This window comes from Brevibacterium salitolerans (genome assembly GCF_039531405.1).
Lineage (GTDB): Bacteria > Actinomycetota > Actinomycetes > Actinomycetales > Brevibacteriaceae > Brevibacterium > Brevibacterium salitolerans.
Genome location: NZ_BAAAPZ010000007.1, coordinates 61,730 through 118,896 on the forward strand (window position 1 = coordinate 61,730; position 57,167 = coordinate 118,896).

General features: G+C 70.9%; 49 protein-coding genes and 1 riboswitch (1 of these 50 cut by a window edge). Of the genes, 25 read left to right on the plus strand and 24 right to left on the minus strand.

Translation table 11 applies throughout. The features are described 5' to 3' along the window. Positions 1-49: 49 nt before the first annotated feature. The 3 genes from ABD240_RS09410 to ABD240_RS09420 all read right to left on the minus strand — a co-directional run bounded on the left by ABD240_RS09410 (position 50) and on the right by ABD240_RS09420 (position 2,398). Positions 50-607 carry a hypothetical protein gene (locus ABD240_RS09410; RefSeq protein ID WP_291796568.1) on the minus strand — a complete coding sequence of 186 codons (558 nt, stop codon included), beginning with the start codon at positions 605-607 and terminating at the stop codon, positions 50-52. 182 nt (positions 608-789) lie between these two features. Continuing rightward, positions 790-1,590 carry a class I SAM-dependent methyltransferase gene (locus ABD240_RS09415; protein ID WP_291796565.1) on the minus strand — a complete coding sequence of 267 codons (801 nt, stop codon included), beginning with the start codon at positions 1,588-1,590 and terminating at the stop codon, positions 790-792. Positions 1,591-1,615: 25 nt separating this feature from the next. After that, on the minus strand, positions 1,616-2,398 hold the full coding sequence (locus tag ABD240_RS09420) for a class I SAM-dependent methyltransferase (protein ID WP_291796562.1): 783 nt from the start codon (positions 2,396-2,398) through the stop codon (positions 1,616-1,618). A 642-nt stretch (positions 2,399-3,040) separates the two neighbouring features. Between ABD240_RS09420 and ABD240_RS09425 the strand changes: the two genes are divergently transcribed. The 3 genes from ABD240_RS09425 (at position 3,041) to ABD240_RS09435 (ending at position 7,268) form a co-directional block, all read left to right on the plus strand. Next, a complete protein-coding gene (locus ABD240_RS09425; RefSeq protein WP_344336977.1) occupies positions 3,041-4,801 on the plus strand; it encodes an ATP-binding cassette domain-containing protein in 1,761 nt (586 codons plus the stop codon). A gap of 175 nt (positions 4,802-4,976) precedes the next feature. Continuing rightward, complete coding sequence (locus tag ABD240_RS09430; RefSeq protein WP_344336978.1) at positions 4,977-5,123, plus strand: hypothetical protein; 147 nt, start codon at positions 4,977-4,979, stop codon at positions 5,121-5,123. An 81-nt stretch (positions 5,124-5,204) separates the two neighbouring features. Then, the gene (locus tag ABD240_RS09435; RefSeq protein ID WP_344336979.1) at positions 5,205-7,268 is read left to right on the plus strand and encodes a BCCT family transporter; all 2,064 of its coding nucleotides are present in this window, start codon (positions 5,205-5,207) and stop codon (positions 7,266-7,268) included. A gap of 57 nt (positions 7,269-7,325) precedes the next feature. Here ABD240_RS09435 and ABD240_RS09440 read toward each other — a convergent pair whose 3' ends face one another. Further along, a complete protein-coding gene (locus ABD240_RS09440) occupies positions 7,326-8,234 on the minus strand; it encodes a formylglycine-generating enzyme family protein (RefSeq protein ID WP_344336980.1) in 909 nt (302 codons plus the stop codon). Positions 8,235-8,289: 55 nt separating this feature from the next. Between ABD240_RS09440 and betC the strand changes: the two genes are divergently transcribed. From betC to ABD240_RS09455, 4 genes are all read left to right on the plus strand, one after another. Then, on the plus strand, positions 8,290-9,903 hold the full coding sequence (gene betC / locus ABD240_RS09445) for a choline-sulfatase (RefSeq protein WP_291796281.1): 1,614 nt from the start codon (positions 8,290-8,292) through the stop codon (positions 9,901-9,903). 326 nt (positions 9,904-10,229) lie between these two features. Further along, positions 10,230-10,634 carry an AAA family ATPase gene (locus ABD240_RS17125; RefSeq protein ID WP_425547008.1) on the plus strand — a complete coding sequence of 135 codons (405 nt, stop codon included), beginning with the start codon at positions 10,230-10,232 and terminating at the stop codon, positions 10,632-10,634. 230 nt (positions 10,635-10,864) lie between these two features. After that, entirely contained in the window at positions 10,865-11,086 is a 222-nt protein-coding gene (relB, locus tag ABD240_RS09450) for a type II toxin-antitoxin system RelB family antitoxin (RefSeq protein ID WP_291796283.1), read from the plus strand. Further along, positions 11,083-11,349 carry a type II toxin-antitoxin system RelE family toxin gene (locus ABD240_RS09455; protein ID WP_291796284.1) on the plus strand — a complete coding sequence of 89 codons (267 nt, stop codon included), beginning with the start codon at positions 11,083-11,085 and terminating at the stop codon, positions 11,347-11,349. Before relB ends, ABD240_RS09455 begins: the two co-directional genes overlap by 4 nt. Positions 11,350-11,424: 75 nt before the next feature. Here ABD240_RS09455 and ABD240_RS09460 read toward each other — a convergent pair whose 3' ends face one another. Then, positions 11,425-12,510, minus strand: coding sequence for a D-cysteine desulfhydrase family protein (locus ABD240_RS09460; protein WP_344336981.1), 1,086 nt, complete (start codon positions 12,508-12,510; stop codon positions 11,425-11,427). Beyond that, on the minus strand, positions 12,503-13,930 hold the full coding sequence (locus ABD240_RS09465; RefSeq protein ID WP_291796290.1) for a dicarboxylate/amino acid:cation symporter: 1,428 nt from the start codon (positions 13,928-13,930) through the stop codon (positions 12,503-12,505). The genes ABD240_RS09460 and ABD240_RS09465 overlap by 8 nt, the downstream gene beginning before the upstream one ends. Positions 13,931-14,077: 147 nt before the next feature. On the opposite strand from ABD240_RS09465, the gene ABD240_RS09470 reads away from it, so the two are divergent. The 7 genes from ABD240_RS09470 to dsdA all read left to right on the plus strand — a co-directional run bounded on the left by ABD240_RS09470 (position 14,078) and on the right by dsdA (position 21,565). Continuing rightward, entirely contained in the window at positions 14,078-15,289 is a 1,212-nt protein-coding gene (locus tag ABD240_RS09470; RefSeq protein ID WP_344336982.1) for an aminotransferase-like domain-containing protein, read from the plus strand. Between the two features lie 275 nt (positions 15,290-15,564). Then, the gene (locus ABD240_RS09475) at positions 15,565-16,590 is read left to right on the plus strand and encodes an alpha/beta hydrolase (protein ID WP_344336983.1); all 1,026 of its coding nucleotides are present in this window, start codon (positions 15,565-15,567) and stop codon (positions 16,588-16,590) included. Further along, positions 16,587-18,254, plus strand: a complete 1,668-nt coding sequence (locus ABD240_RS09480) for an alcohol acetyltransferase (RefSeq protein WP_344336984.1) — start codon at positions 16,587-16,589, stop codon at positions 18,252-18,254. The genes ABD240_RS09475 and ABD240_RS09480 overlap by 4 nt, the downstream gene beginning before the upstream one ends. Continuing rightward, positions 18,251-18,916 (plus strand): DUF6320 domain-containing protein, encoded by a 666-nt coding sequence (locus ABD240_RS09485; protein WP_291794306.1) that lies wholly within the window; start codon positions 18,251-18,253, stop codon positions 18,914-18,916. Before ABD240_RS09480 ends, ABD240_RS09485 begins: the two co-directional genes overlap by 4 nt. A 258-nt stretch (positions 18,917-19,174) precedes the next feature. Continuing rightward, complete coding sequence (locus ABD240_RS09490; RefSeq protein WP_291794308.1) at positions 19,175-19,426, plus strand: hypothetical protein; 252 nt, start codon at positions 19,175-19,177, stop codon at positions 19,424-19,426. A 334-nt stretch (positions 19,427-19,760) separates the two neighbouring features. Then, entirely contained in the window at positions 19,761-20,189 is a 429-nt protein-coding gene (locus ABD240_RS09495) for an HIT family protein (RefSeq protein WP_344336985.1), read from the plus strand. A gap of 26 nt (positions 20,190-20,215) precedes the next feature. Continuing rightward, positions 20,216-21,565 carry a D-serine ammonia-lyase gene (gene dsdA, locus ABD240_RS09500; protein ID WP_344336986.1) on the plus strand — a complete coding sequence of 450 codons (1,350 nt, stop codon included), beginning with the start codon at positions 20,216-20,218 and terminating at the stop codon, positions 21,563-21,565. A gap of 179 nt (positions 21,566-21,744) precedes the next feature. On the opposite strand, the gene ABD240_RS09505 is transcribed toward dsdA, so the two are convergent. From ABD240_RS09505 to ABD240_RS09515, 3 genes are all read right to left on the minus strand, one after another. Next, the gene (locus ABD240_RS09505; protein ID WP_291794837.1) at positions 21,745-23,307 is read right to left on the minus strand and encodes a TRAP transporter large permease; all 1,563 of its coding nucleotides are present in this window, start codon (positions 23,305-23,307) and stop codon (positions 21,745-21,747) included. After that, on the minus strand, positions 23,304-23,846 hold the full coding sequence (locus ABD240_RS09510) for a TRAP transporter small permease (RefSeq protein ID WP_291794838.1): 543 nt from the start codon (positions 23,844-23,846) through the stop codon (positions 23,304-23,306). Before ABD240_RS09510 ends, ABD240_RS09505 begins: the two co-directional genes overlap by 4 nt. 83 nt (positions 23,847-23,929) lie before the next feature. Next, the gene (locus tag ABD240_RS09515) at positions 23,930-24,940 is read right to left on the minus strand and encodes a DctP family TRAP transporter solute-binding subunit (protein ID WP_344336987.1); all 1,011 of its coding nucleotides are present in this window, start codon (positions 24,938-24,940) and stop codon (positions 23,930-23,932) included. 245 nt (positions 24,941-25,185) lie between these two features. Between ABD240_RS09515 and ABD240_RS09520 the strand changes: the two genes are divergently transcribed. Next, the gene (locus tag ABD240_RS09520; protein WP_344336988.1) at positions 25,186-26,097 is read left to right on the plus strand and encodes a PPC domain-containing DNA-binding protein; all 912 of its coding nucleotides are present in this window, start codon (positions 25,186-25,188) and stop codon (positions 26,095-26,097) included. 126 nt (positions 26,098-26,223) lie between these two features. On the opposite strand, the gene ABD240_RS09525 is transcribed toward ABD240_RS09520, so the two are convergent. From ABD240_RS09525 to ABD240_RS09575, 11 genes are all read right to left on the minus strand, one after another. Beyond that, positions 26,224-27,012, minus strand: a complete 789-nt coding sequence (locus ABD240_RS09525; protein WP_344336989.1) for an SDR family NAD(P)-dependent oxidoreductase — start codon at positions 27,010-27,012, stop codon at positions 26,224-26,226. A 127-nt stretch (positions 27,013-27,139) separates the two neighbouring features. Beyond that, positions 27,140-27,982: an SDR family NAD(P)-dependent oxidoreductase gene (locus ABD240_RS09530; protein ID WP_291792044.1), complete on the minus strand. Its 843-nt coding sequence runs from the start codon at positions 27,980-27,982 to the stop codon at positions 27,140-27,142. A gap of 56 nt (positions 27,983-28,038) precedes the next feature. Continuing rightward, on the minus strand, positions 28,039-29,787 hold the full coding sequence (locus ABD240_RS09535) for an AMP-binding protein (RefSeq protein ID WP_291792047.1): 1,749 nt from the start codon (positions 29,785-29,787) through the stop codon (positions 28,039-28,041). Beyond that, a complete protein-coding gene (locus ABD240_RS09540; RefSeq protein ID WP_291792048.1) occupies positions 29,787-30,953 on the minus strand; it encodes a thiolase domain-containing protein in 1,167 nt (388 codons plus the stop codon). Before ABD240_RS09540 ends, ABD240_RS09535 begins: the two co-directional genes overlap by 1 nt. Further along, complete coding sequence (locus ABD240_RS09545; RefSeq protein ID WP_291792050.1) at positions 30,950-31,780, minus strand: IclR family transcriptional regulator; 831 nt, start codon at positions 31,778-31,780, stop codon at positions 30,950-30,952. Before ABD240_RS09545 ends, ABD240_RS09540 begins: the two co-directional genes overlap by 4 nt. A 302-nt stretch (positions 31,781-32,082) precedes the next feature. After that, entirely contained in the window at positions 32,083-33,510 is a 1,428-nt protein-coding gene (locus ABD240_RS09550; RefSeq protein WP_344336990.1) for an L-serine ammonia-lyase, read from the minus strand. An 85-nt stretch (positions 33,511-33,595) separates the two neighbouring features. Next, positions 33,596-33,994, minus strand: coding sequence for a glycine cleavage system protein GcvH (gcvH, locus tag ABD240_RS09555; protein ID WP_344336991.1), 399 nt, complete (start codon positions 33,992-33,994; stop codon positions 33,596-33,598). 53 nt (positions 33,995-34,047) lie between these two features. Next, positions 34,048-35,331, minus strand: coding sequence for a glycine cleavage T C-terminal barrel domain-containing protein (locus ABD240_RS09560; protein ID WP_344336992.1), 1,284 nt, complete (start codon positions 35,329-35,331; stop codon positions 34,048-34,050). A gap of 12 nt (positions 35,332-35,343) precedes the next feature. Then, positions 35,344-38,328, minus strand: coding sequence for an aminomethyl-transferring glycine dehydrogenase (gene gcvP / locus ABD240_RS09565; RefSeq protein ID WP_344336993.1), 2,985 nt, complete (start codon positions 38,326-38,328; stop codon positions 35,344-35,346). Positions 38,329-38,425: 97 nt separating this feature from the next. Continuing rightward, positions 38,426-38,555: riboswitch (glycine riboswitch) on the minus strand. A 153-nt stretch (positions 38,556-38,708) separates the two neighbouring features. Continuing rightward, on the minus strand, positions 38,709-39,545 hold the full coding sequence (locus tag ABD240_RS09570) for an SDR family NAD(P)-dependent oxidoreductase (RefSeq protein WP_291799369.1): 837 nt from the start codon (positions 39,543-39,545) through the stop codon (positions 38,709-38,711). A gap of 175 nt (positions 39,546-39,720) precedes the next feature. Further along, positions 39,721-41,517: an amidohydrolase gene (locus ABD240_RS09575; RefSeq protein WP_344336994.1), complete on the minus strand. Its 1,797-nt coding sequence runs from the start codon at positions 41,515-41,517 to the stop codon at positions 39,721-39,723. 292 nt (positions 41,518-41,809) lie between these two features. Between ABD240_RS09575 and ABD240_RS09580 the strand changes: the two genes are divergently transcribed. From ABD240_RS09580 to ABD240_RS09595, 4 genes are all read left to right on the plus strand, one after another. Beyond that, entirely contained in the window at positions 41,810-42,793 is a 984-nt protein-coding gene (locus ABD240_RS09580) for a siderophore ABC transporter substrate-binding protein (RefSeq protein ID WP_291799375.1), read from the plus strand. Between the two features lie 107 nt (positions 42,794-42,900). Further along, positions 42,901-43,818 carry an ABC transporter permease gene (locus tag ABD240_RS09585; RefSeq protein WP_291799377.1) on the plus strand — a complete coding sequence of 306 codons (918 nt, stop codon included), beginning with the start codon at positions 42,901-42,903 and terminating at the stop codon, positions 43,816-43,818. 214 nt (positions 43,819-44,032) lie between these two features. Beyond that, positions 44,033-45,058: an iron chelate uptake ABC transporter family permease subunit gene (locus tag ABD240_RS09590; protein ID WP_291799410.1), complete on the plus strand. Its 1,026-nt coding sequence runs from the start codon at positions 44,033-44,035 to the stop codon at positions 45,056-45,058. Further along, positions 45,055-45,810, plus strand: a complete 756-nt coding sequence (locus ABD240_RS09595; protein WP_291799380.1) for an iron ABC transporter ATP-binding protein — start codon at positions 45,055-45,057, stop codon at positions 45,808-45,810. Before ABD240_RS09590 ends, ABD240_RS09595 begins: the two co-directional genes overlap by 4 nt. A 146-nt stretch (positions 45,811-45,956) precedes the next feature. Here the strand turns inward: ABD240_RS09595 and ABD240_RS09600 are convergent, their stop codons facing one another. Then, on the minus strand, positions 45,957-46,595 hold the full coding sequence (locus ABD240_RS09600) for a GntR family transcriptional regulator (RefSeq protein ID WP_291799382.1): 639 nt from the start codon (positions 46,593-46,595) through the stop codon (positions 45,957-45,959). Positions 46,596-46,817: 222 nt separating this feature from the next. Here ABD240_RS09600 and ABD240_RS09605 point away from each other — a divergent pair, with 222 nt between their 5' ends. The 5 genes from ABD240_RS09605 to ABD240_RS09625 all read left to right on the plus strand — a co-directional run bounded on the left by ABD240_RS09605 (position 46,818) and on the right by ABD240_RS09625 (position 53,165). Further along, entirely contained in the window at positions 46,818-48,077 is a 1,260-nt protein-coding gene (locus ABD240_RS09605) for an NRAMP family divalent metal transporter (RefSeq protein WP_344336995.1), read from the plus strand. Positions 48,078-48,079: 2 nt separating this feature from the next. Continuing rightward, positions 48,080-48,859 (plus strand): LamB/YcsF family protein, encoded by a 780-nt coding sequence (locus ABD240_RS09610; protein ID WP_291799389.1) that lies wholly within the window; start codon positions 48,080-48,082, stop codon positions 48,857-48,859. An 89-nt stretch (positions 48,860-48,948) separates the two neighbouring features. After that, a complete protein-coding gene (locus ABD240_RS09615; protein WP_425547010.1) occupies positions 48,949-49,659 on the plus strand; it encodes a putative hydro-lyase in 711 nt (236 codons plus the stop codon). Further along, a complete protein-coding gene (locus ABD240_RS09620) occupies positions 49,656-51,263 on the plus strand; it encodes a 5-oxoprolinase subunit B/C family protein (RefSeq protein ID WP_344336997.1) in 1,608 nt (535 codons plus the stop codon). Before ABD240_RS09615 ends, ABD240_RS09620 begins: the two co-directional genes overlap by 4 nt. A gap of 3 nt (positions 51,264-51,266) precedes the next feature. Next, positions 51,267-53,165 (plus strand): ATP-binding protein, encoded by a 1,899-nt coding sequence (locus ABD240_RS09625; protein ID WP_344336998.1) that lies wholly within the window; start codon positions 51,267-51,269, stop codon positions 53,163-53,165. A gap of 88 nt (positions 53,166-53,253) precedes the next feature. Here ABD240_RS09625 and ABD240_RS09630 read toward each other — a convergent pair whose 3' ends face one another. The 3 genes from ABD240_RS09630 to ABD240_RS09640 form a co-directional block, all read right to left on the minus strand. Further along, positions 53,254-54,324: an inositol monophosphatase family protein gene (locus ABD240_RS09630; RefSeq protein WP_344336999.1), complete on the minus strand. Its 1,071-nt coding sequence runs from the start codon at positions 54,322-54,324 to the stop codon at positions 53,254-53,256. A gap of 4 nt (positions 54,325-54,328) precedes the next feature. Further along, positions 54,329-54,697: a hypothetical protein gene (locus ABD240_RS09635; protein ID WP_344337000.1), complete on the minus strand. Its 369-nt coding sequence runs from the start codon at positions 54,695-54,697 to the stop codon at positions 54,329-54,331. A 264-nt stretch (positions 54,698-54,961) separates the two neighbouring features. Further along, positions 54,962-55,687 (minus strand): MOSC domain-containing protein, encoded by a 726-nt coding sequence (locus tag ABD240_RS09640; RefSeq protein WP_344337001.1) that lies wholly within the window; start codon positions 55,685-55,687, stop codon positions 54,962-54,964. 141 nt (positions 55,688-55,828) lie between these two features. Between ABD240_RS09640 and ABD240_RS09645 the strand changes: the two genes are divergently transcribed. Beyond that, a protein-coding gene (locus ABD240_RS09645) for an acetolactate synthase large subunit (protein WP_344337002.1) crosses the window boundary here: on the plus strand, positions 55,829-57,167 show its 5' portion. 224 nt of this gene lie beyond the right edge of the window; the window shows 1,339 of its 1,563 coding nt (coding positions 1-1,339); the start codon lies at positions 55,829-55,831; its stop codon lies off the right edge, out of view.

Sequence of the window (57,167 nt, forward strand, 5' to 3'; positions counted from 1 at the left end):
CGGTGCGGGAGCCAGCGGGCGGCATGCAGTGCGGCGGCCGGGGCTCAGCTCAGCGGAACACCCCGCCCCCGTAGTAGTGGACGTTGTTGCCGTCGACCTGGATGAACTCCGGATCGCAGATGCCTGCGTCCGTGAGGTCGTAGGTGAACTCGAACCCCTCCCGGACGCCGTGGTCCCCGGAGCGGTGGACGAGGGTGTGGTCGATGTTGATGGAGGTCTGGTGCGGATACTTCCGCAGATACCTCACGATCACCGCCTTCCCGGTGATGACGGTGATCGCGGCGACATTGTGCTTGGGTCCCAGGGGACTCTTCTTCCCGTGGTCCTTCGGGCTGTAGCAGTGGGTCACCTCCTCACAGACGGGTGCGGAGGCGGACGCCGCGGGAACGGCCGTCGCCGCCGCGATCACCGGGAGGCTCCAGGCCGCCCCCACGACCACTTTCCGACGGGTGGCTCCGGGCACGGTCTCGTCGTTCGTCTCAGGGTTCATCGAATCGGGCTCCTTCAGGAAATGCCGGGTGAGGAGCCCTCTGGCTGCGGCTGCGGCGAGGGCTCCCAGCCAGATTTCCGGGGAGGCCGGGACGGACCAATCCCTGCGTCGGCTCATGCGCGCAGGCTGTCGGGGAATGGCACTCCCGGCTCGGCCGCTGAGACGACCGCGCCGGGAGACCAGGAGAGACGTGCTCCCGTCCGCGCGCACCCACGAGGTGCGCCGCCCGAGGAGTGCGAAGTGCCCTGAGAGTGCACCGCAGGCCTCAGCGCACCCCCGGCGTCAGCGCCCCGTGGAGCTCAGCGCAGGGTGCCGATGTGCACGTGGGTGACCTGCTGGAAGCGGTGCACGCCGGCGGTGCTGTGCGCATCGAAGATGCTCTCCAGCTCCCGCAGCAGCGGTCCGCGGGCCGGGTCCCCCTCCTTGGGGAAGTAGGAGGCCGAGAGGCAGCGCCCCAGGAACGTCTCCCTGTCGATGTCCTCGTCGTTGTCGAGCACCGTGCGCTCCCACTCGCCGCCGTAGAAGCGGGCGAGGTCCGCCTCCCCCACCCGCTCGCCCAGGGTGAGGGCCACGAAACCCTTCACGTGCCGCCGGAACGCCTCGACGGCCGCCTGCGTGGACGCCGCCTCCGGACGGCGGAAGTTCCAGATGATCGCCACCCGGCCTCCCGGGGCCAGGATCCTGCGGCACTCCGCACGGAACGCGTCCTGGTCGAACCAGTGGAACGCCTGGGCCACCGTCACGAGGCCCACGCTGCCGTCGGGGAGCCCGGTGGCCTCCGCCGGCGCCGCCACCGTCCGCAGTCCCCCTCGCCCGCCGAGGTGCGCCTCGAGCCGGCCGAGCATGTCCGGGTTGGGCTCCACCGCGGCGACCTGCCACCCTCGTTCCAGCAGCCCCGCCGTCAGCTTGCCCGTACCGGCGCCGATGTCCGCGACGACTGCGTTCCCGGCTCCGGCATCGCCGGCCGCGGCGGCGCTCGCGCGCATCGCCTCCTCCAGGAGGTCGTAGCAGGCCTCGGGATAGTCCGGGCGCGCGCGGCTGTACACCTCCCCGAGACCGGAGAACGTGCCTGTGTTGTCTGCGCCGATGCCGTCCGCCATGGCAGAAGCCTACGCGGACCGCGGATCAGCCCGTCACGCCGCCCATGAAGACGCGGGTGACGAGCGGGAAGCGGATGAGGTCCGACTCCCGGTACTCCTCGAACAGTGCTCGGAGGTCCGTCACCAGCCGGTCGTGGGCCGGATCACCCTCCCGCGGCGCATAGGTGGCGGACAGGTTCCGCCCCAGGAACTCGTCGAGGGTCAGCATCTGATCGTGCTCGAACTCCCGGTACTCGTACCCGCCGGGCCGGAAGAACTCGGCGAACACCTCCGCAGAGATCCGGTGGTCGCCGCTGAATCCCGGGAACGCCGGCACGTGGCGGCGGAACACCTCCGCATTGGCCTGCACCAGCGCCGTCTCACGGCGCCGGGAGTTCCACAGCAGCGCGACCCTGCCGCCGGGCGCGAGGATGCGCGCGCACTCCTCACGGAAGGCCTCCGGATCGAACCAGTGGAACGACTGCCCGGCGGTGACCAGGGAGACCGAGGAGTCCTCGAGCCCGGTGTCCTCCGCCCTGGATCTCACGGTCGTGAGGAGGGATGTCATGGCGGATTTCCGCTCGAGGAGCTCGAACATGTCCGGGTTGGGTTCGACGGCCACGGTCCGCAGACCGTTGAGCACCAGCTCCTCGGAGAGCTTCCCGGTGCCCGCTCCCATGTCCGCGACCACGGCGCTGCCGGTCAGTCCGGCGCGGTCGGCCATCCACTGGAGGCATGCGTCGGGGTAACCCGGGCGGAAGCGATCGTAGATCCCCGCCAGGCCGGTGAACCGTGTGGAGTTGTCATAAGCGGCTGCGCTCATATTCATGCGCCGTCGCTCCTCTCTGGGATTCCGGTCTGCCACATCTCCGCCAGCGCTCGCTCCCCGTCGAGGAGACATTCTGCGAATCTGTCGCTTTTCTTGAGAATACCCAGTGAGGGACCCCGTGACTCCCCCTCCGGGCATTGACTGCCTCACAGGCTGTGATACATTTCACTCCCGCGTTCTCCAGAGCCCCTCTCGGGGCAGCACTCGCGCGGCGAGGCCCACGGCGCACACAGGCGGCCTTGCCCTCCCCGCCCCGCCTCGCGGTAGAATCGCCCTATGGAACGCACCGCTCACATCTGGGTCAGGGACCGCATCCGCCGCTGACGGCGGGCCCTGAGACCCTCACCGCACAGCCGCACCGACCCCCCGGGCGGGCATCGCGGATCCGGACTCCGCCTCGCAGGCGGATCTCCGCATCGACGCCTCCACGCGCCGCTCGCGCACACGGACGCACGAATCCGCCCTGCTCAGCTGTCGCGCTGTCCTTCCTCACAGTCGCCCCGCCGTCGGATCGCTGACATTCCGAACGGCGCCCCCGGCACCCATTCCCGGTGCCGGCTCACCGCCTCCAGCCGAGCCGCTGCGCTCGTGCCGCGCCCAGGCCTGCGCCGTTCATGCACCCACGCATCTGAACGGACATCCATGACTCTCACCCCCGCACACCCCTCTGCCGGCCCAGCGGCGCACATCCGCGCCCGCGGGCTCTCGCACACCTTCAGCGGCACACCGCTGCTCACCGAGGTGGACGTCACCGTCAGCCCCGGCTCCCGCCTCGCCCTCGTGGGCGAGAACGGCCGGGGGAAGACGACGCTCCTGTCGCTCCTCGCGGGCAGGATCACCCCGGATTCCGGCACACTCGAACGCTCCGGCACGCTCGCCTTCGTGGAGCAGGAGCTCCCGTCCGCCGGCGGTGAGACGGTGGGCTCGCTCATCGCCGAGGCCATCGCGCCCGCTCTGCACGCCCTCGCGGAGCTCGACGCCGCCGCGGCGGAGATGGCGGACCCGGCGGATCCCACTCCGCCCGTGCCCGCGGATCCGTGCGGCCGCCCGGGCACAGCGACCTCCGAGTCCCCCGCGGCGGGAACGGGCTCCGCCGAGGACCGCTATGCCGCAGCGCTCGAGGCCGCGCTCGCGCTCGATGCATGGGACGCGGACCGCCGGGTGGACATCGCACTCGAGGCACTGCACGCATGCACGGATCGCACCCGGCCGCTGCGGGAGCTGTCCGTGGGACAGCGCTGCCGGGTGCGGCTGGCCTGCGTGCTGGGCTCCTCCCCGGATCTGCTCCTGCTGGACGAGCCCACGAACCACCTCGACGCCTCGGGCCTGGAATTCCTCACCCATGCGCTCCGCGCCCACCCCGGCGGGCTGGTGCTCGTCTCCCACGACGCCGCCCTCCTGGCCGACGTCGCGGACGAATTCCTGGACCTGGACCCCACCTCCGACGGCCGCCCGCGGCGCTACCCGGGCGGATGGAACGGCTGGCGGGCCGGGCGCGAACGCGAACGCGAGGCCTGGCAGACGGAGTACGACGACCAGCAGGCCGAGCACCAGCGGCTCGCGAGCGCGGCGGATTCGGCACGCGCCCGGCTGTCGACCGGCTGGCGTCCGGACAAGGGCACGGGCAGACACCAGCGGCAGTCCCGCGCGCCGGGGATCGTGCAGGCGCTGCGGCGGCGGGAGGACGAACTCGCCGCCCACGCGCTCACCGTCCCGCCGCCGCCGCCTGCGCTCAGCTTCCCGCGGCTGTCAGCGGAGAAGGGCGCTCCTCTGCTCACCGCCTCCGAGGCCGCGGTCGCCGCGCGTTCTGCCGCCCCGGTGACGCTGACGCTGAGCGCGGGCGAGCGGCTGCTCGTGACCGGACCCAACGGCAGCGGGAAGTCCACGCTGCTGGGGATGCTCGCCGGTGATCTGGAGCCGGACACCGGCGGCGTTCGCCGGCACCGCGGCGCACGGGTGGGCATGCTGGGCCAGGAGGTGCCCGCTTGGCCCGCTGACGCCCTGCCGCACGAGGTGCGCGAGGCGGCGGGCGGAGGCACCGGAGCCGGAGACGGCCTCGGGCACGGCGGCCTCTACGGCCTGCTGGGCGGGGAGGCGGCCCGCACGCGGGTGCGGCACCTCTCGCAGGGCCAGCTGCGCCGACTGCACCTTGCGACGGTGCTTGCGGGCGCGCCCACGGTGCTGCTTCTGGACGAACCGAGCAACCACATGTCGATGCTCCTCGTCGAGGAGCTGCTGGACGCGCTCGCGGACACGGAGGCCGCCGTGGTCATCGCCAGCCACGACCGGCAGGTGCTGCGCCGGCTGGCAGCATGGCCTCGGCTGGAGATGGACGGGGGCTCGGACCGCGGATCCACCCGTGAGCCGCACGTGCAGCTGGGCCGGGCGGCGGCGCCCCACTGAGACACCGGGGAGGCGACGGAGAGGTCTCTGCGGGTGCTGAGGCAGCGCCCGCAGAGACCCTGCCCCTCCCCGGATCATGCGGGACCGTCTCACGGTTCCATGCACATTCCTGACAGTTTTCCGATTCGTTGTTAGCATCCTCACCATGTGCGTGAGCGGGATTCCGGCAAGTCGGATGAGCAGGGGAGCTTTCCTCACCCTGGGATGCAGCCTCTCCGCCCTCAGCCGCCACGCAGGCCCTCTCGCGCCCCGTCCCGCCCTCGGCTATGCGAACGACTCGTGGGCCGCGGTCTCGATCGGCTGGTGGGGCGGCGAGCCCTAGGGACGCGCCCCGCCCCCGCGACCCTCTCAGGCGGATGCGTGCGCCTCCGCTTGCCCTCTCACGCTCAAGGTGCCATCCGACATGCCCGAAACCCCTCCGTCCGACCCGCAGCCGTCCACCGAGGCCGCGTCCCCCGGGAAGCGCCGCCTCAGAGACGAGGCGCGGCGCGCAGGCCGCCGCGCAGGCGAGTCCCTGGGCCGCTTCGACTATCAGCGCCCCAGGAACGCGAGCGCCAAGTACCCGCACAACATCCACCCGGCCCTGGTGCCGGGCATCTCCATCGACGAACAGCGTCGCCGCTACTCGCTCGGCAAGACGGTGTTCGCCGTCGCCGGCGTCCTCACGGTCGCCTTCGTGATCTGGGGCATCGCCAGCCCCGAGAGCGTCTCCGTGGTCTCCGGCGCCGCGTACGGCTGGGCCACCCGGAACCTCGGCTGGCTGTTCAACGCGGTGGCGATCGTGGTGCTGGTGGCGCTCCTCGCGCTCTCCTTCTCGCCCTACGGGAAGATCACACTGGGCAAGGACGGGGAGAAGCCGGAGTTCAGCACCTTCTCCTGGGTCGCCATGCTCTTCGCGGCGGGGATCGGGATCGGCGTGCTCTTCTTCGGCCCGTCGGAGCCGCTCACGTACTTCGTCTCCCCTCCGCCGCTCACCAATGAGCCGGAGACCACGGAGGCGCTCCACCACTCGCTCGCGCAGACGTACTTCCACTGGGGCTTCCACGCCTGGGCCATGTACGCCCTCGTGGGCGGGGCCGTCGCCTACGCCGCCTATCGCCGCGGGCGCACGCTGCTCATGTCCTCGATCTTCCGCACCCTGTTCGGCGAGCGCCACACGGACGGGTTCGCGGGCAAGCTGGTCGACATCTTCGCGATCATCGCCACGCTGTTCGGCACGGCGGCGGCGCTGGGCATCGCCGCGATGCAGATCGGCACCGGCGTGAGCATCGTCTCCGGCGCCGGCGAGCTGGCGAACAACACGCTCGTGATCATCATCCTCGTCCTCACGGTGGGCTTCATCATCTCCGCCGTGTCCGGTGTGTCCCGCGGCATCCGCTACCTCTCGAGCATCAACATCGTGCTCACCGTCGGCATCGTCGCGCTGGTGCTGTTCCTGGGGCCCACGCTGTTCCTGCTCAACCTCCTGCCGTCCGGGATGATGCAGTACCTGGGCTCCATGTTCGACATGATGAGCCGTTCGCTGTCCTGGGGCGAGGAGACCGGCGAGTTCCAGTCCGCGTGGACGGTCTACTACTGGGCGTGGTGGATCTCCTGGTCGCCGTTCGTGGGCATCTTCATCGCCCGCATCTCCCGCGGCCGCAGCATCCGCCAGTTCCTCCTCGGCACCATCCTCATCCCGTCCACGCTCCTCTTCGTCGCCTACGGCGTCATGGGCGGGACCTCCATGTGGATGTACCGGGAGGGCTATGAGGGCTTCTCCGCGGACATGGCGCCGCCCGAGGTGTTCTTCACCCTGCTGAGCCACCTCCCCTATGTGGAGTGGCTGCCGTTCGTCGTCATCCTGGTCCTGTCGATCTTCTTCATCACCTCCGCGGACTCCGCCTCCGTCGTCATGGGCATGCTCACGAGCCGCGGCGACCAGGCGCCGCGGCGCTGGGTGGTCGTCTTCTGGGGACTCGTGATGTCCGGCATCGCCGTCGTCATGCTGCTGCTGGGCGACGCCACCGCGCTGGAGGGCCTGCAGCAGCTGGTGATCGTGACCGCGGTGCCGTTCGCCTTCGTGATGATCCTCATCGTCATCGCCTGGTTCCGCGACCTCCGCACGGACCCCTTCACCCTCCGCCACCACTACGCGGAGACCGCGGTGAGCAATGCCGTCGTGGAGGGCGTGGACAAGTACGGCGACGACTTCGCGCTCCAGGTGGTCGAGACGGAGCCGGGCGAGGGCGCGGGCGCGGACGTGGACTCCGAGGCCGAGATCTACACGGGCTGGTACCAGCGCACCGACGAGGACGGGGAGCCCATGGGCTACGACTACGAGACCGGTGAGTGGGAGGACGGCTGGACCCCGGAGGACGCGGCGGAGAGCAGCGGCGCCCCCGGTGAGGACGCTGACTCCGCGGACAGCACGGACGAGCCCGAGGATGCGGCCGCCTCAGCGGCCGGCGGGTCCAAGCGCGGCTGAGGCCGCGACGGCCGTGCCTCCGGGCGGCACCTCCGGGGGCGGTTGCCCTCACCCCGGTCAGGTGCTGATCGCCAGGCGGAACCCGGTGTGGCCCAGCGAGGTGTCCGCGGTGGAGGCCGTCCGGGCGGAGGTCCGGTACCGGCGGCAGTAGGAGGCGTGGCACATGTACGAGCCGCCGCGCAGCACCGGCCGCGCGTCGTCGGGGCCGAACCTCCCCGCGGTCCACTCCCAGACGTTGCCGGTCATGTTGTGCAGACCGTAGGCGTTGGGCGGGAAGGCTGCCGCCGCGACCGTGCCCACCGGGGCCGTGGGACCGTCCGGGAACTCCCCCCGGAAGGTATTCATGCGCGGCACGCCGCCCGGTTCGCGCTCGGCACCCCAGGGATAGGGCTGCTGCTCGAGGCCGCCCCGGGCCGCGAACTCCCACTCCTCCTCCGTGGGCAGCCGCGCACCCGCCCAGTGCGCGTAGGCGAGCGCATCGCGGTGGGAGACGTGCGTGACAGGATGATCGGCACGGTTGGCGACCGAGGATCCCGGGCCCTCGGGCCGGTGCCAGCAGGCGCCCGCCACCTCGCGCCACCAGGGCGTCCGGGCGACGGCGGGCGCACGGCGGCGCGCCTCCTCCGGCAGCAGGCCGGCGAAGACGAGGGAGCTGCCGTGGGCCTCGGCGTCCGTGCGGTGGCCGGTGTCCAGCACGAAGGAGGCGAACTGGGCCACGGTCACGGTGGTCACCCCGAGGGCGAAGCCGCTCACCGTGACCTCGCGCACCGGCCCCTCCCCGTCCTCCGGGTAGGCGAGCGCATCCTCGCTGCCCATCCGGAAGACACCCCCGCGCAGACCCGCCATGCGCAGGTCCGCCGGGGCCGCGGCTGCGAGCCGTTCCAGCTCCTCCGCGGGCGGAGGAGGTCCTCCGGCGGCCGGCTCCCCTGCGCGGACCTCACGGTCCGGTCCGCAGCACGCACCCATGAGACACACCCCTGACAGACGAACAGACGACAGATCGAGAAAGGCGGGAACGGCTATGACGCCCCCGAACATCGTAGTGATTCAGGCGGACCAGATGGCAGCGCAGGCGCTGGGAGCCTACGGCGACGAGGCCGCGCGGACCCCGCACATCGACGCCCTCGCGGAGGAGGGCGCCGTGTTCGACCGCGCCTACTGCACCACGCCGCTGTGTGCGCCCTCGCGGGCCTCGATGATGACCGGCGTCCTGCCCTCGGAGCTCGAGTGCTTCGACAACGGCGACGACTTCCCCGCCTCCGCGCCCACCTTCGCCCACCGGCTGCGGAGCCTCGGCTACCACACCGCGCTCGTGGGCCGGATGCACTTCATCGGCCCGGACCAGCACCACGGGTTCGAGGAGCGGCTGACGACGGACGTCTATCCTGCGGACATGGACATGGTCCCGGACTGGGGCCGGCCGCTGTCCGCACGGCTGCAGTGGTACCACGACGCGGACGCCGTCTTCACCGCCGGGGTCTCGACGGCGACCGTCCAGCAGGACTTCGACGACGAGGTCACCTTCCGGACGCTGCGCCACCTGGCGGACCGGGTCCGCGCCAACCAGGCCGCCGGCGAGGACATCCCCTTCCTCATGGTCACCTCGTTCATCCACCCGCACGACCCCTACGAACCGCCCCGTGAGCACTGGGACCGCTTCGCGGACGTCGAGATCCCGGACCCCGCCCATCCCGAGGTCCCGGATCCCGCACAGGACCCGCACAGTCACCGGCTGCGGGCGATGAGCGGATTCGACGTGCGGGAGCCGGGGCTCGCGGACGTCCGCCGTGCGCGCCGTGCCTACTATGCGGCGGTCAGCTACATCGACGACCAGGTGGGCCGCATCCGCGCGCGCCTCGAGGAGCTGGGGCTCGCGGAGAACACGGTCGTCATCGTCACCAGCGATCACGGGGACATGCTGGGTGAGAAGGGCCTCTGGTACAAGATGTCGCCCTACGAGCAGTCCGCTCGGGTGCCGCTGCTCCTGTGGGGGCCGGACGGGCTCATTCCCCGAGGCCGGTTCGCCAACCCGGTGAGCCTCCTGGACCTGGCACCCACGCTGGTGGAGCTGGCCGGCGGGGCCAGCGCGGGCGGCGCGGGATCCGCAGGTGCAGACGGCACGGATGCCGGCGGCGCGGGGGGCGAAGGTGCCGGCTCCGCGGGTGCGGAGGCGGCCTCGGCGGGGCTGTCCCTCCTGGAGAGCGCGCGGCGGGAGGCTGCCGGGACGGCAGGGCCCGAGGACCGGGACCTCCTCATCGAGTACCTCGCCGAGGGGACCCACCGGCCGCAGATCACCCTGGTCCGCGGCCACCGCAAGCTGGTCGTGTGCCCCGGCGATCCGGACCAGCTCTTCGACCTCGCACAGGATCCGGAGGAGCTGGAGAACCTGGCCTCGCACCCGGCGCATGCGGAGACGGCCGCGCAGCTGAGGACGGAGATCGACCGCCGGTACGACCTGGAGCGCCTGGAGGAGCGGGTGCGCGCCAGCCAGGAGCGGCGGAAGCTCGTCGCGGGTGCTCTGCAGCGCGGCCGCACGCGGCACTGGGATCTCGTGCCGGATCCGGAGCAGCGCTACGTCCGCGGCGATTTCTGGGGCGCACTCGCCTACGGGAAGATCGCGGACACCGAGCGCTGAGGACGGAAAGCACCGCGTATGCGCTCAGCCGCCCACCTGTATGTGGGCGGCTGAACGGATTTACGGTGCCGGATCGCCCGGCGCCCCGCGGCGGGAAACCTGCACCATCTCCTGTCACCAAGCAGATCTGCAGGCAGCGCTGCTCCTTGCCCTCATGAAGCTGTCTCGACAGATCGACAGGCGTGCTGGTGCGACCATCGCGGCGGTCACAGGCGGCGCTGCTCAGCTCGTCACCGTCATCACCGGCCCTGCTGCCGAGGCGTGGGATGCCGGGGGCACAGCAGTCGCCACGGGCTCGTCGAGTCGGAAGACCCGCCTGCGGCTGAATGTCAGTGAGACGTGCGGCTGGATGTCAACGAAGCGTCGGGAAGTCCGCCCTGCTCACAGAAGTCGTCTCCGCCTCCCCTGATGCACGATCGTTCGACTTCGACGATCCTGAAGTCATGACCCTCGCAGAGCAGAGCCCCTCGCTGGTCGCCGAGGGCAGCCTCCCCACCTTCATCGACGAGTACCAGAGACTTCCCGCCGAGCTTCAATCCATCACAGCACGGCTGAACAAGGCCACACAGTCGGCCATGTTCGTGCTCGCAGGGTCTGCGAGCTGCGACTCCCTCCCAGCAGGCGCTCAAGCACTGACGGGCCGGATCCAACGGCTGCCCGTGCTGCCGCGTGCGCATCGCCTTCGAGGTCGAGGACATCAACAGCTTCATTGTGGACTCCGAAGCAGGTGAGGACGCGTCCGACATCGCAGCGCGATGGATGGAGGAGAACAGCGAACCGGACGCAGAACGGACGACTCCGGCACACGCACCCTCCTGACCGCAGACGGCCGAACGGATTCAGCCGCCTCGCCGGGGTTGACGAAATGCGCGGCGGTTTCTGGGGCGTCCGCCCACGGGAAGATCGCGGACTCCGGGCGCAGACCGGCCCTGTGCGATACTTGTATCGCAGGAGGTGCATCATGCCCATATCCGTACGCCTTTCCCCTGAAGACGAAGCCCGCCTCGACGCCCTTGCGCAGCGCACGGGCCGCACGAAGACCTTCTATCTGCGGGAGGCGCTCCATGAACATCTGGATGAACTCGAAGAGCGCTTCTGGGCCGAGGACGCCGCCCGGCGATGGGAGGCCTCCGACAGGTCGTCACGACCCGCCCACCAGCTGTGGGATGAGCTGGATCTGTGAGATGGGAACTCCGCACCTCAGGTGATTTCGACAAGGCCGCGAGAAAGATCGATCGCGCTCAGCTCACCCGAATCAGAAAGTATCTCGAGGCCGTCTGCGAACTGGACGACCCCCGCTCACGGGGTAAAGGCCTCACCGGTGAGCTGACCGGGTACTGGAGATATCGCATCGGCGAATGGCGAGTTCTCGTCGAGATCAAGGAGTCGGAGATCGTCATCGTCGCAGTGGCGCTCGGACATCGCTCAACGGTGTATCGCCGCTGATCCTGAGCGGGGGTTCCCGCGGTCACCAGCGCCGCCGCCCAGATCGTCACTGTCATTGCCCAGCCGCCTCGGCCCTCAGCGGAACGCGGCCGTGCGGGCGTAGAGGCCGGGGACGCCGCCGGAATGCAGGAAGACCACGGTGTCGTCCGGGCCGTAGACGCCACGGCGCACCAGGTCGATGAGCCCGGCGGCGGCCTTGCCCGTGTACACCGGGTCGAGGAGGATCCCCTCCGTCCGCGCGAACACGCGCACGGCCTCCACCATCTCCGGTGTGGGCAGCGCATAGCCGGGCCCTACGTAGTCGCCGAGCGCCACGGTCCGCTCGGCCGGCACCGGCGGCAGGTCCAGCCGCTGGGCCACCGCATCCACGAGGGCGCGGACCTTGGGCTCCTGTTCCTCCCGCGGGCGGCTCACGTTGATGCCCACCACCGGGATCGTGCTGCCGGCGGCGCGCAGACCTGCGATGAGCCCGGCCTGCATGCCGGCGGAACCGCTGGGGAGGACCATCGCGGCGAGGCCGTCCTGTCTGCTCGGGAGCCCGTTCTCCGCGAGCTGGTCCAGCAGCTCCCAGGCACAGTCGGCGTACCCCAGGGCACCGGTGTCGTTCGAACCGCCCACCGGGATGACGGCCGGCTTCCGGCCCTGCGTGCGCAGCTCCTCCGCGAGCTCCTCGGCGCGCGCCATGAGATCGCTGCCCTGCGGCAGCACCTCCACGCCCTCGGCTCCCAGCAGGTCGAACAGCAGGAAGTTGCCCGTGAACTCCGGCGGGTTGCCGCCGGGTGCCGCACTGCCGGTTGCAGGGCCGGCTTGGGGCCCATCCTCCAGCACCAGGTCCTCCTCGAGCACCAGGTGGCACTCCAGCCCCTCCCGCCGGGCCGCGGCCAGCGTGAGGCGGCAGTGGTTGGACTGCACCCCGCCGGCCGTCACGAGGGTGTCGGCGCCTGCGGCGAGCGCCTCTGCGACGAGGAACTCGAGCTTGCGGGTCTTGTTCCCACCCTGTGTGAGGCCCAGCTGGTCGTCGCGCTTGATCCAGATCTGCGGACCGCCCAGCGCCGCGCTCAGGCGCGGCAGGTGTTCGAGCGGGGTGGGGCCGTTCGTGTACCGGCGACGCGGGACGGCGCGGAGGGCAGGGAGCCCGTCCCTCTGTTCTGCTTCACCCACGGTCAGTTCCCTTCTCCTCGGAACCGCTCACAGCGGCGTTCTCTGTTCCCTCTGGGCCCGCAGCTGCAACCCCCACCGATCCCCCTGCACCTGCGCCCGCAACCGCGGCCTCGGCGGCGGCATCCTCCGCGGCCTCGGCGGCCTTGGTCTTCTCCATCCAGTCCTTCCCGTCCAGGATCCGGGCGACGAGCATGGACGAGGACTGGTCGCCCACCGCGTTGACCGTGGTCGCCGGCGCGTCCACGACGGTGCCGATGATCTGGATGACCGGCAGCGCGGCCGGCGGGAAGCCGTAGAGCGTGATGATCATGAGCTCGCCGATGAAGCCGCCGGAGGGGATGCCCGCCATCACCATGCCGGAGAGCAGGGCGAAGCCGATCGCCGTGAGGAGGGTGCCGGGAGTGAAGAAGTCGCGCTCGAAGATCGCGAAGAGGAAGGCGATCTTGAGGATCGCGCTCAGGCAGGAGCCCTCCATGTGGATGGTGGCGCCGATGGGGATGATCGTCTCCCGCACGTCCCTGGGCACGCCGATCCGCTTGCCCGCACGCAGATTCGCGGGGATCGCGGCGACGGAGGACGAGGTGCCCACGGAGACCGCGAGCGGCTCGATGATGTTCTTCCAGAACGCGGTGAAGCCTCTCCGCCCGCCGGCCAGGAACGCGTAGAGGGAGAAGGCGATGAGGAAGTAGCCGATCGACACCGGGAAGTAGACGAGGAACGCCCGGAGGTAGCCGCCCACCAGCTGCGGGCCCAGCTCGCCGATCAGCGAGGCGAAGTAGGCGCCCAGGCCGATCGGGGCGTAGTACATGATGAGGGAGGTGAACCGGAGGAAGACCTCGGACCCGGACTGCAGGAAGTCGTTGAACGGCTTCCCCTTGGCCCCCAGGCTGCTGGTGGCGAAGCCCACGAGGATCGCGAAGACGATGAGCGCGAGCATGTTCTCCGCGGAGAGCAGCTTGGAGAAGTCGTCCACCACGAAGGTGGAGACGATCTGGTCGCCCAGGGACCCCGGATCCTCGACGGCCTCCGGTTCCGGCAGCGCGATGTCCAGACCCTCGGTGGGCTTGAAGATCCACAGCGCCGCGATCATGAGGACGGAGGCGACGGCTCCGGTGGCGAGGAAGACGCCCATCATCCCGCCGAGGATCCCGCCCAGCCGTTTGGCGGACTGCATGCCCGCCACCGCCGAGGCGATGGAGAGGAACACGAGCGGCACCACGAGCGTGAACATCATGTTGATGAAGACGGTGCCGAGCGGCTTGAGGACCGCCGCCCGCTCACCGAACACGAGCCCGATGATCGCACCGATGACCACGCCGGTGAGGATGGCGAGGGGGAACCGGTAGTTCCGGAGGGCGGTCCTGAACCTCGACCCCGAGGCCGAGGAAGGCGCGGAGCCGGAGGGGCGTGCTGAGGACATCGGGGGCCTTTCTCGTCTGCGGCGCGGCTGGCCGCCGCGGATGCACACAGTGCACCACAGATGCGCCGGGAACGCACTGCGGCACCCTGTCGCGAAGGACACGCCGTGCCCTTGTCCCGCACGGCGGCCTGCCCGCATGATGAGGGCATGGTCAACGGTGTCCTTCGCTCAGGTGTCCCTCCCGTCAACGCCCGCGTCGCCTCGCTGGGAGGCTCGCCCATCCGCGAGCTGCTGCGGATCTCGACCTCCCCCGGCATGATCAGCTTTGCGAGCGGCTCACCGGCCAACGAGCTGTTCGACGTCGCCGGAGTGGCGCGGTCCTACGCGGAGGTGCTCGCGGCGGAAGGGCCCCGGGCGCTCCAGTACTCCTCCACGGAGGGAGAGCCGGAGCTGCGCGCGCGGATAGGCGCCTTCCTCACCGCCAAGGGCATCTGGAGCACCGCCGAGGACATCATCATCACCTCGGGCTCGCAGCAGGGTCTGGGGCTCATCGGCCAGGTGGTCCTCGAGGAGGGCGCCGTCGTCCTCACGGAGAACCCCACCTTCGTCTCCGCCCTCCAGGCCTTCGCCCTGGGCGGCGCGCAGTTCCGCGCTGTGGAGACGGACGAGCACGGCATGGTGCCCGAGGCCCTGGAGGCGGCCATCGTGAGGCACTCGCCGCGAGCGGTCTACACCATCCCCACCTTCCAGAACCCCACCGGCGTGACCACGCCCCGGGAGCGCCGCAACGAGCTCGCGGACGTCCTCGCGCGGCACGACGTGTGGCTCATCGAGGACGATCCCTACTCGGAGATCCGCTTCCGCACAGAGCCCCACTCGCCCATCGCCTCGGACCCGCGACTGGCGGGGAAGTCCCTCTACCTGGGCACGCTCTCGAAGATCCTGGCACCGGGCCTGCGGATCGGGTGGATCCGCGGACCGCAGGAGATCCTCGACGTCCTCACGACGACCAAGCAGGGGATGAGCCTCCAGACCTCCACCATCGACCAGCTCGCGGCCCTGCACTGGTGGGAGCACAACGATCTGGAGGAGAAGCTGGACCCCGTGCGCGCGGAGTACATGCGGCGCCGGGACACGATGGTCGACGGGCTCGCGCACGCCCTGCCGGAAGGATCCACGTTCAACCGGCCGGACGGCGGCATGTTCGTCTGGGCGAGCCTGCCGGAGCCCTACGACGCCAACCACGCCCTCTCCGTGGCGATCGCCGACGGGGTCGTGTACATCCCCGGTTCGCACTTCTACGTCGCGGATCCGGTGCCGGGCACCCTGCGGCTGAGCTTCGTCTCGACCTCCGTGGAGCGCATCGAGGAGGGGATCGAGCGCCTGCACGCGGTGTTCACCTACGACTACCAGATCTGAGCGCGTCCTCCTCTTCGTCTGGCGGCGAGGCCGGGGCACGCTGTCTCTGACGGCCGGCCTACGCTGCCTTTCACAGGCTTCCTACGCTGCCTTCTGCAGGCATCCTGCACTGCCTTCTGCAGCCGGGAATCCGCATGCCGCACCGGTCACGGCCTCTACACTCTCCCCATGAGTGCTCACCTCGCCCATGCCCGTCCCGGCCTGCCCGGGCGCCTGCGGCCCGCCGCGCCGGAAGCCCACCTCGTCCTTCCCGTCCCCCGCCTCGGCCCCCGCCCGTGAATCGCCTGGTCCGGGCCGTCCTGAGCCTGTTCGCCGCGCCGCGGGTGAATATGCGCGAGGACTATGCGAAGGTCCGCCGCCTGCAGCGGCAGCTCGCGGCGCGGCCCGTGCCCCGGTATCGCGCACTCGACCGGCAGATCCTCTCCGCGGACGGTGAGCACCAGATCCCCGTGCGCGTCTTCCGCCCCCGCGAACAGCGCCGCGAGGAGATCCTCCTGTTCTTCCACGGCGGCGGCTGGGTGACCGGCGACATCGAGAGCTACACGCCCGCCTGCGCCGCGATGGCGGACCTCACCGGGTGCGTCGTCGCCTCCGTCGACTACCGGCTCGCCCCCGAACATCCCTTCCCCGCCGGGCTGGACGACTGCGTGCGGGTCGCCCGCCAGCTGCTGGACGACCCACAGCGCGCGGGCATCGAGGACCCGGGGCGCATCGTCCTCGTGGGCGACTCCGCGGGCGGCAACCTCGCCGCGGCCGTCTCCCTGCTGCTGCACGAGCAGGGCCACCGCGGGGTCAGTCGGCAGATCCTCCTCTATCCGGTCACCTACTGGGACCACTCCCCGGACACCTCCCCGTTCGCCTCCGTCCGGAACCACGGTGAGGGCTACCGGCTCACCAGCACGGAGGTCCAGGACTACATGGAGCTCTACGTGCCGGATCCCGCCCAGCGGCAGGACAGGCTCGTCGCCCCGCTCATGGCCGAGGACCTCTCCGGTCAGCCGGAGACCCTGCTCCTCACCGCGGAGCTGGATCTGCTCTGCGACGAGGGAGAGGCCTACGGCCGCGCACTGGCCGCGGCGGGCACCCCCGTGCACATGCACCGCGTGGAAGGGGCGCTGCACGGCTTCATCGCACTCCCCCGCTTCGCCCGGCCGCTGCGTGAGGCCTACGAGGTGATCAACGCCTTCCTCGACGCCGCGGACGACGCCGCCCCACAGCCCGGTGCCGCAGGTGCACGGCCGGACGGCACCGGATCACAGCTGGACGGCACCGGCCCGCACGAGACGAAGGGGCTCCCGTGACCCGCCGCGCATGGGTGCGTCTGGACAACGCCTCCAACATCTTCCTCGCCGCCCGCAGCGAGGCGGACCCCAAGGTCTTCCGCCTCAGCGCGGAGATGGATCACGAGGTGGACCCTGCACTGCTGCAGACCGCACTCGACGAGACGTTCGACCGGTATCCGCTCTACCACGCGGTGCTGCGCAGGGGCGTCTTCTGGTACTACCTGCAGGACAGCGATCTGCGTCCGCAGGTCGTCCCCGAGACCCTCCCCACCTGCGCTCCTCTCTACCGGGGAGAGCGTCACAGCCTGCTGTTCCGCGTGATCCGCTCCCGGCGGCGGATCGTCCTCGAGGTCTTCCACGCGCTCTCCGACGGCACCGGCGCCCTCTGGTTCCTCACGGACCTCGTCACCGCCTACGTCCGGCTGCGGTTCCCGGAGGAGCACAGCCCGGAGACGGGGGGCGCCGCCGGCTCGCTCGAGACCGGCGGCGCCAGCATCGCGCCGCTGGATCCCGGCCAGACCGCGGCCACACGCCCGGACTCCTCCGCGGACCGGATCGGCGCGAACGTCGCCCTCGACCCCGCCGTGCCGCCTTCCGCCTCGCCGGAGACCGCCGTACCTCCGGACGAGCCCGCTGCCGAGGTCTCCCCCGGCAACACCCTCACGACGGACAGCTTCGCCCACCATTTCCGCAGGCGCAGGCACAGGCACAGGCGCCGGCGGGCAGCGGCCCAGGCGGAAGGGACGGCGGCCGAGGCCGGTGCGGGCCCTGCACCCGTTCCCGAGCCCGCGGACCCCGCGGCGGCTGACGAGGACACCGCGCAGCCCGTCGGGCACCGCGGCCTCGGCCGGTTCGTGGGCGCCTCGACGGCACGCACCCATACGGTGAGGGGGACCCGCACACCGGACAACCGGACGCGGGCGGTGGAGCTCACGATGCCGGCGGCCGAGGTCCTGGGGCTGGCACGTGCGGAGGGCGTCTCTCTCACGATGTACCTCACGGCCGTGTTCTTCGAGGCCGTGAGGCTCTCCTCCGGACAGGGTGAGCAGCGGGGCGATCTGGGGAGGTCCCCCACCCTCGCGGCTTCGGTCCCGGTGAACCTGCGGCAGTTCTTCCCCTCGACCTCCGCCCGGAACTTCTTCGCGACGGTGCGGGTGGAGCACACGTACGGCGAGGAGCGCACTCGCGACGGGGACCGGGAGGACGCTCCCGCTGACGGGATCGGAGCGATCTGCCGGAACATCGATGCGCAGTTCCGCCCGCAGGCCGCTCCGGCCGCGCTCGAATCGAAGCTGCGCCGGTTTATCCGCTTCGAACGGATGCTCGCGCTGCGGGTGGTGCCGCGGCCGCTCAAGGACGTGGTCCTCGGCCTCTTCAACCGCGCCAGCAACCGCGGCCTCACCGTGGCGGTGTCCAACCTGGGGCGCGTGAGCCTGCCGGAGCCGGCCGAGGCGCACGTGGGGCGGATGCTGTTCCACGTCTCCGCCGTGCGTCCGCAGTTCTGCGCGATCTCGCACGGCGGACTGCTCACCGTCACCTTCACCTCGCCGTTCGCGGAGACGGACCACGTGCGGGAGTTCGCGCGGATCCTCTCGGGAAAGGGTGTGCCCCTCACGGTCGCCGCCGCCCGGGTGACGGAGGATGAGCTGGCCGGGATCTCCGGCGGAGAGGCAGGACGATGAGCCGCTGCCCGGAGTGTGCCGTGGACGTCGAGGGCGTCTGGGAGGGATGCCCGCTCTGCGGAGCACAGCTCGACGGGGAGCCGGTCCCCGGTCCGCTGCCGGACGTACCGCTGAGCTTCTCCCGGCGGAGACTCCTCACAGTGCTGTTCCTCGCCTCGCTGGGGGTGATCGCCGCCTCGTTCCTCGCGCAGCTCCTGTTCCGCCGCGGCGAGGACAGCGTGGGCACCTTCCGCTCCGCCTGGCTGGGCGTGGCCTCCATGTGGCTCGTCGTCCTCATGGCGGTGCGCAAACGGCGCAACGTGGCGAAGGGGACGGTGTACCTGGTGGTGCTGGTGAGCGGCGTGTGCGCCTACTGGGACTATCTCTCCGGGTGGAACGGCTGGGCGCTGAGCTGGGCCATCCCCCTCGTCTGCGCCTCTGCCACCGCCGCCGTCCTCATCACCGTCCGGGCCATGCGCATGGAGGTGGGCGAGCACGTGGTCTACAGCTGGCTGACGGTGCTGCTGGGCCTCGCGCCCCTCGTCTTCCTCGCCCTCGGCTGGGTGGAGGACGACCCGGTGCCCTCGCTGCTCTGCGGAGCGCTCACCCTCATCGCCCTGGCGCTGGAGCTGGTGCGCGTCCGCGAGATGCGCCATGAGCTGGCCAAACGCCTGCACCTGTGAGCGCCGGTCCCGCCCCGGCCACAGTCCAGCGCCCCTGCCCTCTTGCGTGCAGGAAGAAACTGTGCTATCACATTCTCACCACGGGCCTCGAAGAGGACCGTGGGGATCAGGCATGACTCGTTCGCAGGCGAAGGAGGGATGCTCAGTGGCTCGCACCCACACAGATCTGTTCCGGCACGGCGTCCCGCCGGATCGACCCGGGCGTCGAGAGTGCGGCCGCACGGACGCCTACCGCTCCGGCCGGGGAGTGTGAGACCGGTGGACACCCTGGTGCTCGGAAGCAGCGAGGCCTGTGAGACGGACGAGGCCTTCCTCGACATCGTCCTCACCGATCCGGACCTCCGCGCGCTCGACGCGCGCCTGTCGCGCATCGACGCCTCCCCGACGGATTCGCCCTGCGCCTGTGCCGCCCGCGGCTTCCGCCTGCCGAGGGCCTCGGCACCCCTGACGGGCACCGGCCGGCCGCCGCCGAGGCCGCGCCCGCACCAACGGTCTCCTCCGCTCGCGTGAACGCATGTCCGGTTCCGCAGGGAAGGAGGTGGGATCTCGGCTCTTCCGCACCAAGGCGCCTGGCATGCTCCGCCCGCATCGGGTTCCTCCTGCAGTGCGCGGAGCACCGCATCCGCTCGGCACCTGCGTCACGACGACGCGAGTTCCGCGGGCCGACTGCCACCGCCTCGACGGCGCCCGGCTCCGGCCGGGCGCCGTTCCTCTGCCTGCGGTGGGTCCCGCTTCCCGGGAGCCCCGCCTCCGGGCCTCGGCTCCCCGGCCCCCTGCCCCTCTGCCGCCGGTCACCCACCGCCTCCGCACCTCGGCCCCACCGCCCATTGGGTAGCCTGCTCCCATGAGCGACTGCGTCTTCTGCCGCATCACTGCAGGTGCGGAACCTTCCGTCACGGTGTTCGAGGACGAGAGCACCCTCGCGTTCATGGACGCCTTCCCCGGCTCGGACGGTCACCTGCTCGTGGTGCCCAAGCGCCACAGCAGGGACCTGCTGGAGATCCCCGAGGACGACCTCCTGGCGGTGACGCGCACCGCACGGCGCCTCGCCCGTGCGGTCGTGGAGGAACTCGGCGCGGACGGGGTGAACCTCCTCAACAACTGCGGCGCCCAGGCGTGGCAGAGCGTGTTCCACTTCCACATGCACGTGATCCCGCGCTATGCGGACGGCTCGAAGGACTCGCTCACGCTGCCGTGGCCGGTGGGAGTGCCCGGCGACCCGGAGCTGCGCGCGGACCTGGGTGCCCGCCTCACCTCGGCACTGCAGGGGTGACTCGCTCACACGGAGAGGAGGCAGCGATGCGCACAGAGACCATGACCGAGGATCCCGTCGTCGCCGCCCTCGCACGCAGAGAACCTCTGACCTGGCTTCGGACCGATCTGCCGCCGGCGGCGCAGGCGCTCGCGGAGGCCGGCCTCCGCGAGGACCTGGTCGCCGAGGCGGCGGCCCGGTTGCAGAGGTTCGCACCATGGTTTGCGGAGACCTTCCCGGAGACGCGTGAGCGCGGCGGGATCGTCGAGTCGGACCTCGATGACGCGCCGCAGATCCAGTCCGCCGTCGACGCACACACAGGCGTCCCGCTGCAGGGCAGGCTGCTCCTCAAACGGGACGACTCCCTGCCGGTGAGCGGGTCGATCAAGGCCCGCGGAGGCTTCCACGAGGTCCTGGAGTTCGCGGAGACCGTGGCCGAACGCTGCGGGTTCGACCCCGCAGATCGAGGCACCTACAGTTCTTCCGGCTTCCGCGATGCTGCCGGCGGGTTCCGGGTCGTGGTGGGTTCCACGGGAAACCTGGGGCTCTCCATCGGCATCCTGAGCGCCGCGCTGGGCTTTTCCGTCACCGTCCACATGTCTGCGGATGCGCGCGCGTGGAAGAAGGATCTGCTGCGCAGCCGCGGCGTGGAGGTCGTCGAACACGACGGCCCCTTCGACGAGGCGGTCGCCGCAGGCCGTGCCTCCGCGGCCGGGGATCCCCGCACGCACTTCGTCGACGACGAGAGCTCCGTGAGCCTGTTCGCCGGCTACGCGACTGCCGCGGAGAGGCTCAAGGCGCAGCTGGACGAGGCAGGGGTACGGGTCGACGCCGCACACCCCCTCATCGCCTACCTGCCCTGCGGGGTGGGAGGCGGGCCCGGCGGCGTCACCTACGGGCTCACCCGCGCATTCGGTGACGCGGTCCGCTGCGTCTTCGTCGAGCCGGTGCTCTCGCCGGCCATGGCCCTGGGAGTGCGTTCCGGCCTGCACAGCGACATCTGCGTTCAGGACATCGGGCTGCCCGGCCTGACCGCCGCCGACGGTCTGGCCGTCTCACGCCCCTCGCGATTCATCGGCGAGCGGCTGACCGCGTGCGTCGCAGGATTCGCCACCGTCCACGACGAGGTGATGCAGGCCGGAGTGAGCATGCTCGACGACGCGGAGGGCATCCGCGTGGAGCCCTCCGCCGCAGCCGGTCTCAGCGTTCCCTGGCGGGTGGCCGCTGCGGTCGCCGCGCAGCGCATCGCTGCCGACTGGGACTCCCCGGACACCACGCACCTGGTCTGGCTCACCGGCGGCAGCATGGTCCCACCGGCGGAGATGGAGCACTACCTGGCACAGGGCCGTGCGCAGGAGGGGCGGTTCTCCGCCGCAGGCACCCTGTTCCTGGACTGAGTCCCCGGGCCGGAGGCTCGCCGCGCAGCCCTGCCAGACGCCACCATAAAACTACGATTCTCACGTGATCACTGTGCCCAGCCATTCTTCGAAGAACGGCTGGGCACAGTGATCACACAACGGATGAAGCGGGGCAACGGGGGCACAGAGCAGGTGACGGCGTGCTGCGTCCGCCCGCCTCACAGCCCCAGCAGGTCCGGCAGTCCGTTGCTGAGCACCGGCACGAAGGTCACGAGCATGAGCACCACGATGCCCACACCCAGGAACGGCCAGATGCCCTTCACCGCGGTCATGAACGGGATCTTCGCGATGCCCGCGGCGACGAACAGGTCGATCCCCACCGGCGGAGTGATGAGCCCCAGCGCCAGGTTCATCGTCATCATCACGCCGATCGTCGTGATGTCCATGTCCAGCTCCAGCATCACCGGCACGAACAGGGGGACGAACAGGTAGAACGCGGAGATCGCATCGATGAACATGCCCGCGATCAGCAGGATGAGGTTGATGAGGAGGACGATCACCACCCAGTTGTCCGTGAGGCTCAGCAGCCAGTCCGCCACCGTCCGGGCGATCTGGTTCCGGGTGATCACGTAGGCGAAGACCGTGGCCGTGGCGATGATGAGCATGATGCGCCCCGAGGCCAGACCCGCCGTGACGAACAGCGTGGGAAGGTCCTTCAGCTTCAGCTCACGGACGACGAACAGACCCACGACCAGTCCGTAGACGCACGCGACGGCAGCGGATTCCGTGGGCGTGAAGATGCCGCCGTAGATGCCGCCGAGGATGATGACGGGCACCAGCAGACCGGGCACTGCCCGGTAGAACGCCCTCCAGATCTCCGGCCACGAGGCCCTCTGGGTGCGCACCACATCGACGCTGAGCGCGGGTGCCGGCTCGTCGTCCACTGCGAGCACGGCATTCGCAGCACCGGCGCTCACGCCGCCACCGGCAGCCACTCCGCCCGAGGCCGCTGCGGCTCCGGCAGCAGCACTGCCCTCACGCACGCCACCGGCGACATCGCCGCCCCCGGGCTCACCGGCCTCGGCGACGTTCCCCGCCTGCTCACGGCGGGAGCCCCGGCGGCTGATGCGCCCCATCGCGAGGTCCGCGTGCTGCTTGGCGTTCGCCTTGGCCGCCTCTCCTGCGCGCGGCAGGAACACGGCGACGATGTAGAGCCCGACGAGGAGGATGAGGCCCGGGACCACGCCGGCCATGAACAGGCGACCGATGGACACCCGTTCGTAGTCCGCCGCGACCACGGCGAACACGATGTAGGCGATGCTCGGCGGGATGATGATGCCGAGCTCGCCCGCGCTGGCCACCAGCGAGGCCGCGTGCCGCCGGGAATAGCCCTTCTTCGCCAGAGCGGGGATGAGGATGCCGCCGATCGCTGCGACCGTCGCGGGCCCGGAGCCGGAGATCGAGGAGAAGAGCAGCGCCACGAGGATGGTGGTGAGGGCGATACCGGTCTTCCGATGGCCCACGCAGGCATCCGCGAACTCGATGAGCCGGGCGGAGATGCCGGTGACCTCCATGATGGTCCCGGCGAGGATGAAGAAGGGGATCGCCAGCAGCGTCTCCGAGGACAGGCCCGCGTACAGCACGCTGGACGCGGGGATGAGCCCCTGCAGACCCGACTGCCAGATGATGGCGGCGAAGGCGGACAGGCCCATCGAGAACGCCACCGGAACGCCCAGGAGCAGCAGCACCGCGAAGGTGCCGAAGAGGATGAGTTCGATCATGGCTGGGTCGCCTCCTCGTGAGCGCGGATGTCCTCCGCCTCCTTCACCGCCGCTTCTTCCTCACTGACGAAGGTCTCCCCACCGCGCAAGGCGATGACGGCCACCTGGATGGCTCGGACGGCTCCCAGCAAGGCGCCGAACGGCAGCGCGAGCGAGAAGATCCACTGGGGGAACCCGAGCGCCGGGGTGAGCCTGCCGCTGGCGGCCTGCTTCTCCGCCATGTCCGCGCCCACCCACAGGAAGAGCGCGTAGAACACCAGCATCGCCGCGCACACGCCCACGATCACCAGCGTGCGGGGCAGGCCTCGCAGAGAGTCCCGCAGCAGGCTGAAGCTCGGATGGGAGCCCTGCCTGGTGACGGCCGAGGCGCCCACGAGGGTCAGCAGGACGGCCAGGTTGACGATCAGCTCGCCGGTGAAGGAGAGCGATCCGTGGAACACGTACCGCGCCACGACATTCACGAACGCCACCATGGTGATGACGAAGAAGGAGACGGCGATGAGGGTGTTCTCGATGAGAGTGAGGGTCTTGTCGAACATGGGAGCACCGGCTTCCGCGTAGGGGCAGGACGGTGAGCCGCGGCGGTGGGGACCGATCAGTCCCTCACCGCCGCAGTCTCACATCAGCCCTGCGGCTGCACCTTGTCGAAGATCTCCGGCGTCCACTCGCCCTCGTACTTCGCGTACACGGGCTCCATCGCCGTCCGGAACTCCTCGAGCTGCTCGGGCGTGAGCTCCGTGACCTCCATCTGCCCCTCCAGCTCCGTGAGCTGCTCGTCCGCGAGGTCGCGGTTGAGCTGGACCTGGTACTCGTTGGCCTCCGCGGCGGCCTCCGTGACGATCTGCTGGTCCTCCGGGCTCAGCTCGTCGAACATGCCCTTGTTCATGCCCAGCAGGAGGGGGTCGTAGACGTAGTTCCACAGGGTCAGGTTCTTCTGGACCTCGGCCAGGCTGGAGGAGTGGATGATGTCCAGCGGGTTCTCCTGGCCGTCGATCGTGCCGTTCTGCAGGGAGGTGAAGACCTCCGCCCAGTTCATCGAGACCGGGTCCGCGTCCAGCTCCTTGTAGATGTCGAGGAACAGCGCGGAACCCGCGACCCGGAACTTCATGCCGGCGAGGTCCTTAGGCGCAGTGACCTCCGTGTCCGCGTTGGTGAGCTGGCGGAAGCCCGATTCCCCGAAGCCCAGGAACTCGATGCCCATCTCGTCGAGCAGCTGGTCGTAGGCCTCGGCCCCCGTGCCCTCGAGCACCGGGTCCACCTCTTCGAGGCTCTCGAACAGGAAGGGCGCCGTGATCGCGCCGAACCGCTGGTCGATGCCGGAGTAGATGATCGGCGAGTTGTAGGAGAAGGCCTTGCTGCCGTCGGCCAGCATCTCCACACCCGCGGCCGGGTCGCCGCCGGAGAGCTGCTCGTTGGCCACGATGTTCAGCGTCATCCGGCCGTCCGACTTCTCGTCGAGCAGCTCGCCGAACTTCTCGGCACCCTTGTACCAGGTGGAGCTGTCGGAGGTCGTGATGGTGAAGTCCCACGTGTAGGAGCCGCCCTCGCCTCCGCCCCCGCTGCCGGAGCACCCGCTCACCACCAGAGCGGTCGCCGCCGTGGCGCCGGCGAGCATCAGTGCCTTCTTCTTCATCAGTCTCTCCCTCGAGCCGGTGGACCTCGTCGTCACTCACAGCGCCAGCCGGAGGTCCGCGTCGGCGCGTAGAGGGAAATCTACTCAGGGGTGACATGCCGCACAAGAAGCGTTCCACTATGCGGTCCGCCTGTCCTCGAGCACAGGCCCGAAAGCGTGGCACGGGCCCCGAATCAGCCGTCATCGCGTTCCGTCTCCTGGAACCGTGGATGCTCGCCGAGCGGTCCGTGCCCTACAGTGAGCGCGTGACACAGAACACGCCGCTCATCGTCCCCGGTCGTCCGGTGAAGCACCCCGGCAGCGCAGCAGCGGTGCGGACGACCCTCGCACACGGCAGGACCCGCCCCCGTGCGGTCACGGATCTCCTCCGCACGGACGCGGACGACCGCTCCCCCACCGCCCTGCTCGACCTCGTCGCCTGCGCGGTCGAGGCCGCAGGGGCTGATTCCGGCATCGTGGAGCTGGGGCCGGTGGATCTCCCGTCCGTCTCCTACTGCTTCCCCGCCTACGGCGACTCCACTCACCCGATGCTGTACTCCGCCACGCACTCCAGCGCGGGCACCCTGCTCCGCGGCACCGCGACGGTGGGCTTCCGGCGCGATAGCCCCGGTGCGCCGCTCACCCGCTGGGCGCACTTCCACGTCTCATGGACGGATCGGGAGGGCACGCTGCGGGGCGGGCATCTGTGGCCGGAGACCACCGCCGCGGGTCCACTCGTCCAGTCGACCGTCTGGCCCCTCTACGGCATCACGCTCGTCAACCGGCTCGACGAGGAGACGCAGCTGCCCGTCTTCTTCCCGGAGCAGAACGGCCGCAGCACCGCGGACGGCGACCGTCCTGCGCTGTTCGCCCGCGTGCACCCCAACGAGGAGATCGGCACGGTGATCGCAGATCTCACCCGCCGCCACGGGCTCGAGGGCGGCAGCGTGGTGGGCGGCACCGGCAGCATCGTCGGCGCGATCTTCGAGGACGGTCGCCGGGTGGAAGGGCCCGCGACCGAGGTCATCACCCTGGGCGGAGCGCTGAGCGGCACGGAGCCGCGGCTGACCTCCACCCTCATCTCCGCCTCCGCCGAGGTCCACGGCGGCGTCCTCGCCCCCACCGGCAATCTGGTCGGAGCGACGTACGACCTCATGCTCGCCGGGCCGCAGGACTGAGCGGCCTGCAGAAGCCCTCCCGAGCCTCGGCACCATCCGGACCGCGGGCCTGACCGGCCTGCGCGGCCTCTCCCGCACCTCGGCACCGGCGGGGTGCGGGAGAGGCTGCGTCCCCGGGCCGTCCGCTCAGCTCATCACCGCGCCGCCGTCCACACGCAGGATCTGACCGGTCACGAACTGCGCCGCCGGCGAGGCGAGGAAGGCGACAGCACCCGCGATCTCCTCGGGCCTGCCCATCCTCCGGATGGCCTGCCCGCTGAGCTCGTAGTCCTGCCCCACCGTCAGCGCGGACTCCACGGGCCCGGGAGCCACCGAGTTGCAGCGGATCCCGTGGATCCCCACCTCCTTCGCCACCCACTTGGTGAGTGCGATGATCCCGCCCTTGCTCGCGGAATAGGCAGGGCCGGAGCGGGCACCGGCCTCGCCGTCGGAGACCGCTCCCCCGTTGATCCCGGAGATCGAGGAGATGTTGACGATGGAGCCCGCGCCGGCCTCCACCATGTGCGGGTAGAGCGCCGCCCGGATGAAGTGGAAGGTGCCGCCCAGGTTGGTCGAGAGATCCCGCTCCCATTCCTCCGCGGAGATCTCGTCGAGGCCCTTGCGGGTGGCGGTGCCCGCGTTGTTCACGAGCACCTCCAGGCCGCCGTGCTCCTCGACGAAGCCCGCGACGGCACGGGTGACGGCCGCCGCGTCGCGCACGTCCAGATCGATCCCGGTCACGCGGGCGTCCGGCACCTCGGCGCCCAGGGCGCGGGCGGCCTCCTGCGCACCCGCGAGGTCGACGATCCCGACCGTCGCCCCGCGTACGGCCAGGGCGAGCGCGATCTGATAGCCGATGCCGCGAGCGGCGCCGGTGACGAGCGCACGCTGCCCGGTGAGGCCGAAGGGGAGGACGGTGTGCGCTGTGTCAGTCATGGGTGACTCCTGATGTGGGGCGGGCGACGATGCCCGAGGGTGGATGAGGTGAGAAGCCGGACGTCTGGAGAACGCACGGAGAGAAGCCGGTGCAGGCCACGTGCCGACCGGAGAGGGGGAAAACGGCTCAGCGTGCCGCCGCGGACGAATGGACGAGGCCGCCGTCGACCGGGAGGACGGTGGCGTTGACGTAGGCGGACTCCGGGGAGGCGAGGAACACCGCGGCCCGGGCCACGTCCTCGGGAGCGCCCATCCTCCCGGTGGGGCTGGCCGCGTGCCGGGCGGCGAGCATCTCCTCGGCATCACCGTGGTGGCCCACGATCGAGGTGTGGATGAGCGGGGTCTCGATGAGGCCGGGAGCGATCGAGTTCGCCCGGATCCCCTCGCGGGCGTAGCGCATGCCCACGGAGTTGGTGAGCTCGATGAGGCCGGCCTTGGAAGCCGCATAGGCGGGGTAGTCGTAGCCCATCCAGCGCAGGCCGCCGGCGGAGGACACGGCGATGATGGAACCGCGTCCGGCGGCGCGCATGTGCGGCACGGCGTGCTTCATTGCGGCGAAGGCGCCGGTGAGGTTGATGTCCAGCGCCCGCCGGAAGCCTGCGACGTCCAGCTCCTCCACGCCGCCGTTGACCACGATGCCCACGTTGTAGTGGAGCACGGTGAGCGCGCCGAAGGCCTCCGCGCAGATGTCCGCGGCCTCCTTGAGCTGCGTCTCGTCGGCGACGTCGGCCACGTGCGTGCGCAGGCGGGTCTCGGCTTCCGGGGTCTCTTCGAGCAGCACGGCCCGCGCCGCCTCGAGAGCGCCCGGCTCACGGTCGACGATGCACACGCGTGCGCCCTCGGTCAGGAATGCCCGGGCCGCGGCGAGGCCGTTGTTGGTCTTCCCGTCCGGGGAGCCGCAGCCCACCGCGAGGATCGTCTCATCTGCGAGCCGGCCGGGCCCGCGCGCCTCAGCTGCGCTCTCGCTCATCGTGCCCTCCCTCTGACCTGCTCCGGCCGAGGACGCAGGGTCGTTGGAATGCTCACTCATCGTGCCCTCCCGCGTCCCTCCGAGAGCTCAGCCCTCAGCTCCTTCCGAGCGATCTTGCCGTAGGCCGTCACCGGCATCTCCTCGACGAAGACGTACTCCTTGGGCACCTTGTAGGCCGCCAGCCGTGCCTTGAGGAAGGCCTTCAGCTCCGCACCCTTGGCGTCCCTCTCGGCCTCCGGCAGCGGCCGGGCCGTCTCCACGACGGCCACGCCCACTTCTCCCCACTGCGGGTCCGGGACGCCCACCACGCAGGTCTGGCTCACGCCGGAGAACGTCTGGATCGCCTCCTCCACCTCGCGCGGATAGACATTGGAGCCGCCGGAGATGAACATGTCCGACTTGCGCCCGGTGAGGAAGAGATAGCCCTGCGCGTTCAGATAGCCCACGTCGCCGGTGTGGAAGACCCCGTGAGCGAAGGCCTCCGCGTTCGCGTCCTCCCTGCCCAGGTAGCCGGCGAAGACCGTGGGGCCGGAGACGCAGACCTCACCCTGCTCACCGGCGGGGAGCTCGCGGCCGTCGTCGTCCATGATCGAGATGACGACTCCGGTGCGCGCCCGCCCGCAGGTGCCGATGCCGGCGGCGTCGACCGGGATGCGGCCGTGCTCCTGAGGCCGCAGCACCGTGATGGAGCCCGTCACCTCAGCGAGACCGAAGTACTGGACGAGGCACGGGCCCAGACGCGCGAGCGCCTTCTCCTGGTCCGAGGCGAGCATGGGCGCACCCGCGTAGACGACGCAGCGCAGCGTGTGGTCCTGAGGTCCGCGCTCCGCGGGGTAGGCGTCCACGATCCGGTTGAGGATGGTCGGGACGGTGAAGGCGTTGGTGACGCCGTGCCGGTCGATGAGCTCCCAGGCCTTCGTCGCGTCGAAGCCCGGACCGGGCACCAGCACGGAGGCGCAGCCGGTGAATACCTGGGCCAGCATGTGGATCCCGGCCCCGTGGGAGAGGGGAGCGATGACGAGGCTCGCTCCGGCCTCGGTCTCCGTGGGGAACAGGTCGCCGTAGTGGTTGGCGAGCACGGCGGCGAGGTGCCGGTGGGTGAACGTCGCGGCCTTGGGCCGTCCGGTGGACCCGGAGGTGAAGAAGTACCAGCAGGGGTCGTCCTCCAGGACCGGGGCGTCGGGCTGCTCCGGAGCGGGCGGCAACGCGTCGAACTCGCCCACCGTGAAGACGTCGCCGTCCCAGCCGGTGGTGCGGAGGGCCTCGACGAAGCCCGTGTGCGCACGGTCCGCGAGCACCGCGGACGGACGCACCTCCTCCGCGATGCCCAGCAGCTCCTCGGTGGACAGCATCGCATTGGGCGGGGCGATGACCGCGCCGGCGCGGAGGATGCCCCAGAAGGCGACGGCGGTGTCCGGCGCGTTGTCCGCCACCAGCATGACCGTGTCGCGCCTGCCGGTGCGTCCGGAGAGCAGAGCCGCGGCCAGCGCCGAGGCCCGCTCGTCCAGGCGTTCCCACGTCAGCACGGTCTCCCCCGCGATCATCGCCGCGTGGGCGGGAATGCGCGCGGCGGTCTGCCGCAGGAATCGGGCGACGTTGACGGCGAGCCGGGGCACGGGGGCGAACGCGGCCGCCGGAGAGGTCGGTGAGACGGGGCCCGGCTGGGAGACGCTGAAGTCCGCGGGGACGGGGGGAACGAACTCCTCCGTGCCGCCGTGGCCCGCGGCAGGACCGTGGCCCGCGGAGGAGGCGCGGCCGGCGGAGGAGGCGCAGGTGGGCGCCTGGCCGTTCACAGCAGTGCTCATCAGCGGCTCCTCACGAGGACGGAGGCGAAGTTGGAGACGGCGAGTCCGCCCATGTTGAAGACTCCGGCGAGCTCCGCCTCGGGGACCTGCAGTCCGGGGGCCGTCCCGGTCAGCTGTGCGGCCGCCATGACGTGCATGGACACGCCGGTCGCGCCGATGGGGTGCCCCTTGGACTTGAGGCCGCCGGAGGGGTTGACCGGCAGCTCACCGTCGAAGGCGGTGAGACCGGAGTCGATGGCCTCGGCTCCGTGCCCCTGCGGGGCGAGGCCGAAGGCCTCGTACTCGAGCAGCTCCGCGATGGTGAAGCAGTCGTGGGTCTCGAGCAGCGAGAGATCGCGGATGCCGATCCCCGCCTGGGCGAGCGCCTGATCCATCGCCGCTTTCGCACCGGAGAGGACCAGCGGATCCGCACGCCGGGAGAGGGGGAGGGCCTCGTTCGCATTGCCCATGCCGCGCCAGCGCACGGCCTTCTCCGCGGAGGCCGCGAGGTCCGGGGAGACGATGACGAGCGCGGCGGCGCCGTCGGAGACGAGCGAGCAGTCCGTCCGGCGCAGGGGTTCGGCCACGTAGGGGTTCTTCTCGCTCACGGTGGAGCAGAACTCGAATCCCAGGTCCTTCTGCATCTGAGCGAGCGGATTGTGCGCACCATTGGCGTGATTCTTCGCAGCGATCCGGGCGAGCGAATCCGAGATGTCTCCGTGCCGGTCGATGTAGCGGCGTGCGAGCTCCCCGAACACCCCGGCGAAGGAGCCGTACTGTTCCTCCTCCGCGCGGTAGCTCGCGGTGAGGAGGACGTCGTTGACCGTGCTGCCGGAGACCGCCGTCATCTTCTCCGCGCCGATCACCAGTGCTGCCTTCGCCCTGCCGGAGGCCACCTGATCGTAGGCGGCGAAGACCGCGGTCGAACCGGTGGCGCAGGCGTTCTCGTGACGGTGCGCCGGGGTGTGAGCGAGCTCCGGGATCTCCACGCCCAGAAGTGCCGCCTCGAACCCCTGCGAGCTGAAGCCGTTGTTGTAGACGCCCACGTGGATCGCGTCGATGTCCACCGGGTTCAGACCCGCGTCCGCGAGTGCACCCCGGGCGGCCTCGGCCATCATCTCCTGCAGGCCGTCCTCCCGCTTGCCGAACTTCAGGTGGGACCAGCCTGTGATCGCCGGTGTGGTCATTTCTCCTCCTCGAGATGCGGGTGTGGTGCGAGTGCCGCGGCTTCGTGCCTCAGCGCGGCGACGATCTGTGTGAGCCGGGGCTCCTGCAGGCGGCTGCGGATGCTCGCCACGGAGAGCGCACCCCGCACGGCACCGCCCGGCCCCGGGGGAAGAGCCACGCCCGCCGCCCAGGACTCCTCCACGACCATCCCGGTGTTCAGCGCCCAGCCGGTCTCCCGCGTCGCCGCGAGCGCCTGCGCGAACTGCTCACTGCGGAGGGTCCGGCCGGAGGAGGTGGACTCGTCGAAGGTGCGGGCGTTCTCCTCCTGCACCCGGTCCGCCTCGTCCTCCGGGAGTGCGCCGAGGATCGCCAGGGCACCCGCGCCGATGCCCAGCGGGTGCCGGTCCCCCACGGCCAGGACGTTGTTCCTGAAGGGGCCGTTCCCGTCCTCACGCAGGACGCAGACGGACACGGTGCCGGTCCGCTCCGTGTAGAAGCAGGTGTCGCCGGTGAATGCGGCGAGCCTCCGGAGCGCGTCGGAGACCGCGCTGAGGTCGCGGTGCGCCTGCCCAGCGAGGGTGCCCAGGCGGATGAGGCCTCGGCCGAGGACATAGCCGCTCTGGGCGTCGCCGCCCACCAGGCCCACCTCCTGCAGTGCACGCAGCAGCCGGTGGACGGTGGACTTCGCCAGTCCGGTGTCCTCGGCCAGCCGCGCGAGGCTCAGGGAGGCGCCCTCCTGCTCCTGGGCCCGGCCCAGAGCATCGAGGATCGTCGCGGCACGACGGAAGGAGCGGTTCCCATCGTTCCGTTCAACGGAACTCTGATCTGCATTCGCCTCGTCGCGCATAGTGGGAAGTGTGGATCAACAGCGCATGACCCCGCAAGAGACGTACCGCCATATGGAACGGTGAAGAGAAACACGGTGAGGCCCGTCCTCACTGAACACATTCAGTTCGTCGATTCGCCGAGGTGAGTTCGCCGTTCCGCACCACTGAGTTCGCCGATTCGCCGGTTTGCACCGCCGCGCTCTCGCCCATGTCTCACTTCACATCGACGAAGACGCTTCTGAGCGATGCGAAGTGAGACATGGGCACAGGGTGCGGGAAGCACACGGTGCCGGAGGCCCAGGGTGCGGCAGGTGCAGGCGGATCAGCACTCCACGACGTTGACCGCCAGGCCGCCCATCGCCGTCTCCTTGTACTTGTGGCTCATGTCCTCGCCCGTGGCCTTCATCGTCGCGATGACCTCGTCGAGCGAGACGAAGTGCCGGCCGTCGCCCCACAGCGCCATCTTCGCCGCGTTGATGGACTTCCCCGCGCCGATGGCGTTGCGCTCGATGCACGGCACCTGCACGAGCCCGGCGATCGGATCGCACGTGAGCCCGAGGTTGTGCTCCATCGCGATCTCCGCGGCGTTCTCCACCTGCTCCACCGTGCCTCCGAGCACCTGGGCGAGGCCTCCGGCGGCCATCGAGGAGGCCGAGCCCACCTCGCCCTGGCAGCCCACCTCCGCCCCGGAGATCGAGGCCCGCTCCTTGTAGAGGACGCCGATGGCGCCGGCGGTGAGGAGGAAGCGGACGGTCGCCTCGTCACGCGCCTCCTGACCGCCCTCCGTCACCCAGTCCACGTAGTTGAGCGCGTAGTGGAGCACTGCCGGGATGATCCCCGCCGCACCGTTGGTGGGGGCCGTGACGACGCGGCCGCCGCTCGCGTTCTCCTCATTCACGGCGAGCGCGATGAGGTTGACCCACTCCTGGTAGAAGCGCGGGTCCCGGTCCGGGTCCTCCGCCTTGAGCCGCAGGTGCCAGTCATGGGCGCGTCTGCGCACCTTGAGACCGCCGGGCAGGAAGCCGGAGCGGTCGAGTGAGTTCTGCGCGCACTCCTCCATCACCTGCGCGATGTGGAGCAGCCCCTCGCGGATCTCACCCTCGCTCCGCCCGGCGCCCACCTCGTTCGCGAGCATGACCTGCCAGATCTCCAGCCCCTCGCGGTTCGCGATCTCCATGAGCTCCGCCCCGGTCTGGAAGTCGTACGGGGTGGCCGGCTCGCGGGCGAACTCCTCCGCCGCGGCACCGAGCACGGCCCGCTCCTCGTCCGAATGCGTGACGACGAAGCCGCCGCCCACGGAGTAGTAGATCTCGTGCGCCAGCTCCTCCCCGTCCGCGGCGCGCGCCCGCAGCTCGAGGGCATTCGTGTGCCGCTCCAGCACGGTGAGCGGGCGCTGCCGCATGTCGCCGACCGTGAACGGGATCTCCACGGAGCCCTCGACGGCCGGGGACGCCTCGCCGAAGCGCACGGTCCCGGTCTCGCTCATGCGGGCGATCCGCGCATCGACCTCGTCCGGCAGGACGGCTTCCGGATCACAGCCCTCGAGGCCGAGGAGGATCGCGTCGAAGGTGCCGTGCCCCTTGCCCGTCGCGGCGAGTGAGCCGTAGACGTCGACCTCGAGCGTGCGCACCTCCTGCAGCCGCCGTCCCACGAGTTCGACGAAGCGCGAGGCCGCGCGCATGGGGCCCACGGTATGGGAGCTCGAGGGGCCGATCCCCACGGTGAAGAGGTCGAAGACGCTGATGGGCATGTGGGTGCTCCAATCCCCCACAGCACTGCGGGGAGACGGCACCCCCGCGCCTGGCAGACACCGGGCGCGGGGGTGTGGACGGGTGTCAGAGGTGGTTAGCCGCCGCGTATCCGGCTGCGTCCATGAGCTCGCCCGCCTCCGTGACGGCGACCTCGAAGAGCCAGCCCTCGCCGTAGGGGTCCGCGTTGAGGACGCCGGGGTTGCCGGTCACGAACTCGTTGACGGCCACCACCTCGCCGCTCACGGGCGAGTAGAGGTCGGAGACGGACTTGGTGGACTCGACCTCGCCGCAGACCTCCCCGGCGGTGACGGCGTCGCCCACCCCCGGGGTCTCGACGTAGACGACCTCGCCCAGGGCGTCCGCGGCGACGGCGGTGATGCCCACCCGCACGGTCGCACCGGCGACGGCGTCAGCGGCGGCGTTCACCCACTCGTGCTCGGCGGAGTAGGAGAAGCCTTCCGGAAGCGGGGGCAGTTCAGCCATGATGTGTTCCTCTTTCTTCGGTGGTGCGGTGATCGGTGTCTGCCGGACGCAGCTCAGGCCCGGGTGTAGAAGGGCAGTGCGGCGACCGTGAAGTCGTGTGCCTTGCCGCGGATGTCCACTGTGAGCTCCGTGCCCGGCTCCGCGTGGGCGCGGTCCACCCGAGCCAGTGCGATGGGGTGTCCGAGCGTGGGCGAGGGCTGGCCCGAGGTGACGATGCCGATCTCCTGCCCGTCCGCCTGCACGGCGGCCCCGGCGCGAGCGGCGCGCCGTCCGGAGGAGACGAGCCCCACGAGGACGCGTGCGGGCTCCTGGGCCGCCTGCGCCTCGAGCGCGGCACGCGCGAACACGTGCTCCTTCTTCAGCGCGTTCGCCGCCATCTTCCCCAGGCCGATGTCGGCCGCGATGCTCGTGCGGTCCATCTCGTTGCCGTAGAGGGGCATGCCGGCCTCCATCCGCAGCGAGTCACGGGAGGCGAGTCCGCAGGGCAGCAGCTCGATGCCGGCCCGCTCGGCCGCCGCGACCAGTGCGTGCCACACCGGTGCCGCATCCGCGTTCGCAACGTAGAGCTCGAAACCGTCCTCGCCGGTGTACCCGGTCCGGGCCAGCAGGACGGGCACCGGGGCCTCGGACACCCCGCCCGAGGCCGGCTCGCCTGCACCGGCATCCGCCGCACCAGCGCCTGCGGTCGTCTGCTCAGCCCGGCTCCCCGCCGCAGGCACCGGCAGCTCCAGCCGGGTCCAGGCGTAGTAGCCGAGCTCCCGCACGGCCTCGGCCTGCGCACCGGCGGAGCCGGCCTCGGCCTGCCCAGCGGAACCGGCCTGTCCACCCGCTGCGAGTGCGGCCAGCAGGATCGCCTCGGACTGCGGACCCTGCACCGCCACGAGGGAGGTCTCTGCGGATTCGTCCGTCACCGTGACGGCGGCGCCCGGCACCACGGAGGCGGAGAACTCCTGCGCGCGGGACGCCAGCGCCTCGGCGACGGCCACGGCATTGCCCGCGTTCGGGACGACGAGGAACTCGTCGGCCCCCAGGCGGTAGGTGATGAGATCGTCGAGGATGTGCCCGTCCGCATCGAGGATGAGGCCGTACTTGGCCTTGCCCGCCTTCAGGATCGAGTACTTCGCGAGCAGCGCGTAGTCGAGGAACGCGGCGGCGTCCGGGCCGGTCACCCGCACCTCGCCCATGTGGGAGAGGTCGAAGATCCCGGCGGCGGTGCGCACGGCGCGGTGCTCGGCGAGCTCGGAGCCGTACTTCAGCGGCATGTCCCAGCCGCCGAAGTCCGTGAACGAAGCGCCCAGCTCCGCGTGGAGGTCGTGGAGAGCAGTGGTCTTGGTCATGGAGGGTTCCTCTCAGGCCGTCTCGAAGGCCTCGGGCGGCGGGCAGGAGCAGACGAGGTTGCGGTCGCCGTAGGCGCCGTCGATGCGCCGCACCGGCGGGAAGTACTTGGTGAGCCGCAGCCCCTGGACGGGGAACACCGCTGTCTCCCGCGAATACTTCGCCTCCCAGTCGTCCATGACGCTGGTGGCGGTGTGCGGGGCGTTCCGCAGCGGAGACTCCTCCACCGTGTAGGCCTCGCCCACCGCGTCGATCTCCGCACGGATGGAGCGCATCGCCTCGATGAAGCGGTCGATCTCCCCCTTGTCCTCGCTCTCCGTGGGCTCCACCATGAGCGTGCCCGCCACGGGGAACGCCAGCGTGGGCGCGTGGAAGCCGTAGTCGATGAGGCGCTTGGCCACGTCCTCGGCGGTCACCCCGGTGGCAGCCGTGAGCTCGCGCAGGTCGAGGATGCACTCGTGCGCCACGAGGCCGGAGTCGCCCGTGTAGAGGGTGGGGAAGGCGTCCGCGAGCTCGCGAGAGACGTAGTTGGCGCCCAGCAGCGCGGTGCGGGTGGCCTCCGTGATGCCGGCGCCGCCCATGAGGCGCAGGTACGCCCAGCTGATGGGCAGCACGCCCGCGGAGCCGAACAGCGTGTTGCTGATGGGCTGGCCGATGTCCGCCGCGCCCTCGATGAGGCGGGGGTCGCGCGCGTCACCGGGCAGATAGGGGGCCAGGTGCTCGCGCACCGCCACGGGGCCCACGCCCGGTCCGCCGCCGCCGTGGGGGATGCAGAAGGTCTTGTGCAGATTGAGGTGCGAGACGTCTCCGCCGAACCGGCCCGGCTGCGCGAGGCCCACGAGCGCGTTGAGGTTGGCGCCGTCCACGTAGACCTGGCCGCCGGCGTCGTGCACCTTCTGGCACACGGTGCGCACCTCCTCCTCGAACACGCCGTGCGTGGAGGGATAGGTGATCATGATCGCGGCGAGCGCACCCGCGTGCTTCTCGATCTTGGCGTCGAGGTCAGCGAGGTCGATGGAGCCGTCCTCCGCCGTCGCCACCACGATCACGTCGAGTCCGGCGAGCACCGCCGAGGCCGCATTGGTCCCGTGCGCGGACTGCGGGATGAGGCAGATCCGACGGTCCCGCTCACCGTTCGCCAGGTGGTACTGACGGATCGCGAGCAGCCCGGCGAGCTCACCCTGGGAGCCGGCGTTGGGCTGCAGGGAGACGCGGTCGTAGCCGGTCACCTCCACGAGGAGGGACTCGAGGTCCTCGATGAGCTCGCGCCAGCCGGCCGTCTGCGAGGCGGGGGCGAAGGGGTGGATGGAGGCGAACTCGGGCCAGGTGATGGCCTCCATCTCCACGGCGGAGTTGAGCTTCATGGTGCAGGAGCCCAGCGGGATCATGGTGCGGTCGAGCGCGAGGTCCCGATCCGCCAGCGTGCGCAGGTAACGCATCATCTGGGTCTCGGAGCCGTGCGTGCGGAAGACCGGGTGGGTGAGGATCTCGCCGGTGCGGTGCAGCTCCTCGGCCCATGCGGGGGTCGGCACCTGCGCCGGGCCGAACGCGCCCTCGGCGCCCGCGGCCTCGAACTCCCCGGCGTCGATCCGTGCCTGCGCGCCCAGCGCCTCGAGGAGGATGTTGGCCTCGGCGACGGTGTGGGGCTCGCCGAAGCTCACTGCCACCGTGGTGGCGTCCATCCGGCGGATGTTCACGCCCACGGCGTCCGCGGCGGTGAGGGCCGCGTCCGCGTCCGGCACGGTCAGCGCCACGGTGTCGAAGAACTGTCCGTCCTCCCCCGCCGAGGCCGTACCCGGGGCCGTGACGGCGGCCTCGGCGAACGCCGCCGCCAGACGGTGCAGGCGGGAGGCGATGCGGGTCAGCCCCACCGGGCCGTGGTAGACGGCGTAAAAGCCGGCGACGTTGGCCAGCAGCGCCTGCGCCGTGCAGATGTTGCTCGTGGCCTTCTGGCGGCGGATGTGCTGCTCGCGGGTCTGCAGCGCCAGGCGGTAGGCGGGCTTGCCGTCCGCGTCGTGGCTCACGCCCACGAGGCGGCCGGGCAGCTGGCGCTGGAGGCCGGAGCGCACGGCCATGAAGCCGGCGTGCGGGCCGCCGTAGAAGAGCGGGACGCCGAACCGCTGGGCGCTGCCCACGGCGATGTCCGCGCCCTGGGAGGCCGGCGAGGCCAACAGGGTGAGCGCCAGCAGGTCCGCGGCGAAGGTGACGAGCGCACCGCGCTCCTTGGCACCGGTGACGGCGTCGTCGAAGGAGCGGATGGCTCCCGAGGTGCCGGGCTGGGCGCAGACGATGCCGAACACGTCCTCGCCCACGAGGCCGGCGGAGAGGTCCTCGACGCGGACCTGGAAGTCCATGGCGCGGGCGCGGGTGCGGACGATCGCGATGGTCTGCGGGTGCAGTTCGGAGTCGAGCACCACCGCGGAGCCCTTCTTGGACGCCCGGCGCATGAGGAGGACGGCCTCGGCGACGGCCGTGGACTCGTCCAGCAGCGAGGCGTTGGCGACGTCCAGGCCGGTGAGGTCCGTCACGGCGGTCTGGAAGTTCAGCAGCGCCTCGAGGCGGCCCTGGCTGATCTCCGGCTGATAGGGGGTGTACGCCGTGTACCAGGCGGGGTTCTCCACCACGTTGCGGCGGATGACGGCCGGGGTGACGGTGTCGTGGAAGCCCTGGCCGATCATCTGCACACGGGTGGAGTTCTTCGCGGCGAGCTCGCGCAGGCGGGTCAGCACCTGCTCCTCACCCATGGGCTCCAGCGCCAGCGGGGTCTCCTGGACGATGGAGGCCGGGACCGCGGCAGCGGCGAGCGCCTCCGTGGAGTCGAAGCCCACCACCTCGAGCATCTGCTCCAGCTCACCGGCGCGGGGGCCGATGTGCCGGTCAGCGAAGGGCCGGGGGGCATCGCCCGCGGCGGGGGTGAGGTGGGAGTGCGGGGCCTGCGCGCTGGGCGTCTGCGCGGCCTCCGTGGTCGAGGCGGCTGTGCTGTGGGCACCGGCGGTCATGGATCTCCTCCACTGGATGTGCCCGCCTGAGGGGACGGGCTCGCATATGGGCTCGTCCTCCCCGCTCTGTCACAGCGGTGAACCGCTCCAGAGGTGCCTGCGCATCGTGGTACTGGGCCTGAGAGTTTCCCGGGGAGGGATTGCACCTACGGCGCCGCTTCCCTGCGTGTCCGCACCCGGTGGCATGCGGGCGGACGTGAGCGAGGCGGCTCTCCCACGATGTGTCGTAACGGCAGTCACAGATCAGGATAGGACACGCCGCGGACATGAGCCAACGCCGGACCGGGTGGCCGGTGCCGATGCGAAAGGGGACTTTCTGACGGCGCAGGGCCCCCGCAGGGTCCCTGCGCCGTCAGAGAGTCCCCGAGGCCGAGTGGGCCTCAGCCGCGGAAGTCCTCCACGTCCTCCACTGCCGGGTACTCGCTCAGTGGGAAGGTGTCGACCTGCGGGCTGCGCTGCTGGACGAGGGTGCCGCCGTCCACGGGAACGCCGATCCCGGTGACGTACTCGGCCTCGTCGGAGGCGAGGAAGATCGCCGCGCCCACGAGGTCCTCGGCCTTCCCGCCGCGGCCCAGCGGAACGGTGGCGTCCCGCAGAGCGGTGACCTCCGCCGGCTCCTCCGCGGCCGTCGCGATGAAGCCGGGGATGATCGCGTTGACCCGCACGCCGTACGGCGCGAGCTCCACCGCCGAGGCCCGGGTGAGCGCCTCGATCGCCCCCTTGGAGGCGTCGTAGGGGACCATGCCGCGGTGGGCCCGGGTGGCTCCGCCGCTGGAGAAGTTGATGACGGCTCCGCCTCCGCGCTTGGCCATGATCCGCGCCGCGCGGGAGAGGAACAGCCAGTGCCCGCGCAGGTTGGTGCGGATGACGGTGTCCCACCAGTCGTCGTCGACGTCGAAGAAGTGACGCACGCCGGAGGTGATGCCGGCGTTGTTCACCAGCACGTCGACGGTGCCGAACTCCGCGAGCGTCCGGGAGAACACGGAGTCCGCGTCCGCGGCCTCGCCCACGTCCGCGGCGAGGCCCAGGGCGGTGCCGCCGGCGGCTGCGATCTCCTCTGCGACCGCCTGCGCACCCTCGCCGTTGAGGTCGACGACCACCACCTTCGCCCCTTCGCGGGCATAGCCGAGCGCGATCGCCCGGCCGATCCCCCGCGCCGCGCCGGTGACGACGGCCACCCTGCCGTCGAGCCGTCCGAGTCCTCTGCGCTCCGTCATCGTTCGCACCTTCCTTCAGCCACACTGCCTCTGTTCGTCCGACGCTCCCATACTCTGCCCCCGGCCGCATGCCTCAGTCACGCACGTTGCGCACTTTCCGACCGTGTTCACGCGAGCACACATGCGCACACCGTCAGAAGGTGCGCAACGTCCGGCAGAAGGCGCAGGCCGCGCCTCACACGTGCGCGAACGCCACCTCGCCGGCCACCACGGACATGTGCACCTGCGTGTCACGGACGGCGAGCGCGTGTTCGAACAGCGCGGCCTCGGAGGCGTACTCGCCCGTCACCCCGCTGCCGCCGTCGGCCACCAGCGGGTCCTGGTCCACGACGATGAAGTCCGCGTTCTGCCCCGGCGCCAGTGCCCCCGTGGTGCCCTCCAGCCCCGCCGCATAGGCCGCGCCCGAGGTGTGGGCGGCGATGGCGTCCCAGGCCGGGATGCGCCGCTCGGACTGGAAGGTCGTGGCCGGATCACCGGAGATGTCGGCACGGGTCATCGCGGCGTAGATCGCGGCGAACGGATTCGTGGGCTCCACCGGCCCGTCGGAGCCGAAGGCCAGCGGCACGCCTGCGGCCAGGAGGTCCTTCCACGCATAGGCGCACAGACGCGGGTCCGGCTTGAGCGCCTCCAGCAGGTGCAGATCGGAGATGCAGTGGCGCGGCTGCATCGAGGCGACGATCCCCAGCTCCGCATACTTCGCGATCTCCTCCGGCCGGATGAACTGCGCGTGCTCCACGCGGTGGCGAAGGCTCCGACCGTGGCGCTCCTGGGCTTCCTGGGCCGCGGCGCGCGCCCGCTCGAACGCTGTGAGCACGTGGTGGTTGGCGCGGTCGCCGATGGCATGGACGGCCACGCCGATGCCCGCGGCGAAGGCCGTCTCCATCTGCTCCACGAGGACGTCCTCGCTGGCGATCGGCAGCCCGTAGTTGGGCAGGTGGTCCTCCCCGGGGTGCGCGGGGAACGGGTCCGTCATGTGCGAGGTCTGCGAACCCAGCGCGCCGTCCGAGAACAGCTTGAGCCCGCCGCGGACGAACCATCCGTCCGCCTCCGGCTCTCCCGCGGCCCGCACCCGCTCACCGGTGCGGCCCAGCTGGTCCCCGGTGCGCCAGCCCACCGCGCGCGCCCAGTCCAGCTCCTCGAGACGCAGGTACTTCACCACGCGCATGTGCTGCTGCCCCTCGGCGCGCAGCGCGTCCCAGGCCTCCTGGGAGGCCGCCCCGTCGATGTCGTGCAGCCCGGTGAGCCCCTCCGCCAGCCAGCGGCTCTGGGCCGTGAGCATGTTCTGCCGCCGCTGCTCCAGCGAGAGTGCGGGCATCCGCCGCTCCGCGATCGTCGCGGCGTCCTCGCGCAGGATCCCGGTGGCCCGGCCTGCGGAATCGCGCACGATCTCGCCGCCCACGGGGTTGGGCGTCGAATCGTCGATGCCGACCGCCTCGAGCGCCGCGCCGTTGAGCCACAGCGTGTGGTAGTCGATGGACCACAGCGCCACCGGGGTGTCCGGCAGGGCCTCGTCGAGCAGACGGCGGTCCGGCTGGTAGGAGCCGGAGCCGCCCATGTCCCAGGTGTTCGAGTCCCAGCGTCCACCGGTCACCCACTGCCCGGGAGGGAGTGTGCGCGCATGCGCGGCCACGGTGTCCACCGCCGCCCGGAGGCTGCGCACCTGCCGCAGGTCCACCTCGGCGATGGTGTTGGCGGTGGAGACCGCGTGGAGGTGTGCGTCCGTGAACCCGGGCAGCACCACCCTCCCGCCCAGATCGACCTCGTCGCCCAGCCGGGTGCCCGCCATGTCACGGAGCGCGTCGCGCTCCCCCACCGCGACGACCTTGCCTCCCGCCGTGAGCACGGAGTCCCCGCCCGAGGCGCCTGCCGGGTGGTTCTCCGGCCGCGACCCGGCGGCGGCCTCCGCGAAGGAGTGGACGCGCCCACCGGAGAAGAGGCGCAGCTGGTCCGGTTGCAGAGAGTCTGTGGTCATGCACACATGCAAGCACACCCGCCGCCGGGACCGGCAGCCGGCGCCCGGACAAATAGCGCATGGACCTTTTGCTTATCTGCAGACACTGTGGAATTATTTAGCCCAGCCTCAGTTAGGTCAGGTGGCCCTCAGCGAACTCTGCGGAAGCAGCTCCTCGAGAACAGCTCTTCCCGCGCGGTGTCCGCGCCGGTCGCACGCACCTCGCCGGGGCAGGGACCGCACACGGCGCGCTCCCCACACACGCACCCTCGCAGGGCCCATGCCCGCGACCGAAGCAAGGAGCCTCACGCTCATGACCCTCAGGCACCGCCTTCCCCTCGCCGCGGCCTCCGTCGCAGCACTCGCACTGGGCCTCAGCGCCTGCGGCAGCGGCGCGACCGACGAAGCTGCGGGCTCGGATGCAGGATCCTCCACCATCACCGTCGAGACGAACGACGGCGAGGTCGAGGTCAACCACCCGCCGCAGAGCGTCGTGGCGCTGGACAACACGTCCTTCCGCACCCTCGACACGTTCGGCGTGGAGCTCTCCGCGGCCGCCGTCTCCCTCATGCCGGACGACCTCTCCTACGTGGACAGCGACATCCCCGACATCGGCAATCACCGCGAGCCGGACCTCGAGCAGATCGTCGTGGCCGAGCCCGACCTCGTGATCGGCGGCTACCGCTTCAGCGACTACGCGGAGGACATCAAGGAGCTGGCGCCGGACGCCGCCTACGTCGACGTCACCGCCCGCGACGGTGAGGACTTCAGCGAGGAGCTCAAGCGCCAGACCACGGTCCTGGGTGAGATCTTCGACAAGAACGACGAGGCCGCCGGGCTGGTCGAGGACTACGACGCCGCCGTGGAGCGGGTGAAGGAGGCCTACGATCCGGAGGAGTCCGTCATGGGCGTCATCACTTCCGGCGGCGACATCAACTACTCCGCACCGGGCACCGGCCGCACGCTCGGGCCGGCCTTCGACGCACTGGGCCTCACCCCCGCACTCGAGGTCGAAGACGCTTCCACGGACCACCAGGGCGACGACATCTCCGTCGAGGCCATCGCGGACTCGAACCCGGACTGGATCCTCGTGATGGATCGCGACGCCGGCGTGGGCGAGGAGGGCGCCGAGCCCGCGAACCAGCTCATCGCGGAGTCCGAGGCCCTGCAGAACGTCCCTGCGGTGAAGGATGACAACATCGTCTACATGCCGTCCTACACCTACCTCGACGAGAGCATCATCAACTACACCGAGTTCTACAACTCGATCGCGGATGCCATGGAGGCGGCGAACTGACCTCCGCACACAGCGCGGGCGAGCAGGCGGATCCCGTCACCGGAGTGACCTCCGGGACGGGGTCCGCCTCTGGCCGTGCACGCCCCAGAAGACTGTTCACCTGGCCGATGCTCGCAGGCGTGCTCGTCACGCTGGGCCTCGTCACCGCCTCGCTGTTCGTGGGCGTCTACGACGTCTTCGGCGCCCCCGACGGCGCCGCGATGTTCGCGATCACCCGCATCCCGCGCACCGTCGCACTCGTGCTCGCGGGGGCGGCCATGGCGATGTGCGGGCTGGTCATGCAGATGATCACCCAGAACCGGTTCGTGGAGCCGACCACCACCGGCACCACCGAGTGGGCGGGCCTGGGGCTCCTCCTCGTCATGGTGCTGTTCCCGCAGGCCGGGCTGCTGCCCAAGATGGCGGCGGCCATCGTCGCCGCGTTCATCGGCACCATGATCTTCTTCGCGTTCCTGCAGCGCGTGACCCTGCGGTCCTCCGTGATCGTGCCGATCGTCGGCATCATGCTCGGCTCCGTCGTGGGGGCCGTCTCCACCTACATCGCACTCTCGACGGACATGCTGCAGAGCCTCGGCATCTGGTTCGCCGGCTCCTTCACCTCCGTCCTCAAGGGGCAGTACGAGCCGCTGTGGGCCGTCCTCATCATCGTCGCCGTCGTGTTCGTCACGGCGGACCGCTTCACCGCGGCGGGACTGGGCGAGGAGTTCTCCACGAACATCGGACTGGACTACCGGAAGGTGGTGCTGCTGGGCAACGGCCTCATCGCGATCGCCACCGGCATCGTCACGGTGGTCGTGGGCAACCTGCCGTTCCTGGGGCTCATCGTCCCCAACCTCATCTCGATGATCCGCGGCGACGATCTGCGCTCCAACCTCCCGTGGGTGGCGATGACGGGCATCTGCATCGTCACGGTCTGCGACCTGCTGGGCCGCACGCTCATCGCCCCGTTCGAGGTTCCCGTCTCGCTCATCCTGGGCGTCGTGGGGGCCGTCGTGTTCATCGTCCTCATCACCCGGAGGCGCTGACGTGGAGAAGCAGACGACCGCAGACACGGATGCCGGGACAGCCTCCCCGGCCTCGGCGACGGACCGCCCGGCCGCGGGCGCTGCCACCCCGACCCCGGCAGCAGCGCAGGAGGCAGCGACGGCCCGCCCCACAGGTGCACGGGCCACAGGCGCGCGCACCACCGGCGCGCGCACCACCGGCGCGCGCCCCGCCGTCCGCCGGCGCACTCCGCCGCTGGCCTCCCCGTGGCGCCCCACCGGGCGGCAGTCGGGCCCGCTGCCGAGCCGCCGCGCGCAGCGCCGCTACTGGCTGATCCTCGCCGCACTCGCACTCCTGTCCGCCGGTGCGATGTTCGGCTCCCTGGCGTGGGACAACCCCATGCCGGTGGGCTCGCGCGGGTTCTGGCTCATCGCCCAGATGCGGGCGACCAACCTGGTGGTCATCGTGGTCGTGGCGTTCTGCCAGGCGATCGCGACGGTGTCCTTCCAAACGGTGACGAACAACCGCATCCTCACGCCCTCCATCATGGGCTTCGAGTCCCTCTACATCCTCGTGCAGACCGGCGCGGTGTTCTTCATCGGGCTCGGCGGCATCGCCGCGCTCACGGGCCTGTGGCAGTTCCTCCTGCAGATCGGGCTCATGGTGGGCTTCGCCGCGGCGCTCTACGGCTGGCTGCTCGCCGGGCGGCGCGGGAACCTCCACATCACCCTCCTCGTGGGCATCGTCCTGGGAGGCGGGCTGGGGGCGGCCTCGACGTTCATGCAGCGTCTGCTCACACCCAGCGAGTTCGACGTCCTCACCGCGCGGCTGATCGGCTCGATCGCCACGGCGGACACCGAGTACCTGTGGGTCTCCATCCCGCTGGCCGCCCTGGCCGGCGGAGCGCTCTGGCTGCGCTCCAGCCGCCTCAACGTGCTCGCCCTCGGCAGGGAGACGGCCATCAACCTCGGCATCAACCACCGGCGGCAGACGATCGTCGTGCTGCTGCTGGTCGCGGTGCTCATGGCGATCTCCACCGCGCTGGTGGGGCCCATGACGTTCCTGGGCTTCCTCGTGGCGATGATCGCCTATCAGCTCGCCGACACCTACGACCACCGCTTCATCTTCCCCCTCGCGTGGCTGGTGGGCATCGTGGTGCTCGCAGGCTCGCACTTCGTCCTCAAGAACCTCTTCTACGCGGAGGGCTCGGTGGGGATCATCATCGAGATCGTCGGCGGATCGTTCTTCCTCTTCTACATCCTCAGAAAGGGCCGCCTGTGATCACGCTCAGCACCGTCACCCGCCGCTACACCGACGACGTCGCGATCGGCCCCGTCGACCTGGACATCCCCGCCGGCGGCATCACGGCGCTCGTGGGGCCCAACGGCGCGGGCAAGTCCACGCTGCTGACGATGATCGGCAGGCTCATGGGCATGGACGAGGGGCAGATCGAGGTGGCCGGCCTGGACGTGTCCACCACCCCGTCCAAGGACCTCGCGAAGATCGTCTCGATCCTCCGCCAGGAGAACCACTTCGTCGCGCGGCTCACGGTGCGCCAGCTGGTGGGCTTCGGCCGGTTCCCGTACTCACAGGGCCGGCTCACGCGCGCGGACGAGGAGGTCATCAGCCGGTCGATCGACTTCCTGGACCTGGGCGAGCTCGAATCGCGGTACCTCGACGAGCTCTCCGGCGGCCAGCGGCAGCGGGCATACGTGGCGATGGTCCTCGCGCAGGACACGGAGTACGTGCTCCTCGACGAGCCCATGAACAACCTCGACATGCAGCATTCCGTGCAGATGATGAAGCACCTGCGCGAGGCGGCCGTGCAGCTGGGGAGGACCATCGTCATCGTCCTCCACGACATCAACTTCGCGAGCCACTACGCGGACCGCATCTGCGCGCTCAAGCACGGGAAGGTCGTCGAGTTCGGGACGCCGGAGGAGATCATGGTCCCGGAGATCCTCTCCGACATCTTCAACACACCGATCGACGTGGTCGAGGGACCGCGCGGCCGGCTCGCCTGCTTCTACTGAAACTCGCCTGCTTCTGCTGAAACAGGAACAGACGGGAAGGGGCGCCCGCTCCCTTCCCGTCTGCGGATTCGCCGCCCCAGGGCCGGATCAGGGGCGAATCCGCAGACGCGTTCAGCCGCGGCGCACGCTCATGTCTGCCGGGGCGGTCAGTCTTCGCCGGCCCGGGCGTAGGCGCCCAGCACCTGCCGCTCGGAGTCCCCGAGATACGTCCCCAGCAGCGCCGCCGCCGCTGCGGGGCTCTCCTCGACGTACGCCTCGTAGACCTCCCCATTCCGTTCCACGAACGGCGCATGGAGGAAGTCGAGGAGCTCGACCTTGAGGAACGCGAGCCGCAGCTCTGCGAGGACGTTGCCGAACGTGCGCATGAGACGGGCGCTGTCCGAGAGCGCGACCACGCCGTTGTGGAAGGCCATGTTCGCCGTTCCCACCCCGAGCCAGTCACCGGCCTCGGCCGCGGCCCGGCCCTCCTCGATCGCACGGAGCATCTGCGCGGCGTTCGGGTGCCCGCGGGGCGCCTGCGCGAGGACGGTGCACTCGACCGTCCTGCGCACCCGGTAGATGTCCACGACATCCGCTGTGCGCGGCGAGGCGACCGATACTCCGCGGTGCGGGATGTGCTCGACCAGCCCCTGCTCCCCGAGCACCCGGAACGCCTCCCTGAGCGTATTGCGTGAGACGTCGAACTCCTGTGCGAGCGCCGCCTCGGACAACCGGGCTCCAGGGCGGAGCTCACCGGCGATCAGCCGTTCGGTGAGCCTATTGACCAGGGACGATTCATGCTTCACCTCTCCATCGTAGAGACATCGGCGGGCGGAGCGACAGCGCAGCAGGCCGCGGCTGCGCACACGCAGCCACTCTGGCGATCAACGAGATCGAGCAGATGACTGTGACACAGGTCTATTCTTGTTGAACAATCAGTGCTAAGTTGTCTACCGATTCCGTGAACTGCACGTGAGGCACCCCACCGCACCGCTCTCCCCGCACCTCGATCCGACACCGGAGATCCCATGTCAAAGACGACCGCCCAGCCCGGCCCGCGGGACAGGACGAAGGCCGCAGTCAGCCGCAGTGCGGTCGTCGGCGCCATCTTCCTCATGGCCACCTCGGCCATCGGACCGGGCTTCATCACCCAGACCGCCACCTTCACCGCGCAGATGGGCGCGGCCTTCGCCTTCGCGATCCTCGTCTCGATCCTCATCGACCTCGCCATCCAGCTGAACATCTGGCGCATGATCACCTCCTCGGGCAAGCGCGCCGCTCAGCTCGCCTCCTCCGCGGTCCCCTACTCGGGCGTCCTCCTCTCGGTCCTCATCGTGGTGGGCGGGCTCGCCTTCAACATCGGCAACATCGCCGGCGGCGGCCTCGGGCTCAACGCCCTGCTCGGCATCGATCCGAAGCTGGGCGGGCTGATCACCGGCGTGCTCGCCATCGGCGTCTTCCTCTTCAAGCGCGCGGGCAAGGTCGTCGATGCGGTCGTCCTCGTGCTCGGCCTCGGCATGATCGTGCTCACCTGCATCGTCGCGTTCGTCTCACAGCCGCCCGTCGGAGACGCCCTGCGGCAGAGCTTCGTGCCCGATTCGATCAGCTTCGCGACCGTGACGACGATCGTCGTCGGCACCGTGGGCGGCTACATCACCTATTCCGGCGCCCACCGCTATCTGGACTCCGGCAGGACCGGCCCGGAGAACGCCCCCGCCGTCATGCGCTCGGCGCTCTCCGGCATCCTCGTCACGAGCATCATGCGCTACGTGCTCTTCCTCGCCGTCCTCGGCGTGGTCGCCTCCGGAGTGGCCCTCGACCTGGAGAGCCAGGTCGCGAATCCCGCCGGACAGGCCTTCGCCGCCGTGCTCGGCGACGCGGGCATCCGCATCTTCGGTGCGATCTTCTGGGCCGCAGCCCTGAGCTCCGTCATCGGTGCCGCCTACACCTCGGCGACGTTCCTCTCCGCGTTCTCGAAGAAGCTCGGCGGCGGCTGGCCGCTCCAGCTCGCCACCGTCTGCTTCATCGTCATCTCGCTCGCCGTCTACCTGGTCGTCGGCACCGCTCCGGCCACCCTGCTCGTCTTCGTCGGCGGCTTCAACGGACTCATCCTGCCCATAGGCCTGACGATCTTCATGTACATAGGCTGGTTCAAGCCCCGCCTGCTGCGCACTGACGCATACCCCAAGTGGCTGCTGATCATCGGCACAGCGGCAACCGTCCTGACCTGGTACATGGCCGTCCAGTCGGTCGGCCCCATCTTCGCAATGATCGGAATAGGAGCATGACCATGACCTCTTCTCCCGCCATCGACCTCAACTCCGACCTCGGCGAGAACGTGCCGGACCGCATCGTCAGCGACGACGAGGCGATGCTGGGTCTCGTCTCCAGCGCCAACGTCTCCTGCGGCTTCCACGCCGGCAGCCCCGAGGGGATCAGGGCCACTGTCGCCGAGGCCACCGCACGCGGCGTGGTCATCGGAGCCCACCCCGGATACGACGACTACGAAGGATTCGGCCGGCGCGCGCTCGACGTCCCCGCCGCCACCCTCCAGGCACAGGTGGAATATCAGATCGGCGCGCTCATCGGGCTGACGACGGCGGTGGGCGGCACGGTCCGCTACGTCAAGCCCCACGGTGGCCTCTACAACGCGATCGTCCACGACGAGGCGCAGGCCCGCGTGGTCGCCGCCGCCGTCAGGGCCGTCGACCCGAATCTCGTCTTCCTGGGGCTCGCCGGCAGCGTCGCCAACCGGGTCGCCGCCGAGGCCGGGCTGGAGGTGGCGGCCGAGGCCTTCGCCGACCGCGCCTACAACCCCGACGGCTCGCTCGTCTCACGGTCCGAGGAGGGCGCGGTCCTCCACGATCCGGCGCTCGTCGCCGCCCGCGTGCTCCGCCTCGTCGAAACCGGGCAGATCGAAGCGATCGACGGCAACACGATCACCGTCGATGCCCAGTCGATCTGCTTCCACGGCGACTCACAGGGCTCGATCGAGATGGCGCGAGCCTCCCGCACAGTCCTCGAGGACGCAGGTGTGACGATCGCGCCGTTCACCGGGAAGCAGCCGTGACGGGTACGACGGGAGCCCCCGGAGTGCGCGACGCAGGAGCCGAGGCGCGCGCACGCATCCGGCAGGGCGACACCCGCCCCACCTCGGGAATGGCACCGGGACTCGTCCAGGCCAATCTCATCGCCGTACCAGCCGATTGGGCCTTCGACGTCCTGCTCTTCGCACAGCGCAACCCCCAGCCCTGCCCGGTCATCGACGTCCTCGAACCCGGCCGGGTCGAGTCCGCCCTGGCTCCCGGCAGCGATCTCCGCAGGGACATCCCCCGCTACCGCGTGTGGGAGCACGGGGAGCTGAGCGCGGAGATCGACGACGCCACGGAGGTGTGGGCGGCGCACCCGGACCTCGTCTCCTTCCTCATCGGCTGCAGCTTCACCTTCGAGGCCGGTCTGGCGGAGGCCGGCATTCCCGTCCGCCACCAGGAGGCCGGCCGTAACGTCCCGATGTACCGCACCTCGACACCCTGCAGGCCTGCCGGCCGGATCCGCGGGAACATGGTCGTGTCCATGCGGCCCATCCCCGCCTCCCAGGTCGCGGCGGCGGTCCGCATCACCGACCGCTTCCCCGCCGTGCACGGCAGCCCCGTCCACATCGGAGCGCCCGAACAGCTCGGCATCACAGACCTCGCACGGCCCGACTACGGAGATGCTCCCGTCCTCCATCCGGGAGACATCCCTGTGTTCTGGGCCTGCGGCGTCACGCCGCAGGCAGCCATCGCGGAATCCGCGCCGCCCTTCGCACTCACCCATTCACCCGGTCGGATGTTCATCACCGACGCGCAGGGAAGCGACTACCGCCAGTGACCGCCTTCCACACCGCCTCGCGACAGCACCTCCTCGCCGAATGCGCCGACCTCGCAGAGACGATGCGCCTGCACCACAGCCTCGAGGCCGCCGCACTCCCCGGCGTGCTCGAGCTCGTGCCCGCCGCCCGCACCGTGCTCATCCGCTTCGACCCCGCCCGCACCTCAGCAGCGGCGCTATCGGACGCGATCCGCTCCCTCGACCTCACGGCCGGCGCCACGGAGGCCGAGAGGTCCGTGACCCTCGACGTCCACTACGACGGGGAGGACCTCGCCGAGGTGGCGGACCTCCTCTCCGTCTCCGTCGCCGAGGTGGTCGCCCGCCACCAGCGAGCCCGCTGGCAGGTCGCCTTCTCCGGCTTCGCGCCGGGGTTCGGCTACCTCGCCGGCGACGATCCTCTCTTCGACGTGCCGCGCAGGGGGTCCCCGCGCACGCGCGTCCCCGTCGGCGCGGTCGCGCTCGCCGGAGAGTTCACCGGCGTCTACCCGCGCAGCTCACCGGGCGGCTGGCAGCTCATCGGCCGGACCGATGCGACCCTCTGGGACCTCGACCGTGACCCGCCCGCGCTGTTCGTACCCGGCACCGTGGTGACGTTCCGATCAGCGGAACGGGAGACGGTCGTCGCCGGTGAGCCCGGCGCAGCGCGCTCGACCGGCGCAGCGGCCAGTGCAGGCGAAGCGCGCGGCGCAGAAGCGGCAGAGGACTCCGCCCCCTCCCTCACCGTCGTCCGACCCGGCCTGCAGCTCCTCCCCCAGGACCTCGGGCGCCCCGGGTTCGCCTCGCTGGGCGTCTCCGCTGCGGGTGCTGCGGACCGGACGGCGCTGCGGCGGGCCAACAGGCTCGTGGGCAACGCGGAGAGCGCAGCATGCCTCGAGAGCTTCGGGGGGAACGTGCGCCTGGAGGTCACCGGCGACGGCGTCGCCGCCGTGACGGGCGCCGAGGGGACGATCACCGTCACCGCCGGCGGAGGGACGGTCCACCGTCCCCGCACCGGCGAGCCGTTCTCCCTCGTCGACGGCGACCGGCTCGAACTCGGGCCGGCCGAGCGCGGGGTGCGCCGCTACCTCGCGCTCCGCGGCGGGATCGCCGTGGAGACGGCCCTCGGCAGCGCCTCGAGCGACACCCTCGGCCACCTCGGACCCGCGGCTCTCTCCGCCGGCGACACCGTGGAGCTCCACGGACCCGCCGCAGCTCCGCACCTCGTCGACCCGGACCTCGGCGGCGGACGGCGCCTGCCCGCCCCGGGAGAGACGGTCGAACTCACCCTCACCCTCGGACCGCGTGAGGACTGGTTCACCGAGGCCGGGATCGAGACGCTGCTCGGCCAGGAGTGGACGGTCACGCACGAATCGGACCGGGTGGGTCTGCGGCTGACCGGCGAGGTGCCCCTCGAACGCGCCCGCTCCGGGGAGCTCCCGAGCGAAGGCGCGGTCACCGGCGCTCTCCAGGTGCCGCCGAGCGGACAGCCCGTGCTCTTCGGCCCCGACCATCCGCTCACCGGCGGCTATCCGATCATCGCGAGCGTCGACGACACCGACCTCGCCGCCCAGCTCGCCCCGGGCGTGAGGATCCGCTTCCGCACTGCCACCACCGACGAAAGCTGAACCATGTCGAGAATCCTCATCGCCAACCGCGGCGAGATCGCCGTCCGCGTCATCCGCGCCTGTGCGCAGAACGGGCACACATCCATCGCCGTCTACGCGGATCAGGACGCCGCCGCCATGCACACGCAGCTCGCGGACATCGCCGTCGCCCTTCCCGGCAGCACCGCCGCAGAGACCTATCTCAACAGCGAGGCGCTGCTGGCCGCGGCGAAGCGAGCGGGTGCAGACGCCGTCCATCCCGGCTACGGCTTCCTCTCCGAGAACGCGGACTTCGCCGCCGCCGTGGAGGACGCGGGCCTCGTCTGGATCGGTCCCACCCCGGAGTCGATCACCGCGCTCGGCGACAAGGTCACGGCCCGGCGGCTCGCGCAGAAGGCGGGCGCGCCGCTGGCTCCCGGCATCGACAGACCGCTGACGGGGGCGGCCGAGGTCGAGGAGTTCGCCGCGGCACACGGCCTGCCCCTCATCATCAAGGCCGCGCACGGGGGCGGCGGCCGGGGCATGCGCATCGTCCGCGAGCTCTCCGAGGTGGGCGGGGCCTTCGAGTCCGCCACCCGTGAGGCCCGCGAGGCGTTCGGCCGCCCCGAGTGCTTCGTCGAGAAGTTCCTCGAACGCCCCCGGCACGTCGAGGTCCAGGTCATCGGCGACGGCTGCGGAACAGTCGTGGCGGTGGGCGATCGCGACTGCTCGGCCCAGCGCCGCAACCAGAAGCTCATCGAGGAGGCTCCCGCGCCCTGTCTCACCCCCGAGCAGCGCGAACTCCTGCAGCGCTCGGCCGAGGCGATCTGCGCGGAGGTCGACTACCGCGGCGCGGGAACCGTCGAGTTCCTCCTCGCCGCGGACGGCACCATGACCTTCCTCGAGGTCAACACCCGGCTGCAGGTCGAGCACCCCGTCACCGAGGCGGTCACCGGCGTGGACCTCGTCTCCGAGCAGTTCCGCATCGCCTTCGGACAGGGCCTCTCACTCACCGCGACTCCCCCGGTGCACGGGCACGCACTCGAACTGCGGGTGAATGCCGAGGATCCGGGCCGCGGCTTCCTCCCGACGCCGGGGAGGATCGAGACGCTCACGGTGCCGGGCGGCCCGGGTGTGCGCTGGGACTCCGGAGTCAGGGCGGGCGACACGGTGCAGCCCGCGTTCGACTCCCTCTTCGCGAAGCTCATCGTCCACGGCCCCGACCGTCCGGCGGCGATCGCCCGCGCCCTCGCCGCCGTCGAGGAGCTCACGATCACCGGCCCGGCCACCGTGCTGCCGTGCTCGGCGGAGATCCTCCGTCATCCCGCGTTCACGGGCGCGGACGCAGGCACAGAGGCAGGTGCGGGCTCCACGGCGGAGTCGGCTGCGAGCGCATCCTCGGAGACGGGTGCGGGCTCAGACGCGGATGCGGGTGCAGGCGCCCCGGCCCGCTCCGGCGATCACGGGTTCGGTCTGCACACGCAGTGGATCGAGACGGAGCTCCTGCCCCGGCTCTCGGTCCAGGACCGGCCTGCGCCGGTGGGGCCTGCAGGCCTCACCCGCTTCGACATCGAGATCGACGGGAGGCTCACGACGGTGGGACTGCCCGAGGCCCTCGTCACCGCCCTCAGCGGCAGCGGGGACGGCCTAGGCGGCGGCGTGGGTCCGGCGGCCGGCGCTGAAGCCGCGGAGTCCGGCGCTCGCGGAGGGTCGCCCGCCGAGGCCTCCGACGGGTCCACCGCAGTGCGCGCACCGGTGCCCGGCAGCGTCGTCGCCTTCCTCGCCGAGGACGGTGCGGACGTCGCAGAGGGGGACGACATCGCGGTGCTCTCGGCGATGAAGATGGAGACGCGAGTGCCTGCACCCGCCGCGGGGACGCTGATGCATGCGGCCGCCGTCGGTGACATGGTGGCGGTCGGAGAGGTCCTCGCCCGGATCCGCTGAGCGGCGTCCGCCGCGCGAAGGCTCTGGTGAGCGTCTGCGCGGCGGGCGCAGTCTCCTGCCGTGCGCGACGTGCGGGCGGTGCGGAGGCTCAGCCGGTGCGGAGGAGGAACTCCAGGCGCTCGCGGCTGTCCGCTGCGACGGTGAGTTCGGGTGCGCCCACCGGCTCCGCGCCCGAGGCCGGGCTCGCGCTGCCGCCCCCCACGCCGCCTGCGCCCGCACCGAACGCGTCCGGGCGGCGGCGCACCCACCGGCCGGCGCACTCCGCGATGTAGGCTCCGCCGGCGAAGTCGTAGATCCCCAGGCCCCGCTCGTAGTAGGCGTTCACCCGCCCTTCGGCGACCATGCACAGGTCCAGGGCCGCGGACCCGCACCGGCGCAGGTCGTCGAACTCCTCCATGACGGCGCCCAGCGAGGCGAGCTGCTGAGCCCTGCGCTCCCGCGAGTACCCGAATCCGGTCGCCACGACCCTGCCGCTGGTGGGAGCGGAGGCCCCGGTGAGGGGCACGGCCTCGACGGCGGGGTCCGTGAGCGCGGTGAGCGGGGCCGTCCAGGCGCTGCCCGCACGTGCGAACCACACGCGGTCCAGCGCGGGCGCGGCGACGAGGCCGGCCACCCAGCCCGCGTCCGCATCAGCCGCTCCGTCCGCAGCCGCGGGCTGGTCCGCGCCCGTCAGCAGAGCCGCACCCGAGGCCGGAGCGGCACCCGGCACAGCCTCCGGCAGCGCGCGCACCCCCGCGGAGAAGCAGTAGTGCTCGATCCCCCGGACGAAGTTCACGGTGCCGTCGATGGGGTCCACATGCCATTCATGGGTCCGCGCCCCCACGGCGCCGGCGTCCTCGGGGACACCGCTCTCCGGTGCACGCTCGAACGCGCCGGCGAGGAGGGCGGTCAGCTCGCCCCCGGACTCATGGTCTTCGAGACGGACCGAGGCGGAGTTCTCCTCGCCCACGACGACGTCCTCCGGGCGGAGCCGCAGCAGCCGCCCCCGGACCAGTGCCTCGATCTCCGCGTCTGCGAGGGTGACGAGGTTGTTGCGCCCGTCCTTGGAGTCCACGGCGGCCGCGGTGAGCTCTCGCGACCAGTGCCGCATGCGGTGGACCGCGATCACCGCGCTCTGCCGCGCGGCGTCGAGGAGGGGATCGTCGTGGAGTGCCGCCATCGGATCAGAGCGCCACGGGGCTCACGCCGCTCACAGCGCTCTGCTCCCCGCTCAGGCTTACGACGCCGGTGGTCATACCGGTGACTGCCGCCACGCCTCCTGCGAGCCCGGAGCCGCCGGAGGCGTGCGAGGCGTCCTCGCCGCCTGCCTCCGCCGCGCGGCCCGCACGGTGCCGGCGGACGATCTCCTGCACCGCCTGCGAGGAGGTGCCCACGGCCTCGGCGATCGCCGCATAGGTGACTCCCGCGTCACGGGCGGTCAGGATCGCGTCCACGTAGCTCGCGTTGACACGCGCCCGCTGACGAGCCACCCGTTTGACAGCGGACACCAGCGTCCGCTGCTCTGCATTCAGCTCCCGTGCCCTGCGCACCATTTCACAACCTCATTCTCACCAGGACGAACACTCATCGATGGACCGGCGGCAGAGGGGGCGAGCAGGCGCGGCATGCTGTCCCATGTCGCCGTCCGAGCACCGATACGTGCTTCTATGGTAGTACGCGCGTGATGCGTTTCCCGCCGGTCTCACCCCGGGCGGGGATATATCCGCTCACATTTCTCGATTCCGCGCCGATCTGCGGCTTCCCCCCGCCCAGTTGTCCCACTCCGTGGGACGAGTGCGGGTTGCCGCACCCGGCACTCACCCGCCCAGGCGCGCGGAGTCGTCGCCGAGCCGCCCCGTCAGCCTCCGCTCCAGATCCCGCCGCCAGCGCTCCGGCAGCTCGGGTGAGGCCAGCAGCCTCCCGATGCCGGCGCGATCGAGACGATCGACGTTCATGACGCGGTTGGCCTCGGCGACGGAGACGGATTCCGGCAGCCTCTCCGCGAGCGTCATCGCGTCCCCCTCCGCGAGGACTCCCGGCTCCAGCACCCGCAGGTAGAACCCGCAGCGCCCCGTCTCCTGCATGCGCGCAGGGAGGCCGCGGTCTCCCCAGCGTGCGGAGACGGTGGTGCAGGGCCTGCGGGGCTGCGTCACCTGCACACGCGCGGATCCGAGGAGGAAGACGTCCCCCAGGTGCACCTGCGCCTCGGTGAGCCCGCGCAGCGTGAGGTTCTCGAAGAAGCCGTCCTCGCCGATCTCCCGGCCCTCGGCGGCCCAGGCGCCGTAGTTCTCCACCGGATAGCAGCAGAGGGCCTTGTCGGGGCCGCCGTGGACCTTCGTGTTCCCCTGCGCGTCCCCGTCCAGACCGAGAACCCCCACCCGGACGGGCGCGGTGACCGGCGTCTTGTGCGCGCCGGTGGAGATCTCACGTCCCGACCAGTGCTGCACGACGACGGCACCCGCCCGCAGGCGTTCGACGGTCCCCGTCAGTGCGCGCACCTCCTGACCCGCACCCTGCACCGGCGTCTCGGCCTTCCCGGACATGCTGCCCCCTCCCCGCGCGTCTGCGCTCCCCGTCCGCACCACGCTACCGGGACACGCGCGTTCCCCGCCCGCGTCCGAGGCGTGTGCGACGATGGGCGCACGCTGCGACGACGCAGAGGCACGACGACGAGGAGCACAGACGTGAATGGCGCCGATTCCCTCCTGGCCGCACTCGAGCACAACGGGGTCACCACCTGTTTCGCGAACCCCGGCACCTCGGAGATGCACTTCGTGGCCGCACTGGAGGGCGCCACGCGCATCCGCGGGGTCCTGGGCCTGTTCGAGGGGGCGGTGACAGGAGCCGCGGACGGCTATGCGCGCATGACGGACCAGCCGGCGGCCACGCTGCTGCACCTGGGCCCCGGGCTCGCCAACGGTCTGTCCAACCTGCACAACGCGGTGCGCGCGCACTCGCCGGTGGTGAACGTGATCGGTGACCACGCCAGCTACCACCGCGCTCTCGACGCGCCGCTCACCAGCGACATCGAAGGCACGGCCCGCCCGTTCTCCCACTGGGTCCGCACCTCCTCGGGAGAGCGGGCCCTGGCCTCGGACGTCGCGGACGCGGTCACCGTCGCCCGCCGGGGCCGGGTGGCCTCACTCATCCTGCCGGCGGATGCCGCGTGGAACGAAGTGCCGCGGGACGGCGTGCCGCCCACCGCGCTGGAGGCACCCCGGCCGCGGGTGGACGCGCTCGCCGCCGAGGCCGCCGCGCGGCACCTGCACGAGGCCGGTGAGCGCGGGGCGATCCTCCTGGGCGGACGCACCCCGCGGGCGGAGGCACTCGAGGCTGCGGCCCGGATCGCCGCGGCCACCGGCGCCTCACTCCTCACCGGCACCTTCGCTGCGCGCGTGTCCCGTGGCGCCGGGCGCTTCACGGCGCAGAAGGTGCCCTATGCCGTCGATGCCGCCCAGGAGTTCCTCTCGCGCTTCGACACCCTGGTGCTCGTGGGCGCGCAGCCGCCGGTCGCCTTCTTCGCCTATCCGACCAAGCGCAGCACACTCACCGCGCCCGGCACCCGGTTCATCGAGCTGTGCGGGGACACCACCCGCGCGCAGCTCCCCCTCGAGGCGGTCTGGGAGGCGCTGCCGGAGTCCGCACGCGCCGCCGCGCCCGCTGCCGCGCCGCTGGCCGTGCCGGGGGCGGCGGAGCTGCCCGCCGGCACCCTCACCCCGCAGAAGATCGCCGCGTTCCTCGCCCATGCGATCCCGGAGGACGCGGTGGTGGTCGATGAGTCCCTCACCACCGGATGGGCATTCGACTCCGCCACCCGCGGGGCGCGGCCGCACGAATGGCTCAACCCCACGGGAGGGTCGATCGGATGGGCCCTGCCTGTGGCCACCGGCGCCGCGATCGCCTGCCCGGAGCGGAAGGTCATCGCCCTGGAGTCCGACGGCTCCGGCATGTACATGCCGCAGACGCTGTGGACCCAGGCGCGGGAGGGCACGGACGTCGTCACCCTCGTGTTCGCCAACCGGA

Excerpts from the sequence above, each read along its gene's own strand:
- ABD240_RS09430 (WP_344336978.1), top strand. The coding sequence starts at position 4,977 with ATGAGCAGGGGAGCTTTCCTCACCCTGGGATGCAGCCTCTCCGCCCTC.
- ABD240_RS09495 (WP_344336985.1), top strand. The coding sequence starts at position 19,761 with ATGAGCGACTGCGTCTTCTGCCGCATCACTGCAGGTGCGGAACCTTCC.
- ABD240_RS09415 (WP_291796565.1), bottom strand. The coding sequence starts at position 1,590 with ATGGCGGACGGCATCGGCGCAGACAACACAGGCACGTTCTCCGGTCTC.
- ABD240_RS17125 (WP_425547008.1), top strand. The coding sequence starts at position 10,230 with ATGTCAGTGAGACGTGCGGCTGGATGTCAACGAAGCGTCGGGAAGTCC.
- ABD240_RS09525 (WP_344336989.1), bottom strand. The coding sequence starts at position 27,012 with ATGACTGACACAGCGCACACCGTCCTCCCCTTCGGCCTCACCGGGCAG.
- ABD240_RS09585 (WP_291799377.1), top strand. The coding sequence starts at position 42,901 with ATGCTCGCAGGCGTGCTCGTCACGCTGGGCCTCGTCACCGCCTCGCTG.
- ABD240_RS09530 (WP_291792044.1), bottom strand. The coding sequence starts at position 27,982 with ATGAGCGAGAGCGCAGCTGAGGCGCGCGGGCCCGGCCGGCTCGCAGAT.
- betC (WP_291796281.1), top strand. The coding sequence starts at position 8,290 with ATGACGCCCCCGAACATCGTAGTGATTCAGGCGGACCAGATGGCAGCG.
- ABD240_RS09575 (WP_344336994.1), bottom strand. The coding sequence starts at position 41,517 with ATGACCACAGACTCTCTGCAACCGGACCAGCTGCGCCTCTTCTCCGGT.
- ABD240_RS09635 (WP_344337000.1), bottom strand. The coding sequence starts at position 54,697 with ATGGTGCGCAGGGCACGGGAGCTGAATGCAGAGCAGCGGACGCTGGTG.
- ABD240_RS09440 (WP_344336980.1), bottom strand. The coding sequence starts at position 8,234 with ATGGGTGCGTGCTGCGGACCGGACCGTGAGGTCCGCGCAGGGGAGCCG.
- ABD240_RS09485 (WP_291794306.1), top strand. The coding sequence starts at position 18,251 with ATGAGCCGCTGCCCGGAGTGTGCCGTGGACGTCGAGGGCGTCTGGGAG.
- ABD240_RS09570 (WP_291799369.1), bottom strand. The coding sequence starts at position 39,545 with ATGACGGAGCGCAGAGGACTCGGACGGCTCGACGGCAGGGTGGCCGTC.
- ABD240_RS09435 (WP_344336979.1), top strand. The coding sequence starts at position 5,205 with ATGCCCGAAACCCCTCCGTCCGACCCGCAGCCGTCCACCGAGGCCGCG.
- ABD240_RS09605 (WP_344336995.1), top strand. The coding sequence starts at position 46,818 with ATGTCAAAGACGACCGCCCAGCCCGGCCCGCGGGACAGGACGAAGGCC.
- ABD240_RS09425 (WP_344336977.1), top strand. The coding sequence starts at position 3,041 with ATGACTCTCACCCCCGCACACCCCTCTGCCGGCCCAGCGGCGCACATC.
- ABD240_RS09615 (WP_425547010.1), top strand. The coding sequence starts at position 48,949 with ATGGCACCGGGACTCGTCCAGGCCAATCTCATCGCCGTACCAGCCGAT.
- ABD240_RS09410 (WP_291796568.1), bottom strand. The coding sequence starts at position 607 with ATGAGCCGACGCAGGGATTGGTCCGTCCCGGCCTCCCCGGAAATCTGG.
- ABD240_RS09550 (WP_344336990.1), bottom strand. The coding sequence starts at position 33,510 with ATGCCCATCAGCGTCTTCGACCTCTTCACCGTGGGGATCGGCCCCTCG.
- relB (WP_291796283.1), top strand. The coding sequence starts at position 10,865 with ATGCCCATATCCGTACGCCTTTCCCCTGAAGACGAAGCCCGCCTCGAC.
- ABD240_RS09560 (WP_344336992.1), bottom strand. The coding sequence starts at position 35,331 with ATGACCAAGACCACTGCTCTCCACGACCTCCACGCGGAGCTGGGCGCT.
- gcvH (WP_344336991.1), bottom strand. The coding sequence starts at position 33,994 with ATGGCTGAACTGCCCCCGCTTCCGGAAGGCTTCTCCTACTCCGCCGAG.
- ABD240_RS09610 (WP_291799389.1), top strand. The coding sequence starts at position 48,080 with ATGACCTCTTCTCCCGCCATCGACCTCAACTCCGACCTCGGCGAGAAC.
- dsdA (WP_344336986.1), top strand. The coding sequence starts at position 20,216 with ATGCGCACAGAGACCATGACCGAGGATCCCGTCGTCGCCGCCCTCGCA.
- ABD240_RS09640 (WP_344337001.1), bottom strand. The coding sequence starts at position 55,687 with ATGTCCGGGAAGGCCGAGACGCCGGTGCAGGGTGCGGGTCAGGAGGTG.
- gcvP (WP_344336993.1), bottom strand. The coding sequence starts at position 38,328 with ATGACCGCCGGTGCCCACAGCACAGCCGCCTCGACCACGGAGGCCGCG.
- ABD240_RS09535 (WP_291792047.1), bottom strand. The coding sequence starts at position 29,787 with ATGAGCACTGCTGTGAACGGCCAGGCGCCCACCTGCGCCTCCTCCGCC.
- ABD240_RS09515 (WP_344336987.1), bottom strand. The coding sequence starts at position 24,940 with ATGAAGAAGAAGGCACTGATGCTCGCCGGCGCCACGGCGGCGACCGCT.
- ABD240_RS09465 (WP_291796290.1), bottom strand. The coding sequence starts at position 13,930 with ATGTCCTCAGCACGCCCCTCCGGCTCCGCGCCTTCCTCGGCCTCGGGG.
- ABD240_RS09545 (WP_291792050.1), bottom strand. The coding sequence starts at position 31,780 with ATGCGCGACGAGGCGAATGCAGATCAGAGTTCCGTTGAACGGAACGAT.
- ABD240_RS09470 (WP_344336982.1), top strand. The coding sequence starts at position 14,078 with ATGGTCAACGGTGTCCTTCGCTCAGGTGTCCCTCCCGTCAACGCCCGC.
- ABD240_RS09420 (WP_291796562.1), bottom strand. The coding sequence starts at position 2,398 with ATGAATATGAGCGCAGCCGCTTATGACAACTCCACACGGTTCACCGGC.
- ABD240_RS09625 (WP_344336998.1), top strand. The coding sequence starts at position 51,267 with ATGTCGAGAATCCTCATCGCCAACCGCGGCGAGATCGCCGTCCGCGTC.
- ABD240_RS09630 (WP_344336999.1), bottom strand. The coding sequence starts at position 54,324 with ATGGCGGCACTCCACGACGATCCCCTCCTCGACGCCGCGCGGCAGAGC.
- ABD240_RS09540 (WP_291792048.1), bottom strand. The coding sequence starts at position 30,953 with ATGACCACACCGGCGATCACAGGCTGGTCCCACCTGAAGTTCGGCAAG.
- ABD240_RS09580 (WP_291799375.1), top strand. The coding sequence starts at position 41,810 with ATGACCCTCAGGCACCGCCTTCCCCTCGCCGCGGCCTCCGTCGCAGCA.
- ABD240_RS09505 (WP_291794837.1), bottom strand. The coding sequence starts at position 23,307 with ATGATCGAACTCATCCTCTTCGGCACCTTCGCGGTGCTGCTGCTCCTG.
- ABD240_RS09510 (WP_291794838.1), bottom strand. The coding sequence starts at position 23,846 with ATGTTCGACAAGACCCTCACTCTCATCGAGAACACCCTCATCGCCGTC.